This window comes from Butyricimonas sp. RTP31003st1_G1_RTP31003_210430 (assembly GCF_040920905.1).
In the GTDB taxonomy this organism is placed as follows: domain Bacteria; phylum Bacteroidota; class Bacteroidia; order Bacteroidales; family Marinifilaceae; genus Butyricimonas; species Butyricimonas paravirosa.
Map to the genome: position 1 here is coordinate 1 of NZ_JBCOSQ010000009.1, position 57,671 is coordinate 57,671.

The following is a 57,671-nucleotide window of genomic DNA, read 5'->3' on the forward strand; positions in this document are numbered from 1 at the left end:
TCGCGCAAATCGTGGATAGCGCCGATACCGGGAACAACCCATCCGGCGCACTTGGATGACTTGCTCGGTGCGGGAACGATTCGGCTCTCGGCTTGGGAGATGGAGGAGTTCGATAAGGAATATGCCAAAATCGACTTGATGGGGCATCGGGCAGATCCGTTTACCGAAAGCCAAATAGATAAATAAGGAAATAAAACTGACAGGACGCCCCGGAATCGCACACGAGGTTGCCAATGTCGCCGAACTACTGATGAGCGACAGAGGTGCATTTATCACGGGAACGGATTTTCTGATTGACGGAGATACCACAGTACCTTATTTTTACGGCCCGTTGAAACTGTAATATGTTGCATGTAAATCGTAAGAATGCTTTTGTCACGTAACGTCAGGAGTACAAAAATATTCTTCCCGTTCTGTAAATTTGAGTCTTACAACAAACATCTTACGATTGGAATGCGCTATATTTACGAAAATTAAAGACAAACTATATGGAACGATTAGATGTATTCGATTGCTCGAACGTGCTTATAGCGAGCTATTTCACCGATGACCGGGGTTGTGCCCACGAAAACAGGGAGCATACGCTTATTTATTTATGTTCCGGCGAACTGGAAATAAAGGAGCGCGGAAAGAAAACCGTGTTGCATCCGGGGGATTGTGCTTTCATGCGGCGTGATAACCGGATGTGGTTACAGAAAAAGGTCGAGGACGGTAAACCCTATCGTTCTGTCGTGTTGAAATTCTCAAGACCGTTTTTGAGAGAATTTTACCAAACACTTAACCGACAACAAATTCCGGCAGACTCTAAACGTGAGAAGGAAAGTTTACATGTATTACCAAGTAACCGACCGGACATCCGTTCGTTGTTCGAATCAGTCATTCCCTATTTCGATGCAGGTGAAAAGCCGTCCGAAGATATACTGAAACTGAAAATGATCGAGGGGGTATATGTACTGCTCAACACTGATATCAACCTTTATGCCTCGTTGTTTGACTTCGTGGAGCCGTGGAAAATCGACATTCTCGACTATCTGAACGAGAACTACATGTGTGATCTCTCTTTGGAGGAAATTGCGAGTTACACGGGACGCAGCCTAGCAACCTTCAAACGGGATTTTGCAAAAGTCAGCAACCTAACTCCGCAAAAGTGGATTATCAAACGCCGTTTGGAAGCCGCGCACGGTCTGATAAAATCAGGCAAGAAGAAAGTGACAGAAGCCTGCTTCGATGTCGGTTTCAAGAATCTGTCGCACTTCTCTAAAATATACAAGGAAGCGTATGGGGTTGCCCCGTCATGGTAAGATGAATTCAGTACAAAAATGAAAGGTATTATCGGGAGCCTACCCGAAATGACGCAAGAAATCCCGCCAAGTTAATCAGGCGAATATAGATTATGCATTTTTCGTGAACCATCACTTTAACAAAGTGAACTTCCCAACAAAGGATATTGAGCCTCGCAGCAAAGTTGTTGCGGGGCTCTCTTCGTAACTTTGCATCAGAACATTAACACAAAAGAATCATGAAAGAGAACAATAAAATGAATGTCAGCCGTCGCCGATTTCTCAAGACGGCAGCATTGGCAGGAGCCGCAATGGCCATGCCTTCGGGATTGAACAAGGTCTTTGCTTCGGAAACGGGGCAAGCAGAAATATCAGGTGTAGATACCGATACAGCCCGCATCAAGGGGCATCGTATATTGGGTACGGGCAAGGCGGCCTTTGAAGTGTCGGCACTCGGTTTCGGCGTAATGGGAATGACTTACAATCGTAGCCAACACCCGGGTAAGAAAGAGTGTATCCGATTGTTGCATGAAGCGGTGGATCGCGGAGTAACGCTCTTCGACACGGCTATCATTTATGGACCGCTGACTAACGAGAATTTGGCAGGAGAAGCACTATCCGAATTCAAGGGACGGATCAACGTGACAACTAAATTTGGACATGAAGTGCTCGACGGTAAAGGAACCGGCCGGCAAGACAGCCGCCCGGCAACCATCCGTCGCTATTGCGAGGAGTCGCTTCGCCGATTAAAGCTTGATTCACTGCCGATGTTCTACCAGCATCGTGCTGATCCGAACACTCCGGCCGAAGAAGTGGCGGCTACCATTGCCGACTTGATCAAGGAAGGCAAAGTACAACGCTGGGGTATGTGCGAGGTCAGTACCGAAACAATCCGTAAAGCCCATGCCATCTGCCCGCTAACGGCTATCCAAAGCGAGTACCATCTGATGCACCGCTTGGTGGAAGAAAATGGTGTTCTCGATGTATGCCGGGAGTTGGGTATCGGTTTTGTACCGTACAGCCCAATCAACCGTGGCTTTTTGGGAGGCTGCATCAACGAATATACGATTTTCGATGTAAACAACGACAACCGTCAGACCCTACCGCGCTTCCAGCCGGAAGCGATACGTGCGAATACCCGCATTGTAAATGCACTGCAAGCTTTTGGCCGCACACGGGGCATGACCTCGGCACAAGTGGCTCTTGGCTGGTTACTCCAAAAAGCACCGTGGATCGTACCGATTCCGGGAACAACAAAACTGTCACATCTGGAGGAGAACCTGCGTACACTCAATTTTGATATCCCGAGCGAAGAATGGAAAGAACTGGAGGACGCCGTAGCTGCTATTCCCGTTATGGGAGACCGATATAATGCCGAACAGCAGAAGCAGGTAGGCCGATAAAGACGGTATCTCATGCTTACCATCTTTTTTCCAACCATACGCTGGTATATCTATATAGCGGGCAGTTGTACTTGCGAAATCAGTGCTGCGAGACGCTGAATATCGAAAGAGGTGACAGCGCTTTCATCGGGCGAAACAGTTATTCGTACATCTACGCCGAGCCGGAATTGCACGAGCCTTGTCGGGTTCTGTTCTTCTCTCTTCCGCGAGAATTTTTGTGCGAGTTTTACCAGACACTCTCGTTATCCGACCGCAAATCATCGCCCACGGGACACACGGCCTTGCACAGTCTGCCATCCACAACAAAAACGGAAAGCCTTTTTATTTACTCAACAAACCGATGACAAAGGAGATTAAATGGCAGAAATTGCAAATAGAATAAACGGAGTTCAATTACCTTCCCAAGCTGAGAACAAAGGTGGAGAATTGTCGGGACGCTTATCCGGGAAGGACACCTTACACCGGTGATGATATGAACAATCGTCTTGAATTTACATTTGATAATTAAAAACAACAAATTATGATGACACCACTATTTATTGGCGGTATCGGTATGCAGGAAGTGCTGCTGATCACATTGGTTGTACTACTGTTTTTCGGCGGTAAGAAGATTCCCGAATTAATGAAGGGAATCGGCAAAGGCGTTCGTTCTTTCAAAGAGGGAATGAACAACGTGGAAAAGGAGATTGAGGAAATCAAGGAACCTGAACGAAAGGAGTAACCGATGGCGGCCGTGACGAACACACAATCTTTTTGGGAACATTTGGACGTGCTGCGGGTGGCAATCGTGAAAATTGTCGCCGTAGCCGTCGTGTTCGGCATCGCAGCATTCTTTTTCAAGGAAGAGCTGTTCGCCGTAGTACTTGCACCGAAGGATGACGGGTTTATTACTTATCAGCTGCTCGACCGTATGGCGGTATGGGCAGGAGGTGCGGTAGAGCCGTTTTCCGTCCGGCTTATCAATACGGGGCTAGCACAACAGTTTATCATTCACATGAAAACAGCGCTGTGTGCCGGGGTATTATGCACTTCGCCCTATATTCTTTATCAGTTGTTTCGGTTTGTTTCTCCGGCATTATACGATAATGAACGGCGATATGTCAGACGGATAGTCGGAGGCGGTTACGCAATGTTCGGATTGGGGGTACTGATCAGCTACTTCTTGATTTTTCCGCTGACATTTCGCTTTTTGGGAACTTATCAGGTGAACGACGAGGTAGATAATCTGATCACGCTCGATTCGTATATCTCGACACTTGTGATGATGTGCCTTGCAATGGGCATTGTCTTCGAGATCCCGATACTCTCGTGGTTGTTCGCTAAATTGGGTTTTCTCTCCGCAGATTTCATGCGCCGCTATCGGAAACACGCTGTCGTGATTATCCTTGTAGTAGCCGCAATTATTACGCCGACATCAGATGTATTCACGCTTTCGCTCGTCGCATTACCCATGTGGATGTTGTATGAAGTAAGTATTTTGATTGTGAAACGATCTAAATATCACAAAGTTTAAAAAAACGTTTCGGATAACAAAACCCATCTTTTCCCGATAATCGGGAAAATTTTGTCCGATTCTGCCGTTTTTTTATGCGAAATTCTGCTATATTTGTATCTATTTGACTGGTTTTTACCGGATATTATACAATCCGAACCAACTAAAATGATATACAAATCATGAATTCATTTATCCAATTTTTACTCCTCATCAGTTTCATTTGCTATGATGGAATTGATCCATCTCCTCAAAAAAAATTAACGGAAAAACAAAAAGGTATCATTGAATCATTAGTTTCTTTCGCGGACTCTCTCAATGGCAAAACCAAATCCTCCAGCATAATACTTACAAAAATTGCCACCCTAAAAAATGACAATGTAGAATTTATGCCTTTTTATCATTTAGACATAGACAAATTTTACGAAGATCCTACTCCTGAAAACCTTCTCTTATCCTTGTATCAACCGGACACTCTTGCCATGCTTTTAGTACGAGAAAAAGCCAACACATCATACCTGTTAATTGCCCAAAAACAAAATTCCCATTGGATACCTAATATCCTAATGCAAGACTTCGGAAAAAACATTCAGCATGTAAAAGACAAAATTCCCGATATTAAAAACGCTGACTTTAAAATTTTCCAATTCGAACATCTCTATTTTTATAGCTATATCAACAAGAAAGAACAAATTTATGAAGATATGCGAGGGAATATCCTCACCCCAAAAATGATGTGTAATAAATTATTTACAATTATCGATGCCATAAAAGAAGCAGCCGAGAAAGGTGAAGTACTCTACCTCTAAATTTGTATTATTTCGTGCTTTTAATTTTTTTGTTAAAATAAATATTGCAACATTGCACTCTGATAAATCACAAAACAAAAAAATCATATTGCACATGAAAACCTTTTTTTTACTTCTAGCAGCAGCCTTCCTCTTTTTACAGACAGGAAAAGCCTGTACGATCATCGTGGCCGGCAAAAAAGCCACGGTCGACGGTAGTGTTTTAAATTCACACACGGATGCCGGTGCGGATTGTCGCATCCGGGTCGTGGCGGGCCAGAAATTTCCCAAAGGAAGCATGGCTCCCGTGTATTATGGGATTCAGCGAGTTGACCTTCCTTTGGATGACAACGGGGAAATATTAGGCTACATCCCGCAAGTTGAGCAAACCTACACGTATTTCCAATCCGCTTACTCTCACATCAACGAGTACCAACTATGTATCGGGGAAAGCACCACGAGCCAACGTCCCGAATTACAAGTAAACAAAGGAGAAGGGAAACAGATCATGACCGTGGAGCAAGCCATGATTTTTGCCTTACAACGCTGCAAAACGGCAGAAGAGGCCCTTACCCTCATCACCTCGCTCATGGAAAAATACGGGTTCCTTCCCTCTTGCGGGCCGGAATCAGAATGTCTCACGATCGCGGATCCGGAAGGAGTATGGGTTCTCGAACTTTTCAGTGTCGGTAAAAACTGGACACCGGAAAGTGGTAAGCCGGGAGTGATCTGGGCCGCTCAACGGGTGCCGGACGATGAAATCGCCATGATTCCCAACTGGAGCATCATTAAAGAAATAGATCTTTCAAAACCAGAACAATTCCGTGCCTCTTCCAACTACCAGCAGGTTGCCATTGAAAACGGCTGGTATTCCCCGGCAAGCGGAAAACCTTTCGTTTGGCAGGATGTTTATGCCCCGACTCCCAGAGAATGGGCCACAAACCGTTTTTGGTTATTCGTCAACACGTTCGCACCCTCTCTCGACCCGATCCCGTCCAGACGTACCAATAACCCGTTTGATAACTTAAACCAGTATATCCAATACGTGGAACCGCTTAGCGTGTACCCGTTCTCCTTTAAACCGGAGCAAAAAGTTTCCGTGAAAGACTTCATGGACTTTCAACGTTCCACGTTCTCGGGGACCATCTATGACAAAGAGAATGACGCCGTTTGGTATTACCCGGACAAGAACGGGAACATGGTGAAAAGTAAACTGGCCACCCCTTTCCCATCCAGTGAAACGCAAAAATTAATGAAGACTACCCGCAGACGCCTAGTAGCACGGGTTGATGGGGAATACGGTATGGTTGCCCAGCTCCGCTCGAATCTTCCCCGGGAAATCGGTGGAATATACTGGGTTTTCCAAGATAACGCCTACACGTCACCTTATCTGCCCATCTTCACGGGCGTGACCCGCATCCCGGAAGTCTATTCCACGTATAACCCCAAAGAATACTCCGACAATTCCGCTCGCTGGGCCATTGATTTTGTCGATAACTTACTCTACCTGAACTGGCAGGATGGGAAAAAGGATTTGGAAGCCGCACGGGCTCCCATGGAACAATCCTTCTTCGAACGCAACGCAGAGATCGAGAAAGAGTTTATCGCCTTGCAAAAGAAAAATCCCAAGAAAGCGACAGAATTACTCAATAAATACACGCAGGAATGTGCCGACACGATCATGCAAACCTACGTACAACTTCGGAACACGCTGATCACGAAGTACACGAACAATAAAATGAGATAAAAGTTATAACGAGAAGGGGGTGTTCCAAAAGTCTATTTTATTAAAAAAACTCCTCCGTCACTTCGTGCCACCTCCTCTATAAACAGAGGAGGAGCTGGTGACTCTTCCCGTATACTGGGAGTATTTCAGCTCTCCCTCTGTTTATAGAGGGAGTACGGCGAAGCCGGGAGGGAGTTTGAAAAATGACTTTTTGAACTGCCCCTTCATCTCTTTCCTCAGTTTGTTATTTCCTTTTTAATTTCCTATTTTTAACGCGAAGAGAATTAAACGTTATATCACCATGCACACGAACGAGCAGTTCATCAAAGCGCTAAACCGGAAAAAAGAGGAAGCCTTCCAAACGCTCTTCAAAGATTACTATGCATCTTTGGTCATGTACGCCATGCACTATGTCCGACAGGAAGTTGCCGAAGACATCGTGCAGGATTTAATGACCCTATTGTGGGAAAAAGACACGTATTTTGATTCTATCTCCGCATTTCATTCGTTTATCTATTTATTTATCCGGAATCGTTCGATCAACCACCTGAAACATCAAAAAGCAGAATTAAATTACATCAATTACCAGCAAGGAGAATCAATATCAGACGAATCGGAAGTTTTCCAAGTCATGGAAGAAGAGATTTACCGTATCTTCTTCAACGTCATCGACCAATTGCCGGAACGCTGTAAGGAAATATTCAAATTACACTTGGCCGGGAAAAAAGAAAATGAAATTGCCTCACAACTCGGCATTTCCCTCTCAACGGTTAAAAGCCAAAAACAGAAGGCATTTCAACGTTTAAAAGAAAGACTGAACCCGCTATTTTTCTTTTTACTATTCATGTAAAAATACCTATACCAGGGATTCCTTGTCATTTCGCTAGTATATCTCCGCACCCTCTCTAGTATAAAAAGAGTCATTTAATTTGAAATAAATAGTTCTAATACTATAATAACAGTAGATGAGCAGTAGAAGACCAGTAGAAGAGCAGTAAAGGAAGTAGTGAGAATATAGAGAGAGAATAAAGAAAGAGTAAAGAAGAATAGGAGAAAAGTACTTTTTTCATTTTTGGCATCGTACTTTTTACTACCCATGCTGTTTGTTATACAAAATGACTACTCATGAATAACAGGCACCGCAAAATTATAGAACTCATCGTGTTGTACATGGAAAACAAACTTTCCGAGACACAACAAAACGAGTTAACCGCTTGGCTGGAAGAAGACGAAAAGAATCGCTCCTTCTTTCAACAGGTCATTTCCCCCGCAACGAGGCTTCAAAAGTTTGAAACCCGAAAACACATCGATTCCGAAAGAGCATTTTCAAAATTCAAAAAGAATACTCAACCTCATAAAGTAAAGTCTATTTACCGTTTAAGCCGATACGCGGCTATTTTTCTCGTCCCCGTACTCGTGGGACTTGTTTATTTACTCATGAATCAAGAGCCGGCAACCCGTGAAATTTCGCAATCACCTATCACCCATGGAAACAACAAAGCAATTTTGATTCTGTCACAAGGGGAAACGATTGACTTATCGCCAGATCACGCACTACCCGCACTACCGGAAGGGATCGATTTAGTTTTACAAGGCGACAAACTCATCTATGTATCAGACTCCACGGCTGAAAAGGAAAAACAATATCATGAACTGATAACACCCCGTGGCGGGGAATTCAAAATCACCTTACCGGACGGAACATTCGTGCATCTGAATTCGAATTCCAAATTAAGATTCCCGAAAAATTTTGCTCCCGACAAACGAGAAATATTCCTTTCGGGAGAGGCTTATTTCGAAGTAAGCAAAGACACGAACAAACCTTTTCTCGTTATCGCTGAAGACGTCCAAGTAAAAGTGTACGGGACCACGTTCAATATAAACACATTACTTGAGAATCAAATACAAACCACGCTAGTTAAAGGCTCTGTCGGAATCCGGGTGCAAAATTCATCGCAAGAGTATATCTTGAAACCCAGCCAGCAAGCCATCGTGCAAAAAACTGACGGGAATATCATCGTCCGGGAGGTCGATACCACTCCGTACACGGCTTGGACAGAAGGCATATTCCTATTTGACAACGAACGTTTAGAAACCATTCTGGACAAACTTGCCCTGTGGTATGACGTGGAACTATTTTATCAAAATGAATCCGTAAAGGAGGTCCGTTTCACGGGTTACCTGAAACGATATGACAACATCGATGTGATCTTAAATGCCATCGAATCTACCGTTAGCGCTACATTTCATATAAAAGAAAGAACAATTATTATAAACAAAAACGAGTACACGAACAGGTAAAACAAAGGACGGAGATGTTCCACCATCATCCGCCCTTACAGAACAACGAATAAATCAGACTGGACATCTCATTTATTCTAATACTAAATAAATTAAACCACAAATTTATGAAAACTTTTGAATTTCGACCTCATGTACATGGGCGTCCTAAAAGTAAAATTATTCTAATTATGAAGATTTGCACATTCATTCTTCTGGTTTTTAACCTCGGATTGTCAGCCTCCGGCTACTCGCAGCAGAAAAAAGTCACGCTGGACTTCAAGAACGCTACAAGCAAGGAATTTTTCGCCGAGATTCAAAAACAAACAGGTTATTGTTTCATTTTCAACACCAATCAAGGTGAACAAATCGGGGAAATCACCATTTCCGTCAGAAATAAAAGTGTTCAGGAAGTCATGGAAGAAATACTGCGTCCCACGGGATTCTCGTACACTTTCCAGAATGACATCATCGTGATTACCCCCAAAATGGCAGAACCCGAGAAAAATATCTTAACCGGACTGGTTTTCGACGAGAACAAACACCCCCTGCCGGGAGTAACCGTCCTCGTGAAGGGGTCAAGCAATGGAGTAACCACGAACACGAAAGGAGAATTCTCGATTAAATTACAAGAAAAGGACACCCTCGTTTTCTCTTTTATCGGGATGGAATCCGTCACGTTACCCTATACCGGACAAAAAACGGTCACGATCACGCTCAAATCAAGCAAAAAAGAGCTGGAAGAAGTGGTTGTCACAGGCTACCAAGTGATCGAGAAACGCAAACTGACATCTGCCGTGGTGAGCGTGAAAGGTTCAGACGTGCTGGACCCGATCAACACGTCCATCGACCAGATGTTGCAGGGGAAGATTCCGGGATTGCAGGCCATCAACCAGTCGGGCACACCGGGAGTAGCGCCAAAAATCAGAATTCGAGGCTCCTCCTCGATCTCGGGAAGCCGGGAACCCGTGTGGGTGGTTGACGGCGTGATCCTTTCCGACCCGATACCGCTTACCCCGGAAGAGATCAACAGCATGGACAACGTGAACCTGATCGGGAACGCGATTTCCTTTCTGAACCCGGAAGACATTGACCGGATTGACATTTTAAAAGATGCCTCCGCCACGGCTCTTTACGGGGTACGTGCCGCCAACGGGGTGATCGTGATCACCACCAAAAGAGGCCAATCCGGCCCGCCAAGGGTAAACTTCTCGACAAACCTTTCCGTCGTTGCCCGCCCAAACTATTCCATCATGAAACAAATGAATTCGAAAGACCGCATCGAGGTCTCGGAAGAAATGCAGGAGAAAGCATTACATTTCAACAAATATGACCCGTCTGAAATCGGTTACGAAGGAGCGTTAAGGGACCTGTGGGAGCGTCGCATCACCTACCAAGAATTCAACCAACAGGTGAAAAAACTAAAGGAAATGAACACGGATTGGTACGATCTACTGTTCCACACCTCGTTCACGCAAAGTTATAACCTATCCGTTTCCGGGGGAAGTGATCGGGTGAATTATTACATATCAGCCGGGTACAACGATCAAAAAGGCGTGGCAAAGCCGGAAAAATACACTCGCTACAACGCCTTGGCAAAAGTGGATGTCAATTTATACCCCAATCTAAAAATAGGGGCAGACATTTCTTCCGCCCGGGTAAAAAGCAAGCGCACGCATAGTTCTGTCGATCTGTACCAGTACGCGTACGAAACCTCCCGGGCCATCCCCGCCTACAACGAGGATGGAAGTGACTATTTTTACACCACGAAAGAAGGGTTGAAAAACACGGCAAAAGATTATTACTCACCGGATATTAAGTTCAACATATTTCACGAACTGGATCATTCCGGCTACGAGAGTACGACCAACAACACGTCCATGAATTTCCACCTGGACTGGAAACTGTTCTCCATGTTCAACTGGCACACCCAGTTCAACCTGACTACTACTCACACAAATGAACAGGAATGGGTGGACGAGCAGTCCACGTTCGCACAATCCAAACGGTTGCTCGCGTACGGCGTGAAAGAACCCGACACGAAATTAGCCTCCAATTATTACACGGACACGGAACTTCCCATGGGTGGGATCTTGAATGAAAAGGATTACCGGGGACAGTCCTACCAGTTAACAAGTTCCCTCAGCTATTTCCAAACGTTCCAGAAACATGAAGTTAACGCCATTGCCGGAATAGAAATCAACTCTAGGAAAATGGACGGTAAAACGGAAACAAATTACGGGTATCTCCGGGAACGGGGACATAAATTCGCCAAGATCGTTCTGGAAAATTACAGCAAGTACAGGAACACCGTGGCCGAAAACTATCCGGCTATCACGGACACCAAAGACAACAAAGTCTCCTTTTACGGAGCCTTCACCTACACGTTCGACAACAGGTACAGTTTCAATTTCAATATCCGGGCTGACGGTTCAAATCAATTCGGGAAAGACATTTCCACCCGATTCCTACCGATATGGTCCATCTCCGGAAGATGGAACGCCCACGAGGAACTATTCCTTCAAAACGTGAAATGGCTGGACGTTCTGGCCGTGCGAGGCTCTTTCGGTATACAGGGGAATGTCAACGAGGAGCAAGTTCCCGACATGATCCTGACCATGGGAGGCATGGATAATATCTCGGAAGAGTATTCATCCACGCTATACAAGGTTCCCAATGACCATTTAAAATGGGAAAAGACACAATCCTACAACTTGGGAATCAATCTGGTTGTTTTGAAAGGCTTACTTGACGTTACCCTAGAAGGATATAAAAAGACGGGAAAGAACATGATCGTGACCAAGGAAATCACCTCCACGAACGGGGCATCCCGGGTGGCCATCAACCGAGGTTCTCTCCGGAATAAAGGTTGGGAATTATCCGTCGGGCTTAAACCTTTAAATCGCAAAGACTACGGGATAAGTCTATCCTTTAATACATCCAAGGTGTACAACAAGGTTACCAACGCCGACAAGGAACAACATACCACCTATACAAATTACGTCAATGGAAGCGTGATCACCAACGGCAAACCGGTAAACACGTTCTACTCCTACCAATTTGACAAATTGGATGCTAATGGTTATCCGACATTCAAGAACTACAACGAACAATACTTGGAAGACGGGGATGGTCACCAAAAAGGGGATTTCATCATCAGTTCCTACGACGAGGCATACGCCCGGGCTTTCGTTGCCATGGGAAGCCGGGAACCGGATTTAAGCGGTGGTCTCTCTGCCGACTTCCGGTATAAACGTTTCTCTCTAAGTTCCACGTTCGCCTTTAACCTGGGGCATAAGGTACGACTAAACAATCTCTACGTGGCGAATCAAACGCTGCCCTATCCCCAGCAAAACATGAGTACCGAATACGTGAACAGGTGGCGAAAGCCCGGGGATGAAAACCGGACGAATATACCCCGGTTAAGTGACGATGCTTTAAGAATATCGGAATGGAATGATGCCTACGTGAAGGTGTACCCGCAGGATCTGAAATACCCTGTTGCGGCATCTTTGTGGGAAATGTACAATTATTCGGATTTACGGACCGTGTCCAGTAGTTTCTTGCGCTGCACGAACCTGTCCTTGAATTACAGGTTCCCGGAAGAATGGTGCAAAAGGCTCTTCCTGAATTCGTTGAATCTCGGATTCTCCGTGTCCAACCTTTTTGTTATCAAGGATAAAGCCCTCAAGGGACGGGACCCGGAACAAATCAGCCTTGGAGCACGCTCCATTCCCCCGCAACAAACTTATTCCATGCGGCTATCACTTAACTTTTAATCCCTGAAGTCATGAAAAACATATATTTTATACTCGCAATTTTGGTTCTGTTGACACAAGGATGTAATGATTTCCTTGAACCTAAATCACAGGACAAAGTCGTTCCTAAAACAGTCTCCCAACTGCGGGAACTTTTACTCGGAGAGATTATCCAGAACAAAAAAGACTACACCGAATATTTATCCGTCATGACAGATGATTTCGCAGATCAAGACGGGAACCAGTATGAATACCGCAACCAGCTGTGGGGCTACTACACGTGGCAACGGGAACCCGAAGAAGGACGAGATCTGGTGACGAGGAATGACGAGGCATGGAGCGAATTATATCACGCCATTTTCACCTGCAATATTATCATCGATAAAACACCTTCCATGCACGGCACGGATGAAGAAAAGAATCAACTTCTGGCAGAGACTTATTTCATGCGGGCCCAAGCTTATTTCGAGTTAATAAACTTGTACGGAGAACCCTACGAAAGTGCGGAGCAAGCCGAGAATGCCCTCGGAGTCCCGATCAACGAGGAAATCACGATCATGGATAACATCTATTCCAGAGAGACTCTAGCGAAAGTGTACGCGAAAATAGAATCCGATTTGCACGAGTCGATTGCACGTTTTAAAAACACGGAATGGACCAAGAATGTGGTTCACCCGAGCCTGGACGTGGCTTACCTGTTTGCCTCCCGGCTGCATCTCTACAAAAAAGAGTACCAGTTAGCCAAGAATTATGCCGACAGCGTTATTAATAACGAGAGATACCAGCTCTACGACCTACATACGGCCGGCCTGACTTCCTACTCCTATTTTATCAACAGAAATAACCCGGAGATCATGTTCTGTTACGGCATGGCCAGTTTTGATTTTATCTATAATTACTCTTCCACGTATGCAACATACCTTGTCTCCGATAAGATCATTTCACTTTTTAGTAATGATGACTTGCGCAAAACCACATTTTGGGACAAGAACAAGAAACCTCACAAATTCAGTAGCACGAATTCCCAATCCTACGGGAACACCTATCGTCTGTCAGAAGCCTATCTGAACCGGGCCGAGGCATTGGTTTTCTTGGACAAATGGGAATCGGCCATCACGGATATTAACACGATCAGGGAAAAGCGAATCGAGAACGATTATGAAATCACGGCCACCAACCGGGAGGATGCCCTGAACAAAGTCTGGGAAGAACGCAGGAGAGAACTTTGTTTCGAGAAACATCGCTGGTTCGACCTGAGAAGACAAGGAATGCCGGAACTACGACACATTTTCACGAACGGGGGAAGTCGGAAAGAGTACATTCTACCCGCGGGAAGTAAATCCTATACGCTACCCATCCCCAAAAAGATCAGAGAACAAAACAAGATTATCGTGAACATTGAACGCCCCGAACAGCAATAAATCTATAAAAACAAAACCATGAAAAGTATATATATCATACCCCTATTTTTTATCCTTCTAGGATGTCATGATGAAAATAATCCAAAGGTGGAATTACAAGCCGGAAAGTACACGTTAACCGATGATCCCAACGATTACGTACAGCATTACATTTATGACTTTTACCAGAAATACGGTGTGGTCATCCTAACCAACCCGGATTCCAGTGACTACGTTTATAACTTTAACAATCAAAACCCGATCTCGCTAAAAGCCCCGGAACAGGAAAAAGAAGTTCTTAAAACCGGACTGCAATTTATCGAGGAGCAGTTCTTGAATATATATGACGACAATTTCAAAAAGAAATATTTCCCGTTCACGATTCAATTGGCCAATCGTATTGAGTTGTGGATACTGGGTGATTATGATTTAGTCAACGCCTATTCAAGCTCCGGCTTTATCGCTATCGCAAACATCAATGACGATCTGGCAACGCTCGATGAAACCACCCGCAACAATTACCGGGGAGATATTAATCAAAGTCTTTGGACCGAATATTTACTAAAGCGTGAGGCATGGTTCGTACCGGGAGCTTTCTACGAGGTAAGCAAGGAGTATTACGGGGACTACAGCCTGTTTGAATCGTACACGGTAGAAGAGGGAATTATCGAGGCTAGAGAATGTGGATTCATCACGTTCGATCCTTATATGTCCGAAATCGAAGACCCGGAAGATTGTCTTCTATTTATCCCAAGTCAAGAGATGGACGTGCAGCAATATTTTCAATTCTTGTTCTCTTCCACTAAAGAGGAACTAGACGAACTTATGGAAGAATATCCCTTGGTAGAACAAAAATATTTACTGTTACAAGAGGCTATCCAAAAACAACTGGATATAGACATCTTTTCTTTTTGTCTGGCTTCATAAAACAACTACTTATCCAGCTACCCCCTCCAACTCCCCCTTACACAGGGGGAGAGCTGATTACCAAGCGGTTTCTCCCCCTGTGTAAGGGGGAGTTAGTGGGGGGTAGTTGTTTAAAAATGACCTTTGCCACGCTCTTTTATTCTCCACATTCCAACGGAAATACGTACCTTTGTACAAGGGACGACGTAATTTAACAAATACTTCCAATGGAATTAACCTTCAGCACGAAACTAAAAGGGACAATTGCCCTCACGGATTCTTTTCAACTCACGAAAACGCTCCGTGAAGATGACAGCCTGTATAAATTTATCTGGGCAAGGAAAGGAACCGTCACGATAGACGTTGACCATCAACTCATCACGCTACAAGAAAACGATATTATTTCCCTGACCAACCTTCACCACTTGGAAATCAAAGAATCTGAAGGAGACTACATGATACTTCTTTTTAACAGTAATTTTTATTGCATCTACGGGAACGACCACGAAGTTTCATGTAGCGGATTCCTTTTCAACGGCACCTCCCGCATCATGCACTTCCGCCTTTCGGAAGAAGAAAAAGCAACTTGCGAGGCCATCATCACCAGCCTGCAAAGTGAATTTCAAGTAAACGACAACTTGAAAGAAGAAATGTTACGCATCCTGTTGAAACATTTTATCATTCACGCAACACGGGTTGCCCGTAAAAACTTGCATATCACGCCGGACATGGAAGAAAGTTTTAATTCGGTTCGTCGTTTCTACGTGCTTGTAGACCAGCACTTCAAAGAAAAGAAACAAGTACAGGATTACGCCGATATGTTATGCAAATCCCCTAAAACCCTTTCGCACCTTTTATCGTTATACAATTTACCTTCCCCGTTGAAAGTGATACACCAGAGGGTGGAAGCAGAAGCAAAGCGGCTTTTACTATATAGTGAAATGACAGCCAAAGAGATCGCCCATCTCTTAGGCTTCGAAGATCAGGCAAGTTTCAGCCGTTTCTTCAAGAAAGTTTCCGGGGAAAGTATTACACAGTACAAGCGTCAGTTGAAAGAATCGGGAAAAATTGACAACTAAAACAGAAAAATTGCCATTTTTAACCCCACACGGATAGCCGATCTTTGTACCTGAAGTTAAACAATCTAATTCAGGAATAAAATGAACGAGCAAGTAACAAAATTCATCCGTCGTTTTTTAACGATAGCAGCATCAAGCAAAGGTTTAGGCATAAAACTTATCCGTGTGGCCATTCTCACCATTTTCGTGTGGATCGGAGGTCTGAAATACTATCACTACGAGGCTGACGGGATTGTACCGTTCGTTGCCAACAGTCCATTCATGAGTTTTTTCTACAACAAACAAGCTCCGGAATACAAGGAATACAAAAATGCGGAAGGAGCCTACGTGATCAAGAACCGGGAATGGCATCAAGCAAACGGAACATACACTTTCGCCCACTGCCTGGGAGCCTTGATCTGTACCATCGGAATACTGGTCTTCTTGGGATTATTCTTTCCCCGCATCGGCATCATCGGGGATATTCTGGCCATTATCATGACCATCGGAACCTTGTCATTTCTTGTCACGACACCCGAAGTATGGGTCCCCAACCTGGGAAGCGGGGAATTTGGCTTTCCCCTGTTATCCGGGGCCGGACGCCTCGTGATTAAAGACACGGCCATATTAGCAGGAGCTATCGTACTACTATCCGATTCTGCACAACGCATATTAAATCAATTAAACATCAAGAATCATGAAAGAATTTGACGCTATCATCATCGGTTTCGGTAAAGGCGGTAAAACCCTTGCCACGGAACTAGCTCAACATGACTGGAAAGTTGCCATGATTGAACGATCAGATAAAATGTACGGGGGGACCTGCATCAACATCGGGTGCATCCCGACCAAAGCACTCATCCACCAAGCAGAACTTGCCACGCTGAAAAAGGGACTCTCTTTCGAAGAACGGAAAGCGGACTACCGGAAGGCGATCGAGTTCAAAAATAATGTAACAGACAAGTTACGCCAGAAAAACTACGATAACCTTGCCGGGAACCCCAACATTACGGTTTACACGGGCGAAGGACAATTCGTCTCACCCGAGATCGTTCGGGTGACAACAAAAGAAGAGACTTTCGAACTAACGGCAAAACATATTTTTATCAACACGGGAGCGGAAACCGTGATACCCCCGATCAGCGGGATTCAGGATAATCCCAAGGTATTCACAAGCACAACAATCATGGAGCTGGAAGAACTTCCCCGGCAGTTAATCATTGTCGGTGGTGGTTACATCGGTTTAGAATTTGCCTCCATGTACGCCTCCTTCGGATCGGAAGTAACCGTGCTGGAAGGATTCTCGGCATTGATTCCCCGGGAAGATCGGGATATTGCAGCCAACGTGCAGGAAGTACTGGAGAAAAAAGGGATTCGCTTCATCTTGAATGCTAACGTGCAATCCGTGACTAATGGCGAAAAGGAAGCTACCCTAACCTATAAGGATACAGCGAGCGGTGAATTAAACACGCTCCAAGCGGATGCAATTCTCCTCGCCACGGGTAGAAAACCCAACACGGAAAGCTTGAATCTAAAGGCGGCCGGGGTCGAAGTCAACGAAAGAGGAGCCATCATCGTGGACGAATACTTGAAGACAACAACACCCCATATCCGTGCCATAGGAGACGTAAAAGGCGGTTTACAATTCACCTATGTTTCTCTGGACGATTATCGAATCATCCGGGAAGATTTATTCGGCAATAAGGATCGGGCAACAATCGACCGGGAACCAATCAGTTATTCCGTGTTTATCGAGCCCCCGCTTTCCCGTATCGGGATGAATGAAGAAGAGGCCAGGAAAAAGAACTTGAATTTCAAGGTAAACAAATTCACAGTCTCTTCCATTCCACGAGTACACACGATCGGCAAAACCGAGGGAATGCTAAAAGCGATTATTGACGCTGACACGAAAAAGATACTGGGCTGTACACTATTTTGTCCGGAATCAAGCGAGATCATCAATATTGTGGCTATCGCCATGAAAACGGGACAGGATTACACATTCCTGCGGGATTTCATCTTCACGCACCCCTCCATGAGCGAATCATTCAACGACCTGTTCAGATTTAAACTATGAATTAATCCGCTTGTTGCCATGAAGATTTAGGCAAGGTAAACCAGAAGGTTGATCCTTGCCCCACTTCTGACATTACCCCAATCTGTCCCCCTAACCGGGTCACGATACTTTCACAGATGGAAAGTCCCAATCCTGTACCTTGTTGGAAAGAGTTCAATTTCACAAATCGCCCGAACACCTCTTTCAGCTTGTCCGCGGGAATACCACATCCCGTGTCCGAGACATAAAAATACAACGACTCATCCTCCCGCAACCTGTATCCGACACGAATACTCCCCTTGGTTGTAAATTTTATGGCATTCGTGATCAGATTATTCATTACTTGCATCAAACGGTTTACATCGGAACAAATCACACATTCAGGTAAACACTCCACGAACTCCACAACAACCGAATCATTTTTTAATCGCAAGCGAGCCGCCCGAATAACCTCCATCAACAATACATTCAGGTTTACCTTGGAATAAACGAACTCAAAAACACCAGCCTCGATTTTTGACAAATCCAAAATATCACCGATCAATTGCAACAACAACGTGTTATTATTCTCTATAATCTTGATATACTCCTGTCGCTCGTTCTCATCCTCCGTGTAAGCCAACACGTTAGAAAAACCGACAATCGCATTCAACGGGGTCCGAATCTCGTGACTCATATTAGCAAGGAAAGCCGACTTCAAATGATTAGAAATTTCAGCCGCCTCTTTCGCTTTCAACAATTCCTCCTCCATCTTCTTGCGTTCATCAATCAATAAAGAACCCCCGACCAGCAACGTGGGATGCCCCTCTCCATCTCTATCACCCACAGTCACGAAACTCTCGAACCAGACATACTCGTCCGTACCGTCCCAAAACAAGGATCGATGTTCTTCCCGAATAATATTAACCCGATCATAATACAAGTCTAAATAAGCATTATGCATACGAACCCGATCATCTAGATGAACGATCATAATACCTTCTTTTTCAGTCATTTTTCTTGAATCCTTTGTATTACAATGTCCATGAGTCACATATGTAATATCATAACTGATCTCCTTATTCAACAAATTCCACGTCCACGGAATAAGGCGTGTTGCACCCAGCACCAGCTCATACCTTCGATTCAACGCTTCCAGCGAAACCTGATGCTCCTGCATTTTCAAAGAAGCCAAATACTCTTCCGTCCGATCGATAAAGAATACATCCATGAAATCTTTCTCCGAACTCGGGAACGACAATTTATCGTAATAACGAATTTTATTAGTTTCTTCTGGAAAAACAAAAGAGGTAATGCGCCCGGATTCTTTATCCATCATATAATCCAGAAGCTGGTTATCCACATCGGCCTCACTCAAACGTTTCCCGACAACCCGATCTCGGGTACAATGGAAAACTTCCTCGAAAAGATTGTTAACATCACAAAATATGAAATCAACAACATTTCCATCTTCATCAAAGATCAACTGCTTACGAATATAGATCACAGGCATATTATCAACCAACTTTCTATACTGTGAAAGTAACTGAAATTCCCGTTGACGTTGCAGACGCCTCTGTCGCATGACATGAAAACGCATCAACCCGATCGCTCCCAACAAAATAACAAACGCTAAACCGATAATAATATACTCCTTGTAGAGTTGATAAAAATTAGGTGGAACTTGATAAAACACGACATTTCCAGTAATGCTATCAGGATTTACACCATGATGTTGTAAGTGATGATAGTTCAAATAAACCCTTGGCTTTCCCCCGATCTTTCTCTCTACATCCCGGGCCGGCATTCCGTCTAAAATTTGTTGTATCGTTTGTATCGTCACCTTTCCGAAATTCTCTGCAGAAATGAAATATCCCCCGGCAAAAGCGCCAGTTTCAATATCCATTTCCGTTAAAGTAAACACGGGCGAATCTACAAAACCATATATAATCTTTTGAAGATTATCAGCCAAATAATGATTCCCAGATTGCGTTTTGTTTAAAAACCAAGAATTATAAATAATCCCGACCTCCCTACTATAATCCATTAAAGAATCCAGCAACTTTTCTGTAGACATATCTATTGATGTCAACAAATCCAATTCTAATTCGGGGAAATCTCTCTTCAACACGTTCTTCACGTCCTCCCGGACCATAGCGCTAATATAACGATCATCTGAAATAAGGGCTATCTTCTTTACGTCAGGCTGCAATTTCCGGATCAGATTTATTGTATTTTTGACATAAAAGGGATGTTTTATCACGGTCAGATTATACCCCGCTGTAATTGTTTCCGTTGAAATAAACTTTCCTTCTCCCAAGAAATCTTTGTTGATAAAATTTTCTAAATTTCTTGGCATAGAATCCCTTGAATAACAAATAACAGCAGGTACATCTTTCCATACCCCATCAAATAACGACTGACACACGAGCCACGCCGGGTCCCCGATGAAAACGGCCACTTTAGGCGGATTTGAATATCGAGATAATAAATATTCTCTTTTTTCTTCCACCTCCTCGATCTTCGTCATCATCGGAATAGACAGCTCTTCCGCCTCAACACGCATCCCCGGAGACGAGAACTCATCCCGAATATTTTGGTATAGATTATTTGCCCAAGTCTCGTTGAAATTAATCGAGTTAAGTACCAATATATACTCCTTCCCCCGTGTATTTTCAGCAATCCCTAGAATATACACACCCAAAAAGAAAAATAGTGCAGCGATCCTCCTTATCATAAATTCTATTCATACATCCGCACCAAAATTACAAAAATAATAATATGTTTACCCATCTTTTTAATCTATTTTTTAAATATTTTTTGATAAATATTTAAACGATGTCACAAAATCAATACAATATCTTTAATTTTCCCTCATCAAAAAACGAAGGAAAATTGAAGATATTATACAAAATAAATATTTAACGTCCTCTTCTCACCCATTTCACGGCATCTGCCACAATCATCTGCTTATTCTGCATCATTCGCATACCCCCCTCCGACTTCTCGTCAACCTCTTCCGAACCACCTCCCCGGTCATCCAATACCACCTTTGTCTCTCCTTTCTCCAAATAATACTTCCCTAAAGAAACCCATCCCATCGATTCCTCTGCCGGTTCAACTCGGATTTCATGACTCCCCGATGAATCATACACGGTATAATATATACATGTACCTTTCTTTCTCGCCTGGAAAAGCATTCCCATTTTAAAGAAATCTCCATTATAAAAATATACCTCGTATTCCCCTGCTTCTGGAATCTGAGTTGTCCATTCAGCTTTGTATTTCCCCTCCCCGACACTCTTACAATAAGCATCATGAACCACGGTTCCATAAAAGCGATTATCAACCATTTCCACCCAACGCTCGTAATTTTGTCTTGCTTTATCCCAGGATTTCGGTCCTCCCCGTAATAACGTGAATAACTTCTCCCCTTGAGGCTCGACCAGCTTAAAACCTTTATCCCGATTATTCACGACAATTTCTCCGGGCCGAGGTAAAAAGACCGTTGAATCTGCGGGAAAGACTCCCGTCAAGGTATCTCCTTCAAAAGGACGTATTTCATCTGTTAATACCCATCTTCCCGAAGGAATGTTCTGCACCAGCGGGGAAGTGATCATAAGGCCTCGATAATCCATTTTCACCCGAATCTCCTTACATTCGTGTCCTTGAATTAAAAAACTACGGACTTTTTCCCCTTTTATCCTTGCCGCAGAAACCACAAGCACCCCCTCCACATCACCGGGATTATACACTTTAAAGCGACCATATGCAGATTTACTTCGCCTTCCCTCCCCACCGTCTTCTTCTTCCGGCAATTCAGTCAACACAACATCTTCCAGTAGCAACACAGGCAAATGATCCCTGGTGTACCACGTCCTTAACCGCTCCTTCAAGTCCATCCCGAACTCCTTCATGAATTCCTCACAAAATAGATCTATATCAACTGTTTCAAACAAATGTTCTTGTAAAAAACGATTATAAAAACCATATAACTTCTCCTCTGACAATTTATGTTTCAAATATTCTTTCAACTCGATCGTCTTCCATTCAATAATTTCTCCTAGCAATTCAGGAGACACCCCCTCGTCCGTAAACGCCTGCATCAAACTATGATCTTTCAAATAGGCAGCGACATCCCGAACTCTCTCCGGGGCCTGCATCGCAGCCGGTAATTTATCCACGGGCATCCCGAACATCTTGATTACCTCCTGTATCGCGGGGAACTCCTCAGAACTCATGAAAAAAGTATTCCCAACAAACATCGGAGCTATTTTATATTTCCCCGATTTAAAAATCATCGCAATATCCCCCTTAAAATTATTCATCGCCACAAAATCCCACTCCTCAACAGGTGGTGGTGTGCTCTCGAAATAAAAAGCACTGGCCATCCGTTCCTGCATAAACACGATTCCCGCTTGCAAGTATTCTTCATTCTGAGCCCATCCCCGGTAACGTCTCGAATAAGAAACCGGAGTCTCCATAACGATAAACCATTTATACGGATACCGTCCCGACGGGCTGTATGCCTCCGGGTCTTCCCCCTCGATCTCTCCTCGTTTCCTCCAAACCGCATTTGCCTTTTGCTTATAATCTTCATCCATCTGGCAAACAGTTGACTCCGTCATGTATTTAATATCCCTTATCATGAATTTAAATGCCTTTTCAGGGGCCTCAAATGCCTGAAGTAAAAAATCACTACTTTTATAAAAGAAAATATCATATTGTGTCCCATCTACCTCTATCGAACGATTATCAAACTCCGCGATACTTAAACTGATACCTTGTAAAGCATGATCATGCCGAAAGAAAGTCTTCCCCTCTAAACGCTCCGGTTCCCCTTGTGAAACCGCCATACGCCCGGCAGCATTCTCTACAGTCAAAGAATAACGTGTAAAATCCACTTGTCGATCAAACAACGAAGACAAATGGATCGGTGCCACACTTTGTGGATACCACAAACACTCCGGTTGCAACAACGTCACCTCTTCACCCACGAAAGCCTGCCGATTCCCGAAACGGAAAATACCAACACTATTCGCTTCCGTGTCATAAAACTCCTTATCTGGCAAATCCAGGTAACATACTCCCTCATTTATACCCCCTTCATATTCCATCTCAATCACTAACGTATCTCCCGGCTGTATTATCCGATTGATCTCGACCACTTGTTCGTCACGAGAATATCGGGTTTCCTGCCCTTCACAAGTCAATCGTGAAATCGTCAATGATGGATTCAGATACAAAATAATCGAAGGTATTTCCTTGCCCGTTTTATTACAAATTTCCATTCGACTGGAAGCCTCCATTCCTTTTACCTTCTCTTTAAAATGAATATCATGTTCCAGTATATGCACCTTTACCTTATCCTCACTTCGCACATACGCCTGCCTAAACGCCTCCCGCTGTTTTCCACCTTTGACAAAATACCCTTCATAGCTCACCCCGGCAAAAACAGCAATTACTAGTAACCCGGTTCCTGCCAATCGCAAAATATTTTTCCTTTCCGATTCTCCTGTCAAACGTTCCACGTAAAAAATAGAAAAGCACAATAACGCCCCACCCAAACCCAAGAACACCAATCGTTGTAATAGAAACAACCCTAAATTTGCACTCCCGACTTCAACAGAAAATATAGCGGGAATCGTCCTCGCCAATGGATCCAGCAACCCATGTAATCCTCCCGTACTCCCAACCATACCGGCAATAAGCATCAACAATAACAAAATCGCAAGTCCCTGCGATTTAATCCAATGTACCACAAACATGGATATTCCCAAAAAGAAAACTAAACCCGGCAATGTCAAAGTGAAAAAATAGAATACATACATGCTCACCTCAACACTCCCCTTTGGAGTAAACAAGTGAACCATCAAAGTCACCAGCATGGAAATAATATTCAAGACAACCACCATTCCAGCAAGGCCTAGAACTCGCCCCCACTGTAACTCTCCATTTGTGCAAGGCCGGGTCCATAACGGCTCCATGGTTGTCACTCGTGCTCGTTTCTCCATCTCAGCCACGAAAAACACGATCAAAAGTGCTTGTAAACCATTAAAAAGATAGGCATTCATATAAGGGATACAGGACGGCAACGCTCTCAAATACCACAAATTCCGACCGGAAGTCAATCCATATTCCATTGCACTGTCAACACTACCAATTAAAAACTGGAAACACGAAATTCCCACCACTCCCAAGACTGCAAAAATCAGAAACACCCAACTCCGTCGTAGTAGTCTGGCCTCGTAACGAGCAACCATTATCACTCTCTTAATACTCATGATTAAATATTTTATTAAGCTTATTGCTAATCGTTTCAGTAATCTCTTTTTACCCATTTCACGGCATCTGCCACGATCATCTGTTTATACTGCATCACCCGTGGTTTCCCTTCCTCCTGTATTTTTGATGCTTGCGGAATACCCCGGTCATCCAATACAACTTTAGCCTCTCCCTTTCCAAAATAATATTTCCCCAAAGAAACCCACCCCACAGATTCTTCCGCTGGTTCAACTCGGATTTCATGATCGCCTGATTGATCACATACAGTGTAATACACACTCGTTCCTTTTTTTCTTGCCTGAAAAGCTAAACCCATTTTGAAAAAATCTCCATTATAAAAATAGACCTCATACTCTCCAGACTCAGGTATTTGAGCTGTCCATTCCGCTTTATATTTCCCTTCACCAACACATTTACAATAAGCGTCATGCACTACTGATCCATATAACCGATTATCAATCATTTCTACCCAACGTTCATAATTTCGTTTTGTTTGCTCCCAAGACTTTGGCCCCCCACGTAATAACGTGAATAATTTCTCACCCTGAGGTTCAATCAATTTAAAACCTTCATCCCTATTATCCACAATTATTTCCCCTAAACGAGGTAAAAATACCATCGAATCTGCCGGAAAAATCCCTGTCAACGTGTCGCCTTCCAACGGACGCATCTCATCAACCAACACCAGTCTTCCTGGGGGAACATTTTGGGCCAACGGGAAGTTAATGGTAAGCCCCGGATAATCCTTTTTTAGTCGTATTTCCTTACACTCATGTCCGCAAATTAAAAAACTATTTATTCTCTTTCCTTGTATTTTAGCCCCAGGAACGATAACCAAGCCTTCCAAATCTCCGGGATTATACACTTTAAACCGAGCAAATGCAAGTCCATATCCTCTAACGTTTTCTTCACTTTCATGTAATTTCGACAACACAACATCCTCTAACAATAACACGGGTAAACGATCCCTAGAGTACCATGTTCTTAACTTCCCCTTCAGATCCTGTCCAAACCAATCCATGTATCCCTTACAGAATTGATCTATATCTATCGTTTCAAATAAATGCTCTTGAAAAAAACGATTATAGAAATCATATAACTTATCTTCCGACAATTCATGTTTTAAATATTCTTTCAATTCTATCGTTTTCCATTCAATAATCTCTCCCAACAATTTCGGAGAAACATTTTTATCTGTAAATGCTTGCTCCAAACTATGGTTCCGTAAATAATCCAACACGTCGTTTATTTTCTCCGGAGCTTGTAAAGCAATATTCAATTTATCTATAGGCACCCCCAATGTTTTAATCACCTCATGTATTGCGGGGAATTCATTAGACTTCATAAAAAAAGTATTTCCACTGAACATCGGAACTACATTACAATTCGCCGATTTAAAAATCATTTCAAGATCACCTTTCAGATTATTTCTCTCCACGAGATTCCATTCCTCTACCTCACGCCCTTTTTTCATATCATACTTAACTCCTCTCCAATGAGCAACTCGTTCCGGCAAAAATACTATCCCCGCTTGTTGACGCTCGCCTCCTAAAGCCCAGCCTCGAACTGGTCTACAAAAAGAAATCGGGGTCTCTATTGCAATAAACCATTTATACGGGTATCGTCCGGACGGACTATATGCCTCAGGACTTTCCCCCTCAACTTTACCCTGCATTCTCCATACTTCCTTGGCCTTCTCCTTATAACCATTATCCATTTGACAAACCGTCGACTCTGTCATAAATTTAATATCCCTTATGACTGTTTTAAAAATTTCCTTAGGAGCTTCAAAAGCTCGTACCAAAAAATCACTCCCTTTAAAAAAGAAAATATCATATCGTGTTCCATCTACTTCTATCGAACAGTTCTCGTATTCTGCAATACTTAAACTGATTCCTTGCAAAGCATGATCATGCCGAAAAAAAGTCTTCCCATCTAAACGCTCCGGAATCCCCTGCGAAACAGCCGTACGTCCGACAGCATTTTCCACAATCAGAGAATAACGGGTAAAATCAACTTGTCGATCATATAATGAGGACAAATTAATAGGAGCTACACCTTGTGGATACCACAAACATTCCGGCTGTAACAACGTTACCTCTTCCCCCACGAAAGCCTGTCGGTTCCCAAACCGGTAAATACTGACACTATTTGTTTGCGTGTCATAAAACTCTTTATCTGACAAATCCAAATAACAAACTCTCTCATTTATCCCCCCTTTATATTCAATTTCAATCTTCAGCGTATCGTCTACTTGTACTGTTCGATCAATCTCAACAACCTGTTCATCACGCAAATATCGAGTCTCTTGCCCCTCACACGTCAAGCGGGAAATTATCAAAGATGGGTTTAAGTATAGGATAATCGAAGAGAGTTCCTTACCTGTTTTATTACAGATTTTCATCCGACTGGAAGCCTCCATCCCCTTTACCTTCTCTTTAAAATAAATTTCATGCTCCAGTACATATATTTTAGCCTTATCTTCACTCCGTATATATGCTTGTCTAAAAGAATCTCGCTGCTTTCCTCCCTTAATAAAATATCCTTCATAACTCCCGCCAGCAAAAACAGCAATTACCAACAACCCGATTCCAAGCAATCGCAAAATATTTTTCTTTTCCGATTTTCCAGTCAAACGCTCCTCATAAAAAATCGAGAAAAATAGTAACGCCCCTCCCAAACACATAAACATCAAGCGTTGCAACAAAAACAAACCCAGATTCACGCACCCTATCTCAACAGAAAATATAACAGGGATCGTTCTTGCCAAAGGATCTAACATGCCATGTAACCATCCCGTACTTCCAATCATTCCCGCAATAAATACCAACAACAATAGTATTGCCAATCCTTGAAATTTGATCCAATGTACCACGAACATGGACAAGCCTAGAAAAAAGATTAAAGAAGGTAAGGTTAATGTCAAAAAATAAAACAAATATATACCGGCATCAAAAGCCCACGCTTGAGTGATCACATGTATCGACATTGTAACTAACACCGAAATAACATTCAAAACAATAATCATACATCCTATCCCTAACACTCTTCCCCACATCAGTTCTCCATTCGTGGCAGGTCTTGTCCATAACGGTTCCATCGTTGTTATCCGAGTTCGTTTTTCAATCTCCGACACGAAAAAAACGATCATCAACACCTGCATTCCATTAAAAAAGTAAGCATTCATATAAGGAATAAATGAAGGTAATGCTTTTAAATTCCATATTGACCGCCCCACGTTCAAACTATATTTCATCGCAACAGAGATGTCTCCAACCAAAAACTGGATACATGGAATTCCAATTATCCCCAAAATAGTAAAAATAATAAAGATCCAACTCCGTCGGACCAATCTGGCCTCATAACGAGCAACCGTCATTATTCTCTTCATTTTCATAGCCTACCCTTTTAATTTATACAAATATGATCTTTTCATTTAATCAGTCAACCCCATCAACTCATGGAATTTTACCATATCATTGGACTCGTGAATCGGATCTCCAACTGCTAAAATCCGGTTATCTTCATTTAATAAACAAACCCATCCATCTATATTACCCGAAAAACTATTCAGTTTATTCATCCTGCCTCTCTTATCCATAAAAATTGGTTGTTTAAAATCATTTTGCTCGCAAAGAATTGGCACAATTCTAGGATTCTCAGCATGTACAACCAAAATAAAAGCTACAGAATCTTGATACTTTTTATGAGCATCTATAAATTTACCCCATGAACGTAATTGTAACTTACACTCACAACACCCCGTAGAATCCACATATTTGAACACCTTATATTTCTGATGAAACAGTTCCGGACAAACGGTATCTCGTCCCATTACTTGTGCTTCCAACGTATTAGAAACAATTATCGTTTTCCCAATCCACCTCTCAAATACTTTATATTGTGTTCTTTTACCTGTCTCACAAGCAAAGAAGATCATCATAAAACATAAAAATATACACTTTATCCTCATTCTAATTTAAATTTATACATTACAATTTCTTCGTCATCATAATTACAAGCTCCCCGTGCATAAAACCAAGGGGCAATATATCCAATCACTTCGAAATCACGAGGAACTTCCATATCTGCAATCAAACAATTCCCGGAATAGACTTGCAAGCCATCTTTCATCCCTTTACCTTTTCGGTAACCTCGAAATAAAAAATCTTTATCTGGATTATACAGCATATACCTATAATAACCGTAATTTTCCATATCCTCCCTCATATATTTCTCTGCATCTTCAAGCGATAATGTTTCCCGATAATTGGTATCCATTGCAATCCCTTCAACTCCAAACGACACGAGAGTTGAATCCGTCAAATTCATTTTATAAATCAAAGGGTCTACTTCAAATGAATAATACAATTCATTTCTATTTGTTTCAAACAAAACATTCTTCAAATTAGGTAAATAACTATACTTTCTGTAAACAGGAGAAAATTTACACATCATTCGTTCAACCTTACCACTTTGTAATGACAGAAGAGCTAACGTATAAGTCTCATCATAATAACGTCGAATACGATTACATTCAAATGCATTCAAACTTATATGTTCCGTCGTTATAGGAAAAATCACATGTTGTTCTCCGTAAGCACAAATTCTATTTTTAGCATATTCCACTTCATAGATACCCAGATCTTCAGGATCAGGATTTCTTCGTTGTTCTTCCAAAGAATTTACACTTGTCCATTCTAACATGAAATTTTTTACTTTATTCCAAGCGGTATCGCAAACTGTAATCCCCCATTGTTCATCCATTATAACAAAATCTCCCGAAGGCAGCGCAGTCATGACATCTAATCCATTTAACTCCATTGGGCCTCGTCCCTTTCTATATATCGAACGAACATAATGTCCATCTTTATCATATACCAAAATAGAAGCCTGTAAACAATCAGCGAAATATAACGAGTCTTGATGAGTGAAAAAATTCCCGACCATTGACATTTTATTTCCATTAATTTTTAATGAATCCATATCGATTAATCGATCGATCTTTATTTTTTTCGTTGAAAAATTCGATATCGTGAAATAATCCACCACGTTTTTTTTGTCATCTTGACTTTCCTTACACCCAATCAAAATAACAAATACGCACAAAACTATTTTACTCACAATCCTTGTCTGTAATATGTATTTCATAAACTTGTATTATTATAGGTTTCAATTATTCTTTAAAAAAGTTACTTAGAACTTGATATCTTTTTGCCATAAAACGCCTAAGAAATTTTTCTTCTCCGTGTTTTTTCATATATCCATCGGTAAGCCAAGGAGAAATCAGCAAATAATCATCCTGATAATAAGCCCGGTTACTCATCTTCTTAAACTGTTCATGAATATCCATATACCTGCTTAAATCCTTAAAAGCTTGTTTGGAATCGAGTAATTCCGGTAACCGAGAAAATACTTCAGGACGATACTCCCCCTGGGGATTACAAGTAGCAATTCCTATAGTATATGCCCCACTACCCCCAAGTTGAACATCCAATATCTTTCCGTAGCTTTTACAATAAAAAGCTTCTTTCTCGACTAATTTATTCTCTCCCGGATCTCTCCTTGAAGGTACGGAGCCATATGATTTTTGATCTGTCATCAATTTCTGCCAAGTAGATTTCAAGATACAGCTTTTTACAAAATATTGCCCTTCACTCGTGTATTCAAATTTCAATTTTGCATTTGATACCACAGGTATTTCTTTACGAATAAGTTTTTTTTCCCAATTATAGGCATCACAGCGATAATATTCCACATAATCGAAATCCATCGATTTCAATCTACACGTTTCTCGATCAACAACAAGTATCCCCGCACAATAAAGATCTGTTTTTTTTAGATAATACGCTTGTTTCGTTTTAAATTGGAAAATATAATCATCATTCTCCGATTCTATTTGTTCGAAGGTAAAATATTTCATCTTGTCAAACAATGGTCCGTATCGTTCTATCGCACGCATCAACCAAAATATTTTTCGTACTCCTGACGTATAACATTCATTAACCCTACCCACTCTCTCATGTAAAGGGGTCAACGTATCACATCCATCAGTTCGGAGAGGATAGCTACGAGCCGTATAACGAGGAACAAATCCATATCCCCAAAAAGTAGCGTTTTCTAGTCTCGAATTCACTACTGTAAAGAAACAGCCGTATTCCCTACGATATTCTACCGCTCGCCCCAGACATTCCGTTATTTTCTCGTACTGGCCATCTCCGTAATAACAGTATCCCTTATATTTCTTTTTTCTCTTGATATCTTTTGAAATTTGTTCCAATATCTCATAAGGCGATTGTACACCCACGTAAACGTCATCCAGTAATATTCTTCTTTCTCGCAACACAATTACCTGTCCATCCGCAAGTTGTTGTACCGGCACACGTTTAACTTCAAAACCCAAACAAGAAAACTCAAGAGTATCTCCCGCTACAAGATCTTCCGAGGTAATCCAACACTGTCCGTCATCATTTGTCGAAGTCACAAGTATCCGGTTGCGTTCATTCACCACGTACACGCCAAACAATGGCGTAGACAAGCTATCTGTCACAGTCAAACACAAAGGAATCCCTTGGGCTTTTGAATTCAATACCTGACAGCATAATATTAAAGATAATAATACAACTAAATAATATTTCGCCATTTTACAAGTGTAATTTTTCTGTAATATATAATTCATTACTTCACTTTATTATTATGGAGCGCTCTAACAAATCCTTTTATCAAAATCACCATACTTTCCGACTCCTTCCTTATATGCAAGTAGAACTTCTTCATCAATCATTTTCAGGAAAGTACAAAGAAAAATTATAATATTAATTGTGTAAAATGACTTGTTAAACGCCCCATGATCTCATTGCTACTTACGACAGTCTTTATCTGAATTGCAGCTTGGTCTAAAAGAAATCATATTTCCACTATAACAACCATAAGAACCATTTCTAGGAGTTTTGCACACCTTATACAGCCCCTCTTCCCCCCGTTCGTGTACACACATCTTTAATACCAAATCAAAAAACATTCCCGCAGCACACCACAACAAATATGGAATTCCATTTTCACACTGATAATAAGCCTCATCGTATTCCGTATCTGCAATCAACTCTCCTGACTCTTGGCAAGTTTTCACTGGTTCGGCCCATACTACCATAGACAGCAACAATGCCATACATAAAAATAAAGAAACCAATTTTTTCATACTTTTAATTTTTAAGTAAAACATAAATTAATAAACACAAAGGATATGAATCCTCTATTTCAAACTCATTCTATGCATCCCTTTACATATAGAGGTATAATTCTATCATCTCTATTTATATTTACAAATAATCCCTTCGCAAAAACACCTTTATGCGAAGTATCATATTTCACATTTATATACCCTGTTTTTCCCGGTAACACTGGCTTTTTATCCCAAGTCACCTCCATACAATTACAAGATTTGTGAACATTCTTAATCAAAATAGGGATCGTATCTATATTCTTAAATTCGTAAGAGAAATTGTAATCTTTTCCTCCTTTAACTATTCCACAATCATGTACTTTATCCTTGAATACAATAGCATATTGTAACGTAGCATATTTCATATTTTTACCAGAAATATAAGATAATTCCTCCCGCAGATACTGATACAAAAAATCATTAAACTTGTCATTTATCCGTAAAGCTTTTTCTACATACACAGATGCATTCAAAGAATCATTTTTTACCTGAGCAATTTTTGCAGCTAAATACAAATTATAGAAGTATGAATGAACACTTATCGACTCTTCTATCTCATCTTTAGCTTTTGAATAATCAGCTTTTGAATAAGACAAAAAAGCTTTTGCTGTAGCACTTATCAAATATGAATACGCAGAATCTGTAAGTTGCAATTTGTTTGGCAAATTTGTCTGAAAAATTTCACCTCCAAGTTTTGTTTCTAACTCTTTGTCTGTGATCGCAGCTCCACCAACAATTGATTTCAAATCTCCTTGTGGAGAAAAAACAACTATTATCGGGAACCCGTATTCATGTAGTAATTGAGGTAAAAAATTATATCCTACAACATCTACAGGATTCTCAAAACATTTATACTTCTCTAATAAATGATTTTTCAGATCTTCGTCATCTTGAATCATCTCTTTCAAAATATCACAAGCATGACATTCCCTATGAGTAAGAAGAAACAAAACATCTTTCTCATTCTCTTGTGTCATTGTAAAAACATCTTGAAAGGACATTCTAATAAAAAGTTCTTCCTTCACTTCTGTACATGCACAACAGATCAGTATGAACATAAAAATCAATATCCGCATATATTCAAACATTCAATGTTCATTTTTTATTCAACATCAACTGCAACAACTCTCCCAACACCGGATTAGAAGGTCTCAACGATTCAAAATCAATTACTTTTCCCTCCTTATCCAACAATAGGAATCGTGGTATTCCCCTTAATGCTATTTGTTTCGGGAATGGATCTTTATACCCCTTGTTACATATCAACTGTATTCCATTCATTCCCTTTTCCTTCAAGAAATCCAACCACTCTTTTTTATTTAAATCCATTGAAATAGAAACCCATGTGATCGGTTTCCCAGCGAAACGGTGTTCCATATCTTTAATATAAGGAACCTCTCCGACACAAGGATTACACCCTGTAGACCAAATGTCTATAAACACATATTTTCCTTTAAAATCAGATAACGCAACCCATTCCCCTTTCTCATTCTCAAAAGAAAATTCGCTCAAATCCGTACCGGGTAAAACAGTCTTAAATTCTTGCAAGGACTTTTGTGCTTGTTCCGGCATCTGAGACAACAAGGCTACATTATCAGGACTTTTTACCATCGAACGTGCATTCTCAATCCGATCTTCAATTCCAAATAAATGACCTCGTAAAATCTCCATCCGTAATTGATCCATAATATAAGCTTCCCGCAACTTCTCACTCTTAAGCCCGGCTGCCATATCAGTAATATAACTACCTCGTCCTTGAATTTTTATCATACCCGCGGCTAAACGTGCGTACAATAGCTCCTGCACGCAATCTGTCCAAGACGGATAATTCACTAATTCCGGCAATAATTCTAGTTTTAACACGGCATTCGAATACCCGTTTTTCACAACCGGACGAGGAAAACCTTTACCGATCACCTTTGACGTAGCCACCCTTCCATACATCTTATCCAGTAACACTCCTTGGAAATAGGCAGTCAACATACGTTTCGTTTCCGGTTGCAATGTACTGGCATCAATCTCGTTCTTGATACTCACGTAAATATCATAAGACAGCTTCCCTCGTTTTTGATCAAAAACATCATCTCCATACCCCGGCCAACGATCTGCATATTTTGCATTAAGCTCCGTCAACAAATTATTCAACTCATATTCTCCTCCGGTATAAACAGGTTTATTTCCCTCAAGTACCATCCGATCTCCCGGCTTGGCCCAAACATTCCCAAAAAAAAATTTATAACAAGAGAAATTTATAAATTCGGGTTTCTCCAAAAGAAAGCTCAATTCAAAGCGCCCATCTTTTACTTCTGCCTGCCCTAATGTGTGAGTCATCATTCCGATCTTATGACTGACAGAAACTTGCGTTCCATCCGCAACTCCTTCCATCTTACCACTGATCGTTGTTTTCTTCTGATCATACTGTTTCAGCAACTCTTCCAACTGCATTTTTAATACTGGATCCGACGGACGCCGAGCTTTAGTCATCACCATATTTCCATCGGGATCGATCAAAATGAAACGAGGAATACTTTTCACTTTATACTTCTCGAAGAATGCGTGATTAAATGCATCCGGGGCAATCCCACAAATACCCTTCATCCCGAACTCTTTAACCATATCTTTCCATTTCTGAGTATCGGCTGGTTTATCTGCGGACAAAGAAACAAACACGATTCCTCTTCCTTCAAACTCTTCTTCCAAACGCATCAAGTGTGGAATCTGATATTTACAAGGTCCACACCAAGTAGCCCACACATCAATGAGAACATATTTCCCCTTAAACATATACAATCCCCACTCTCTATCATTCACATCCTTAAACTGGATATTTACCGCTTTCTTCCCTTCCTGATTTACGTCTGATGCCATCAAATCTTGATACTGCTTTTTGTATCCTGCCAATTGTTCTTTTCCCGCTTGAGTTATCACCATATTTTCCACCGATGCGATGACTTTATCCAATTGATACAACCATTGATTACGAATGATATTATCTAATTCCTGCAGGATATAGTATTCACGAACCTCGGCATTCATAATCCGTTCCGCTCTTCGTTGTAAAAAATTGTAGTTGTCATACGTAATTAACCCACAAGCATCCGCCATGTCATAGTAAATCCTCAAAACATCATCAATCCCCGGATATTTCAAATATGCAACATGATTGAACTTCATTTCTTGAAGAAAAACAAATGCCTCTGTAGGAATTTCAACCTTATCACTTGCCAACTGATAATTTTGCAATTGCATTTCCAACCAACTATAATAAATTCGTCTTTCTTGCTCTTCCACGAATAGATCATCTTTCAAATTCGCCTTTGCTAAATCCCCCAATGACTCCAATCCGATATTATCAATCCATTCGATGTACTCCTTCGTGTAAAACATCTTCGGATCCGGAATTCTCTTATCCCGATCCGGCAATTGATAGAACATCATTTCAACCCGATACGTCAAAGCGTTCGGCTTCCCGAAAAACATCTTTTGTGTCCACTGATACAAATAACGATTTATCGCTTTTGAATCTCCGGCGAACTTCCAGTCTTTTTTCCGGACATCCACCGTGACCGTTTCATCCGGCAACACTCTTATCCAAGAAGTCCGATCCCCCGAAATCAAATAAAACAAATCACCACACTCCTTTTCCGGTAGTAAAATCACCGTTTCTTTCATTCCTTTCTCCGGGGCAAAACAAGCTCGCCCTCTTCCCCGGATACTGTTATAAACACAAACATTTTGATCTGCACCTTTAACAACCACTTTTCCCGGTCCTGCCCATAATTCAGAAAAACATAATAGGCTACACACGATAAATAATAAACGATACTTCATAATCTATTCCATTTTAATGAATATACAATTCGGGGGATTTGTTCTCCCTTCACAAATCCCCCGAATCTTATTTATTTTTTCAACTCTTTTTCTAACATTTCTTTCAGCTCCGGTGATGAAGGTCGAGGAGCGTCGACCGACACGACTCGTCCTTGTTTATCAAATACCATAAACCGGGGAATTCCCTTTATCTTGTAATCCTGGGCAATCTTACTCCATCCGGATGCATGTACCTGAACTCCTCCCAACTCTTCCTTTTTAATGAAATCCAACCATTTCTGTTTATCTTTCGCTTCATCCACGGAAACGCCCAAGAATACCACGTCCGTCCCATGCATTTCCTGTTCCAACTTCTTCAAATGAGGGATTTCTCCCCGACAAGGACCACACCAAGTAGCCCACACGTCAACCAACACGACTTTCCCCTTGAAATCGGATAACGACACCTCTTTCCCGTTCACGTCCGGATAGGTAAAATCGGCAGCAATCGAACCGGGAGCCGTGTCATACAACGCTGTCCCGATAGCCTCAGCCCGAGCCTTTAGAGAAGGCGTTACCAAGTATTTTCCATAACGATCCATCAAACTTAGATATTGGTCATAAGACTTCAACCCAGCAAATACATTCCGTAACAAATACTCCCCTTTCAAACGATCTGTCTTCAAATACCCTAAACAAGTGCTTTGATAATCTACCGGATCATACTTTTTACCAGACATCTTATATCCAAAACTTGCATAGATACCGATCATTCGTGCTCCTTGAGGAAACAACAACACATCATCCGTCGTGAACTTATCATCAGATATAATCGTGTTGTAAAATTCCGGCCAATCCTGACGTTCCGGATGAGCTGTTCTGGGAGTCTGCAAAAAGACTGCTGCATAATAGTCCACGTCATAATCAATTTTCTTTTTCAATAAAGCATCAAACTCCGCGTTACCGCTCTTTATCTTCTTTTTAATCGAATCAAGTTTAGAAACAAATACAGTAAATTCAGGGAAAAAGTCCTTATAATTACTGATTGTCAGCATAAAATAAACTGATTTCAAACGAACATCAGCCGCAAAGTCTTCCCATTTATACAAGGCCACGTTCTCTTTAGTATTCTTTCCCGCCAACTCGGCCCTGTTTTCCAAAATATTGATATTGATTTTATCGCCACCTTTTACGTAAACTACAAAATCCATCTGTTTATCATTGCCTACTGTGTAAAACCCCGGCTTTTCCGGGCAAAACAAAAATCCATAAGAACCATCTTCTGCCACCATGGTCGAAGCATAAGAATGTGTCGTCCCATCTTCTACACGATAAAGATGAACTTCCTTCAAGCGATCATTTTTCACGAAACCCTTTATTTCCGTGTACTTTTGTGCATATAGCACCACACCCATACAGGTTAAAAACAATAACAAACTAAATTTTTTCATACTCCCGATAATTATTTAAAATATACTAGTGATTTAGGCGGACAATGGCAAATGCCATCATCCACCTTATTTTCAAGCCAACTGAAAATTCTTTACAAAACGATGTTAGTTACGAAGCATAACATATCCGGCTGTTCCTTTACCGGAATAAACAAACGCAGGCTCCGTTTCGATCTCCGGTGTTTGCCCGATTACATTAAAACGATACAATTTCCAACCCGTCGCACTATTTGTCAATACAACCAAATGATTGAATACCTCATCCGCTGGAGCTCCATATCTACTAGTCGCATTTACAATGTAAACTATTTCTTCTCCCGGAAAACGTTTCAACTCACTTTCACGATTATCTATTTTGACATTCTTATACACCTTCAACACATCACCATCCGCTTCCTTTTTAGAATAATAAATACAACTGGCATATAAAGAAGTTCCCATAACCTTTGTCTCTGGCATTTCACAATGTGCAGGAACAGTATCAATATCAACAATCGGATAACTAGCCATGGAATAAGACATATCAAACACGTAATGCTCATCTTTATTTTTATTCTTCATTACAGCAAATGCAGTAGAGGGATTTCCCTCTTTCCGAACTAACATCCGAATCATATCTACATCCATATTCGTTGGAGAAATTCCACCCTCGGAATCTTCAGGGAACAAATTCATGGAACTACCACTGGACGATGTATTATAGAACGTACTTGTTTTAGTATCAAAAAGCATCACACCATAACTACCCATCACCATATCAGGGTGCACTTCATACAATCCCGGTTTCGCATATCCCAACATTCCGCTATTCGGTGACATACCATAAATTGAATAAACCTTTCCTGCATTAATCGCATAAAAATCAGTGCTATACATTCCACAATTTTCCGGCTTACACACTTCTGGGACTTCATAAAAATAATCTTCATAATTATAAAACAGAGCCATGTTGTCTGCATTAAAGATCTTTATATCCTGATCGCTAAAAACATGAAAAGCTCTTTTATTATTCAACCGAGTCGTTGTTCCATCCGGATTCTGAATCACGGGAGTATAACGGGAAGACTGATATGCCATTTTTACCGGTTTCCCTTTTAACCGTTCTTGTCCAGAAGCGGTGATCAAATTTTCAATCTTCTTCCCATCCATAGAGATATAATCAATATCCGTTTCTCCGTTCTCCTCCTTCATCACGTACCACCCGGTACTTACATCCGATTGAACGGTCATCAACACTTGTTTTCGAACATAGATATCCAACTTGGGATCCCGTAGCTCATAAACCAAATTATAGGTTCCGGATTCATACGTCACTTCAAATGATAAATCTCTCTTCAAGGAAAGTGTATCCCGTTGCGGAGTAAATCCTGCCGTAACCGAAGGAGCTGCATACCACAAATGTATATAACGGGACTCATCATCCATATTCTCTAATACGGGAGTAATATTCAAAGTTGAACGGATTATTACCGTAGTATCTTCAAACCCGGAAATAGTTACAGGAAGTAATTCTTCATTAGAAATATAACTATAATTCCCCCGGTCATCAATACAGGATTGTACTCCCTGAAGAGATGTTATTAAACCTATTCCTATTAATATGTTCTTCAGTTTCATAATCAATTTCATTTTAATCATTCAAAAGTTACCAATGTACCGTCTGCCTCACTTAATGGATCATCCGGATGATTCGTATTATACTCCAATAATTTTTGTTTCACCTTAGAACTCAGATAATTAGTATAATCTGTATTCAAACGATCACCGTCAAAGTCCGAGAATCCGGTATTATCAATAATAAATTTCATTTTCACGGAACCCCAAGTTGGTCCGAAATAATATTTCCAATAGGTATCCCAATTGGTAGGTTTTACCGCCATAGACGTGGTCTTTACAACAAAATTCGTCCAGTCGTCAATTCCTGATCTAAAATACTCATTCTCCCCAATCTTCAACTCAATCCGAACCTCTTCCAATTCCAAAGAAGGATCACGCAAAACGATTAAAGGAAAACTTTTACGTACACTCCCTTTAGGAATCTTTAAATGCTCTAACATTTCCGGATCATCAAAAGCCACAAAATGCTTTCCTGCAATTGCCGATCCCGGTTGTCCAGCATTCGTTTGTTCCAAGATAAAAGGACGATCCGAATCTGTCGGGTACCCCATCGTCAGTATCTCAATAAACACGGTATCCCGCATCTGATCATCCGGTTGGATGAAAAAAGTATGGGCAATGCTATCTCGCTGACCATAAGTTGTATTTTCAAAATACAGGGCCGGATCATTTTCATACTCTAATGCTGAATTTTCTTTACAACTGATTGTACCCACAACCAATAAAAATATCAATATATTCGCAATTACTATTTTCATAATCTCTCTTTTTACTTAATCAAACACACTTTGGCTCTTAGGTATCGGAAGCAGATAAGCTCCTTCCGGAATAGTTTTATTCTTGGGCCAAGTAAATCTGGTAAAATTATGTTTCTTATAGAAAGCCCACATCTGTCCTTCTCCGAAGAATTCTTTCCGATACTCTTTCTCCATCCGGTTCAAAACATCTTGTTCCGTTACAAGTGAATTATCAATAGAAATATCCAGATTCCGAGCGATGCGATATGTTTTAAAATACCCACTAGCCTCAGACAATGGAGAATCTTCCACCAAAATCAAATACATCTCAGCCAAACGAAGTACAGGCACAATATTCAGAGACTCATAAGTATCACTTCCCGTGTATTTTCTAAAATGGTTCACTTTATTGGAATTCTGATAAGTCCTCTCTTCCCAATAACGATTTGCTTTATTTCTTATATCATCCGGATGTATTGTACTTTCATACGCTGTATTAATATAAGCTACAGTCTGTCTCAAACTTGCATCATCATCCTTAAATAAAGGTTGTAAGATCGTTTGATGTTGTGGATTATGTACCCCGAAAAGATGTTCACATTTCATTACCAAGTTTGTACCGGCTGTGGATAAACTATATGTTGACTCCGTGGCAAGTTCAAATTTAGATGTTCCATCTTCATTTTTAGCTTCAATTACCTCTTTCGCAAACTTTATCGCATTCTCTTTATCACCAATCCAATGATAGTAACGAGCTTTAGCCCCCTTCACTGCATAGTAATTAAAACGAACTTGCCGATAAAATTGCCACTCGTCTTGAGGCTTACCTTCCCAATCGTACGCAGGTTGATTCAATTGCTTATTTGAACCCACTAAAATCGGATCTTTCTCCAAAAGTTTTTCTGCAGCATCCAAATCCCGAATGATCTTCTCACACACTTCTTTGTAAGTGATCGTATGCAGTTTACCGGGATCTTTCGTCATCTCTTCCTGATAAGGAATTGCAGGAGCACTAGATACACCATCCCCTGGAATAGGCCCAAATAGACGTAACAATTCTAAATGAAGGAATCCCCGCAATCCTAGAGCTTCCCCTTTGATCAATGCCTCATTCCCATTTGTAAAAGTTACTCCGGTTGTTTCTAGATTTCCCAACACATTATTCAAATGCACGATACATTGATAATACTTTTTCCAAAGTTTTTCAATAGCCTCTTCCGACTTTTCATGTGTATAGTCAAATGCACAAATATTATAAATCAAGGAGGTTTTATCCGTTGAAATTGTCCAATGTTGTGCTAACATCTCAGGTAAATACATGGACGCATCCCGGCCATAAAGTTCTTTGGCTGCCAATTGGATATACGCTCCCGTCAAAGCACTCTTAAACCCTTCTTCATTAGCATACATATCATCCTCTTTCATTTCATTCCGCGGCCGTACATCCAACCAATCACTACACCCTGCACCGATTACCAATAATAATAACAGGATACAAGCATATCTCTTTTGTATCAAATTTCTCATAATCATACTCTTTTAAAATCTAACAGATAAAGACACTGAAAACTTGCGAGAGAAAGGATAAGATAAACCTCTCTCCTGTTTTATGGATGAAATTCTAAACACATCTTCCATGTAACCCGTTATGGTTAAGTAAGAAATGCCTACTTGATCCAGCCACTTAGCCTCCCAATCATATCCTAAAGAAATGGAACGGCATTCCAATGTATTCTCGTCCATCACGAAACGACTTGTTGCATTTGTCGCCGTAAAATCCCGTACTCCCTTAAAGAAAGCATTATCTCCCGGATTTTTCCAACGATCATATAATACACGTTTATCTGCATTATCATAAGGCTTGATATTCTCTACTTTACTAACTAACGTGTAATTATACATTTGTCCACCATAACGATAACCAAATATGGCATTCAACGTTATTCCTTTATACCGGAACATCGTATTTAAATTACCCCATATTTTCGGCTCATTAATACCACAAGGTACTTTATCTTTCGCATCCCAAGTATACGTCTCCGTCCCATCTTTCTTTATATATATTTCTTTACCGTTACTAGGATCTATCCCTTTAGATTTTACGGCGAAAATCGTATTCATAGATTGTCCTTCCTCGTACATGAAACTCGGATTCCCCCCATCTTCTGAACTCATCTGATCATTCAAAAATTCCAACGAATTTGAAATCTTTTTAATTTCATTCTTATTATGAGCCAAAGTACCTCCGACCAACCAGGCCAAATCCCGTTTTGTATCCCGAAGCACGTAAACATTCACTCCTAATTCGACACCTGTATTGGCAACCTGTCCCACGTTAGCCTTATAACTTCCAAAACCACTGGATGATGGTAACGTGATATCCGACAACAAATCATCTGTTACTTTGTTATAATAATCTGCATTGACACGAATCCGCCCATTAAAGAATTCCAATTCAGCACCCACATTCAATTGTTTGGTTTTCTGCCATCCTAAATCGCTATTTCCCATGGCCATCAAATAGACTCCATACCAACCTTGATAACTCGAACCTCCATAATCTTTAAAGGTTGTCATTGCCTGATAGGAATTAAATGCCTGAGAACCGGATGTTCCGTAAGAAAGTTTCAAACGAGCAACATTCAACAAATTATTATCCATCATAAATGCCTCATGATGCAAGTTCCAACCAATTCCGACAGACCAAAATGGTGCATAACGGTTATCACTACCAAATTTAGATGATCCTTCTATCTTGAATGAGGCATCTATAAAATAACGACGATCATAAGTATAATTCACGTTAGCGATTCCTCCCATCCGTCGAGAAAAACCTTCTGAACTTTGTGGATGACCATCTTTTTCATACATACTGGCCATACCGAGAAAATCCATATTAACATTAGAAATCCCTTCTGCCAAAATAGTGAAAAACTCGTTCTTTTCTTGAGCAAAATTATATCCTAATCCCACGTACAACTGGTGTTTCTCCATAAAATTCTTGGAATAATTCAACGTGAAATCTGCCTCATAATTGAAAGCTTCACCTGTGCCATACGAATAAGTTCCTTTCCGTCCATAATCATCTTCCGAGTAATTGTCAAAATCAGTATGTTTAGCCGATTTATACACATCTGTACGATCCGTCTTTGAAGTAATCCCCAAACGCCCGCGGACAAACAACTCCGGTAAGATATGCCATTCTATCGCAAAATTATTTTGGATTTGCGTGTACCGACTCTCATCCTTACTGGGTAACTTCGCATTATAAAGTGGATTATATACAAAATTTCTCCTATTAAGGCTATTATAGTAGTAATCCTCTAACACTTTTATCAAATTCCCTTCTTCATCATAAGGAGTCCAATAAGAATTAATTTTCGCAAAATCATTAAATGTTCCATAAGGAGAATTATATGAACGGTTAGAAGAAACTTGTAAATCATTTTGGAATGTCAAGTTTTTATATTTGTATGAAAGAAAAACATTCCCGTTAAATGTTCTCCGGTTTGATCCTTTCATGGCACCGGCAATATCATTATACGACAAACCGACCGAATAACGATAAACTTCATCTCCACCTTCAAAACGTAAACTATGTTTATGTCCCACGCCTGTTCTCACAGGATATTTCAACCAATACGTATTCACTCCCCGCTCGGCATCCATCTTACGTTGATTATACAAATCCCATAGCTCTTGTGTTTGATTGGCATTTGTATTCTCATACAATCCGGCAGCCCACTCGTACTGCAATTTCTCTCTGGCATCCAGTAAGTCGTAAGATGTCAAGTCCGGCGCCTCAATATTCAAACTACCTTTGTAAGTTACCCGGATACGTCCCGCTTCCGGCTTTTTCGTCACGATAACTACAACACCATTCGCTCCACGAGTTCCATACATCGCTGTAGCACTGGCATCCTTCAAAAGAGTAATACTCTCCACTTGATTCTCATCCAAGTCCATCATTCGTTCCAAAGTAATCTCAAAACCGTCCATGATAAACAAGGGTTGGTTTGTAGATTGCGTACTCCTAGAATCTTCCTGCAAATCTCTTACACCGACATCCAGACTGGAAGAACCACGTACTGTAATATCAGGTAATTTATTCGGGTCCGAACCAATATCAATATTGTCCGCAATATTAAAACTTGGGTCAATATTCCGGATAGAAGACACCAGATTCCGATTTCCAACCCGTTGGAGATCTTTCGCAGTAATTGTAGTTACCGCCCCCGTGTAACTCTCTTTTGCTTTCGTGAAAATACCGGTAACAACCACCTCATCCATTTCCGTCACATCTTCTTTCAGGACAATCGTGATCGGTTTGTCATTTTTCACCTGAAATTCTTGAGTCTTGTAACCCACGAAGGAGAAAATTAAAACCACCGTATCCTGTTTTGGAAAATCAAACTTAAATTTTCCATCAATATCCGTCACGAATCCCAATTGCGTGTTTTTTATCCGAATCGTTACTCCGGGCAAAACCTCACCCTTCACGTCCTTAACTACTCCGGAAACAGACATCTTTTGAGGAGCTTTCTGTTTTGTCGTGTCAACCGCCACACCCCGTTGGATCACGATCGTGTGATTATTCATCAAGCGATAGCTCAAATTTGTTCCTTGCAGACATTTATCCAACACAACCTTAATATCCGTTTCTCGGAAATTCAGATTTAAACCTCCAATTTCGGCAATATGCCGATCCTCATAAAGAAACGTGTATTCCGTGTTTGCTTCTAACAGACGGATCACACTCTCAAAAGAAGCGTCTTTCACAGACAACGTCACTTTTACTTCTTGGCTGTACACCGCAGCCGTCAGCTGCATTGCGGACACGCACATAAACAGGACGATAAACCTCATAATCAACCATGTTTTTAATAACCTTCTTTTCGGGAGAAGATGTACAATTCGCTTTTTTTTCATACATTTGTATTTTAAGTAAAACAATGCCAGTCACACTGGTACTAAAGGTGGAATAGTGCAAGTATTCCATCTTTTTCTTTTTATCTTTTGGTTACATAGATCTCATTATTCTTTATTTTAAACTTCACGCTCCCGGTAGCCTCCAGCATTTCTGCCAGCTTACTAAAATCATCATATCGCTCCACGTTACCGGAAAAACTAACTTGTTTACACCACTCGTCTTCAAAGGTCACTTTCAAGTCATACCACCTTTCGACAATCTCCATTATATTCTCCAAACATTGTTTTCGAAACACGAAATTACCATCTTTCCAAGCCGTGTAAAGAGCAACATCCACTTGTTCTTTTCTCAACTCCCCTTGCGGATCAACAATTCCTTGTTCATTGGGTAATAATTCCATGCATTTACGATCAGAAGTTGTCAACAACACCTTTCCTGTTACCAACGTCGTAAATTGACATTTCTCATCCTTATAAGAACGAACATTAAATTCGGTACCCAGCACCCGAACCTCATTCCCATTCATAACCACGATAAAAGGCTTCGCTGTATCTCGCTGTACCTCGAAATAAGCCTCTCCCGACAGATACACCCGTCTCTCCTTTCCTACAAAACGTACCGGATATTTTAACTCGGTCTCCGAATTCATATAGACCAATGTCCCATCTTGTAACCTCACCTTAAATTCACCTCCACGGGGTACGCGCATAATATTATAAGCCAAATCACCTTCTTCTTTATTTCCTAGATAAGATACCCCATTCCCATCCTTCACGATATTCACCCCCCCTTCACTTGCTAACGAATCTACGGTTTCCGTGCCCAAAATCACTTTATGCCCATCTGCCAACACCAATTCCGCTTTTGTTACTCCCGGAGCAATTGTCACCACTTCGGCTACCGGATGAATTTCCTCCTTATCTCTAGTCAGATAAAAGCCAATTCCAACAACGAATAAAGGCAATACAATTGTAGCTGCATACCTCATACACCGCCTCAAAATAGAATGTTTATACTCTTTCGTATTCCTATCTACCCGCTCCCAAGCCGCACGTTTATTTAATTGTCGAATGATTCTCTGCCGCTCGTCCCGATTTACCCGCCCCTGCACACGATGATATACTTCTCTATTTTCAGGACTTTCCTCCAACCACTTGTCTAACATAACTTTCTCTTCCGGAGAAATACATCCCTGCAAGTCCTTCACTATCAACTGAGAAACTTCTATACCTTTTTCTAAATTTTCCATCTTCCAAATTTTTGATTCGATCAAAAAAGGATCGTTTAATGACATTGAAAGATGAAAATGAAAGACAAATACTAACGAATTGATAATTAGAATAAACGATTTTTTAGAATTAAAAAAAACGAGCCCAGAAGGCTCCTATTTACAAACGCATTAAACGATCGTTTTATCCTAATACAATTCACAACAAGATCAGGGTGAAAACCTAATTCAAATTTTATTGATTATTTTATGACACATCAAGAGCATTTATTACAAAATCACCCTCTAAAAGCCAAATTTCCAACAAATTTAAACAATTCTTTTTACGATCATCACATTCTGAATTACCAATATCTAGTATTTTTATCCATTCTCGGTAAAGTTTAAACAAATTCGAAACTATCGGGATAACAAATGATGGTAAAGAATGAAATCCTAACAAGAACCTAAAGTAAACTGTAGGAAATTCTAGGGAAATAATCCCACTTATTCGAAGAACACTCGAAGCTCCCTCAGAGCTTCGCCATCCCCCAATGTCTGAGCAACGATTAAGCTTCGAATGAGCTCTGAATGAGTGAGATTATTTGGGTTGCATTACTTCTTTATTTAGGTTGAATTAGGGTATAACGTGTAGAATCTATTTCCATTTTTCACCCCAAAAACGCTCTGAACTGTATTAGTAGTAAAAAACTACTTATGAACCTGCATCAACTTTGGTTAATTACCCGGTACTCTTTCACGGAAATATGGCGAAATAAAACTTTCCGTGTTGCATTCATGGTCTTGATCCCTCTACTCATCGCATACCAGGTATCATTCCAAAGTGACATGTTCAACATTCCCGTCGAGTACACCCTTGTCCTACCTTCCTTCATTCCCACGCAAAACGCTTACATGTTTAACCTACTCCTGGTGTTCCCCCTTGCCACCATGGGATTCTGGGTACACAAGCAAAAAAAATACAACACGCTGGAAGCCCTGCTCATTCACCCGCAAGGAAACGATACCTACTCGACAGGCTTTATACTCGGGATCATCATTGCCTTCATGATCATGGGAAGTATCTCGCTCGCCCTAGCCGGGTTAATCAATCTTTTCGCCTCCCCGACCTCTTTCCAGCCCCTTATCTATTTGTTCTACTTGGTGACACTATTCCTTCCCACCATTGTTTTCGTCGTGGGTATCACCTCTTTCCTTGCCGCTCGTTGCTTTAAAAACGGAACCGTCACCACCTTTTTTATGCTAGTTTACCTCTCCGTGGATATCCTCTTCCTATCCACCCTTTACCACGGGCTATTCGATCCTCTCGGCATCCTCCTTCCCTACACGTTTTCCGGCTTCACGGGGATGGCCGATTTACCCGGTTTTTTGCTCCACCGAACAACTTTCCTCTTGCTGGGAATTGGGTTCATCACGCTCGCCATCAGTGGCCTGCCCCGTATCCCCAACAAGATCAACGGCCGCCAACGGGCTGTCTGTTCCGGGATACTCTTACTTTTCGTGGGATTATTGGCAGGGTTTATCACGTACAACCATCACGAGCAAGTCGAACGACGCCACGCACTCTATGAATCCGTGTACGAGAAGCACGACTCTCCAAACAAGATGAACATCATCACTCATGACATCCGGTTTACCTACCAAGAGAAACAGGCTCACGTGGAAAGCCAGGTATCGCTACATAACCCGACTAGCACAAGCCTATCGAAAATCATCCTTTACCTGAACCCCTCCCTAGAAGTTACAAGCATACAAGAAAACCTATCTCCCGTGCCTTTCACGAGAGAGGCTCAGGCTATCGTGATCTCCCGACCTGTTTCTCCCGGTGATACTCTCACCCTTAACATTCAGTATCAAGGAACTATCGATGAAGGAATCTGCTACCTCTACATCCCGAAACGACAGAAAGAATTTGACATTGATAACCGTCACTATCTATCCTGCAGGTTCGGCCATCGATACGCCTTCCTCGAAAAAGATTACATCTTGCTCACACCCGAATGCCTCTGGTACCCGGTTACTTCTCCACCCGTAAACCCCGCACATCCCTATAACACCCCGTGCGATTTCACCCGCTACACCTTAACCGTCGATCACCCCAGCCGACTTACAGCTATTTCCCAAGGCTCACGCCACGAGACGGCATCAGGTACCCGGTTTGAAAACGAACACCCTCAAAGGAACATATCGCTATGTATCGGGAAATACGAGAAACGGGAGATAACCGTGGACAGCGTGACCTACGAGCTGTACATGTCAAAAAACAACTTCGAGGTTCTCTCCTCGATTGAACAACAATTAACTTCACTCCCCGACAAGATCAGGGATATGAAAGAGACCATAGAATATGAAAGAAAATCTTCCTATCTATTTAACCGCTTGCGCCTCGTAGAAACCCCGGTTACCTTCACCTCCCACTATCACCCGGCAACAGGAGGAAGCGAGATGATACAACCCGAAATGGTATTGTGTCCGGAAAGAGGGATCGGTATATTAAATGGAAGAATTAGAGCCTTTGCTAAGAAATGGTTACGTTTTGAAATATCTGAGTGGATTGAACCTTTCAAATATAGTATATACTGGCGACTTAACAATGAACATATTCTAACATCTTGGGAAGAAGGCCCACTCTCCCACCTAAAGTTAGGAACAACATGGCATTACGAATCAATTTACAACATATACAACTTCAATCCTCTATTTTTTTATTGCATAAACCATATTTACTCTCACAAATACCCAACGATCAATAGTCTCTTAAATCAGATCGTGAAAAGACCATGGGAAAACAGAAATCCCAATGCAGCACCTCTAGACTCCCAACAAAAAGCCTTGGACTATTTAAATGGGAAAAGTTATCGGACAGCTCTCTCGGATAAGACACTTTCCTTTGAGATCATAAATCAAATTAATGAACTAAAAGCAAATGATCTACTCTCACAAATCATTCTTAAAGGAACTACCTCCACGGATTTTCACGTATTCGTACAAGATTTTATGACAACCAATCGTTTCCGACAAACTGATTTTCAAACTTTTGACGATGCTTTTTCAAAAAAATTTGGATGGCACCTATCCGAAATTTTCCCGGAATACTTTGACTGTCAAGAGCTACCCGCTTTTCAAGTAAAAAACTTTCGGGTAAAACGAATTTTATCACCCACAGAAGAAGAAGGAGATCCTTGGACTCCTCACACCAAATTTAGAATGGAATTTGACGTTTTAAACCAAAGTGATGTGGATGGAGTCATTGCTATGCACTTAGGAACTGCCATTTTCAAAGCTGGACCTGAACATCAGATCGACAGGATTCTCTATACACCTCGCACATTTTCTGTGAAAGCCAGAGAAGCCAAAAAAATTATATTTATATGTCCGAATCCAGTTATTTCACATAGCATTTATACCGGGTTGTCAAAAAACCGTCCAAACATTTTTAATTTTCATGATAAGACGATCACGCTAGAAAAAGGAATAGAATCCACCAGAGACACCATCACTGGGGAAGAATCCATCTCTCCCACAATCTTCTTTCCTCCCAAAAATGAAATCATCGTTGATAACGAGGATAACAATTTTCAAATCACGGATCCTCCAGCCCCCTGGCTAAAACGTTTCCTAAGGCTAGATCATAATCACCACACGCATTCCTCTACAGCAGTATCCCATTGGGAATACACACTTATGCCCGACTGTTTCGGAGAATATTGTTTGAGCTGTCTCAGAAAAAGAACAGGTAAAGGAGAAGGTTTACTGACCTGGACAACTCCCATTAACAAAAAAGGTAAATACAAGATATATGCTTATATTCCAAATATCTCTCATCGTCACGAACGCAGTAGAAGTATGATTACCCAAGAACCCATTCGGGACATACAATATTGCTACTCCATATCCTACAACAACAGAGAAAAAAAGATTAAAGTCCATGCACCCCAAACTTCCAAATGGGTGTTCATTGGAGAATTTATGTTACCAGAAGGAGAATGCTCGGTCTCCCTATATGATATCGGTTTACCCGGACAATGGGTTGTGGGAGATGCTATAAAATGGGTTTATCAAAAACCGTAATCACTCACCAACCACTTGATTCAATAGTAGGAGTAACATCGTTACTTCTGCTATTTTCTGTTTTAACTTTTTATAGGCGATCTTTTTCTGCGTTTTCACCGTGTTCTCCGAAACTCCCAGCAAGCGGGCAATTTCCTCGTTATCTTTCCCTTGCATGGCAAGCTTGAAAATTTCCCTGCATTTCGGTGCCAATTCTTGTTCTGTCTCAGCCAATATCCGTTCTGCCTCTTCTTCGATCACGTAATTGATAAAACAAACCTGTGATTCCAGTTCCTGCACTCCTTTGGCCATATACTCACTCTTCACCCGCTCATGTTTCAAATGATTCAGTGCGTTATTACGGCTGACTTGATACAAAAAGGATTTCACATGAGCCGCGGATGCCATTTCCTCCCGATTATCCCACAAGGAAATAAACGCCTCTTGCACACAATCCTCACAAACAGAAAGATCATCAATAAAACGGTGCGTGAACAAACACAAACTATGATAAAAAGTATCAAAGATCTGTTGATACACTTTTCTGTCACCAACCGTTAATCCTTGGATTTTTATTGAAGTTTGTTCCTGCATACACTTACGCTTTATTTATTTCCTCTTTACGTAAAACAAAGATAGAAATGAAAATGTAAAAACGAAATGATTTATTTCATTATGTTTCAATATAGTCTCTTTTTCTTTATAAAATTAAAATCTATTTATAAATTTAAGGGGCTATATAGCCCCTTAACACAAACAACAGACAATATTAATTACAAGAAAATAATTCTCATTCACACACAAACTATTGCCCTGTATTCATTGAAATATATTCTCTCAGAGACTCATTTTCTATATTTGCCTCCAACATGAGAACCAACTTTTGTAAATCCTCCTCTGATTCCATTTCCGTTTTCAGATATTTTAATACCGGGAACGCAATATTCATCGCTTCGTCATCATGAAACAATTTAAATCCTTTTTTACAACGGCTATACAAGCCCTTTACATCTTTCTTCAGATAGGCTTCCGTTATATCAATACATGCAGACAACTCTTTTCGTTTTTCCAACTTAAAAGATTTAATCTCGTTTTTCATGTTTACCACATCTTCTATTGTACTTTTTTTATCATACCCTTTCAAGATATAACTCAACTGATTATAATACACGGCATATAACTTATTATCAACCTTCGTTTTACCCAAAGACCGGATGAACTCCTCCCGATGATCTACCAAATATTTAAAATGATCTGTTCCCTTTTTAGTCAACGCCGGACTTTCAAAAATAAACCAGTAACTACTATCCACCTTTTCAGACTCATCCAACAATCCCAATAAGACAGCACTCACTTCCTTCGCCTTATTCTCCTCATATATAGACAACAGAGACAGAATATACCTTGATAGGAAAGCCTTATCCCGGTTTCCCTCTTCATACAATCGGTCCAGATACCCCGTGGAATTCTCTTCTTCCATTCCTTCTTGTACACGTTTCAAAAATTCATCCGCCTCACCGGAACCGAGTAATTTGTGATACACGCTACCATCAGGACGCAAAATCAAGAACGTCGGGAAAGCTCGTATGCCGTAACGCTTGGCTAATTCCGGCCCTTCTCCTTTCTCCATATCAACCTTGAGACACACAAAATGCTCGTTAAAATAATCACCCACAATCTCCTGCGGGAACACATTTGAAGTCATGTATTTACAAGGACCACACCAAGAAGTGTAACAATCCAGGAATACCATACTTTTTGCCCTTTCCGCTTTCTTCAAAGCTTGTTCCAAAGTCAGATCCTCCCAATACACTCCGACAGAAGCCAACTTCTTAAAACGACTGAAAAAAGATTTCAAATATCCTTTTAAATCTTCTCCGGCTGCCGATTCCACGAACTGATCTCCCAATGCAGCAACTCTTTGCCATTGCTGTTTATCTCCCTTTTTCTCCACAAATTGCAAAGAAGTTGCCAAAGTCCACAGTTCTGCCTGCGGCAAATTCTGTACTTCCCGTTCCAAAATTGAAATCATCTCATTTACATCCTCGTTACAACGGGCATAAGCCAAGGCCAATTTAGTTCGAAGGTATTCCTTACCCGGCAGGTCATATTCATTCAATTGCTGTTGCATCACATCCAACCGCCCGACATCCTCTTTCTTTGCAAACCCAGCAACATAACTATATAACATACCGGAATAGGCAGAAGCAATTTTCTGATTTACTTTTTCTTCCCCAATACTCTTTTCAAAAGCCGCTTTATTCTTTAACAGAAAAGCAAAATTATCGGATGTCAAAGGAGAAAGGAAACTATCCTCGTATATTACCCAATAAGGCTTAGCCATTTTTTCTTTAGAAGTCAAACGCTTTACCAATTCATCCGCCACCACTTTTAAACGCTCATTATCATAGGTATCTTGTAACGTCAATACATAATCCAACATACGTTTTTTCGTCATCTTTCCGGTCTTGTACTCCTTTTCCAATACCTCCAATGTATTTTCTTTCTGCAAACCTCTCTTTACCCGAAGAATGAACTCTTGAAGTTCTCCGCCTCCAACAACCCGATACGTTTCCTTCCCCTCCGGATTCAAAAGTAAAAAGGTCGGGTATGCCCGTATTTTAAATTGCTTGGAAAGTTCCTTTCCTTCTCCTTTCTCCATATCAAACTTGACATTCACGAAATGAGCATTAAAAAAGTCCCCAGCTTCCTTTTGAGGGAATACCTCCTCCGTCATCATTTTACAAGGGCCGCACCACGTCGTGTAACAATCCATAAACACCATCTTTCCTTGAGCCTTTGCTTGCTCCAAAGCCTCCTTCAGCGTGATTTGCTTAAAATCGACTCCTTGCGAAAATAGCTGAAAATAGCCACATACGCATATCAATAAACACACAATTCTTTTCATACAGTAATTTTTATTCATATTATACAGGGGCTGTCCTCAAAGTCATTTCTCCAACTCCCTCCCCCCTTCGGGGTACTCCCTCTATAAACAGAGGGAGTGTTGAAATACTCTCTATCTTCAGAATGAGTCACCAGCTCCTCCTCTGTTTATAGAGGAGGTGGCACGAAGTGACGGAGGAGTTTTTTGAAATCTAATGACTTTTTGGCCAGTCCCTGTTCATTGAATTTATTCTTTAATCCTAATCCCGTCAAGACAGAAATACGGTGGGGTTCTCATCCGACCAGTTCCGGCCTCTATATCCGATGATGCCACATGGAATACAACTTTCGACACTTCTCCCAAGGAACTTAAATCCACCTTATACCAATCGTTAATCACCAAGCTCCAATCCGGATGATTCGGATCACCCTTCCGGGTACACAAATAAAACTCTACCTGACCGGTTTCTGTCTCTCCGTTATATCCCGTAATGATCAATTTGTAGAAATCCTTATCGTCATCCACCATCTTCTTCACACCTCCCGGAACATTCGTGAACCATACCCCTTTTTTATTCGCACTACCCGGAATATTGGGATTAGCAACCGGCTCTTCTTCTGTTCCGTACTGATCCCCATATACTAATGCCAAATAGGTATAAGTCGTATTGGCCACTAAAATATGTTCTACCACGGCCGGAGTTCCCAGCGTAAAATAAGTATCATCGCCCTCAACCCGTCCAACAGCATATACTTCATTCGCATTGGGAAATCTCGTGTACACACTATAAATATTTGAATCCAAAGCCTCTTGAGTAGCCGTCCACGTAAAGGAACGGTTATTCCGGTTCGAATAAGCAAACCCGGCATACGTCCCGTCATTATTTTTCTTTGTATTAAACGTTACGGAATTCCTGTGAGCCGCTTTCGAAGTAAAGCCGCCGTCCGGGATCGCATGAGTAAAACGATCCAACTCCAGTTCATTCAGCGTCACATCATTCGGTACAGGCGCCAGCACATCCTTATCATCGGAACATGCCATAAAAGCTATAATCAGAATGAATATAAACCACAAATTTCTCATAAATCTCATATATTTACTTGTTTTGTCAAACATCAATTACCAAGTTCCGGATTCTGTACTGCCAGAGGATTTTTTAACCGTTCGTTCTCCGGGATCGGCCAACAATACTGATTTTCCGTGAAATTCACATCCGGTTTCAGCGTATATATCCAAGGTTTATTCTGGGCCGCACTGGCATCCGTGTCATTTATAAATCGCAAAGAGGCAAAATACTCGCTTCCATTTTCCAAGAACTGTTCTACCCAGATTTCCCGGAATATCGCTCTCAACAAATCTTTCTTACTTCCGGGAGATAAAGCTGGTAACACAGGGTTTGTCCGGCATGCCCGCATATCATTCAAAGGCTTCAATGCTTCTTCCAAAGAATAATCATCCAAACGGGCTTTCAACTCAGATTCCATAAGATACAACTCGGCATAGCGGAAATAATAGGTCGCGTATGGAGCATCTTTCGCATCATACCGTCCTCCATGATATAATTTCACCGGAGTAAACACCATCTTTGTATCCCAAGTCTCGGGAGCCCGGGCGGAATCCATGACAACCTCGTAACGGGGATCTTCTTCCAGCCACCCGGTTGCAATATCCGAATAGGTATTATTATAACCGATATTATACGAATAGTCAAACTCGTAACTCGTCGTACTGGCAAAATCTCCCAAATACCTTGCCCACAAGACCTCTTTCGAATCCCAACCCACTTCATACATGGCTGCTATATCCGATTCCATCTGCCAACCGGAAGGTGCATCCCGTTTTACAGTCTCCACTAGTGTCAACGCATCCTTCAAATCTTGCGTAGAACCACGCATTGCCCCTCGATAAAGTAAGATTTTTGCCTTCAACACCTGTGCCATCTGACGGGATAAACTACGAGAAGTCGTGAAGTCCGGCATATTGGCGATTGCATCATCCAAATCTTCAAAGATCTTCGTGTACGATTCCCCGACACTACTACGAGGTACCTGCAGATTACTCAAATTTGACATCTTATCCCGATACAAAATTCCATAAGCCGAATCATCCGCATCCCACCATCTCCCGAACAACCAGAACAAATTCGTGTAAGCCCAGCCCCGCATACACCGGGCTTCAGCCAACATTTCCTGCTTACGTTCCGGTGTCGGAAACTTATTCTCTGCCAAGTTTGAGATCGCCTCTATTGCCGCATTTGCAGAGTTCACCAAAGAATACAAGGCCTGCCAAGTTCCATCCATGTCATTAGAACCTTCTTTATAGGCCATATTAAAATTAACCGTGTATGACGAGTAAAATCCTCCCTGTGAAGACAAGCGACACCAAGTCGCACCTCCGAATGCAGAGTTGGAAGCTACAATCGAGTACATCCCGTTCAGAATATTTTTTGCCCCACTATAATCCGTGACGGCATTATCCAGTGTCAAATTATGTTTGGGAACCTGATCCAAAAAATCCTCACATGAAGTAAAGAACACGATCCCCAACAACATGATATAATAACTTAATCTCTTCATCATATCTTATTTTAAAGTTATTTTTATTCCCAAATTGTAGGTTCTTGCTGACGGGTAAGAGCTGTAATCAATACCCATATTATAAAATGCACTGTAAGACGTGCTGAAGTTTCCCTGCGGGTCCATTCCCGGATATTTCGTCCAAGTGAACAAATTCGTTGCTTGGAATGTTATATCAATCGCATTCACTATGCTGGAACCGAATAAACGACGAGGCAAACGATAACTAATATTCAAAGCGGATAATCTCATGAAAGATGCATCGTGAACATAGCGATCCGTGATAATGGAATTTGATCCCCAACCATAATACATGGCTCTTGGATAACCCCGATCCACACCCGGATTCATCGTCCAAGACTTCAACACGTTCTTGGATGTATTGTACACGTTCATATCCCCGGCACTATTTTTTTCTTCATCATAGAAACGATCAGCCCCGACCGAATAAGTAAAGGTGGCGTTCACCATCAATCCTTTCCAATAAACCGTAGAACCGAATCCCCCGAAGAAATCGGGATTCGCATTACCTATTTCTGTACGGTCGCCATCAGCCGTGATCTGTCCGTCTCCATCCAAATCCATGATGTACAAATCTCCCGGACGTTCATAATTATTATTATCCCGGTAATATTGCTGTTGTCCTGTTTCCGGATTCACCGTTTTCAAGGCCACCAACTCCTCATTTGTCCGGATCAATCGACCACCATACTTGTAACCATACAAAATTCCGGTTTTTCCTCCAACATCAATTTTGAAATATTGATATGCACCACCACCAAAATACTCATCCTCACTATTCAATTTTTCCAGTGTCGTAACATTTCTAGCCACGTTGAAATCAAAATCCCAAGTCAAATCCTTCTGAGCATTCTTGATAATATCCACTTTAACGTCAAACTCGAAACCATTATTCTTCAAAGAACCAATATTCTGGGTTACTGAAGAGAAAGAAGATGAATAAGGTACAGGATCACTGTACAACAAGTTATCGACCTTTTTCTGGTAATAACCGATAGATCCCCGGATACGATCATCCCAGAATCCGTAATCCAAACCAATTTCTTTTTGTACCTGAGATTCCCATTGTAAAATATCATTCCCCAGCGAAGAGGGTTTTATTCCCGGTGCGTTATTGTACGTCGCTGATCCCATCAACGTTCTCCAGTCATAATTACCCAAATTCTGTGATCCGGTCTTTCCGATAGAAGCTCTCAATTTCAAGTAAGAAACAATATGAGAATAATCTTTCAAGAAACTCTCGTCGGAAATAATCCAAGCTAAAGCTCCCGACGGGAAATATCCCCAACGTTTATCCGGCCCGAATTTAGAAGAACCATCCGCACGGAAAGTAAACGTCGCAAGATAACGATTTTTGAATTTATACTCCACACGGGCAAAAGTAGAAACCAACGTGTTAGAAGCATAACTTGAAGCTATCGAGTTTTTAGTTGCCGCACTACCCAAATTCGTTAATACCTCATCATCCGGGAAATTCGAACCTGATGCCGACAATCCGTCTGATTCGTACTTCTCAATGGAGAATCCCAACAAACCGACCAGATTATGATCTCCAAACGTGTTAAGATAATTCAACGTGTTATCCCATACATAGGTATATGATTCATTCTTAGAAACCGTTGAAGAACTTGTTCCGTCATCATAATATTTACGGTCGTAAGTCAAATTCTTATTAATACCATACTTCAACGTCCCGTTCGTCCGTAAAGTAAGCCCGGGAATAATATCCCATTCCAACCCCAATGATCCCGTGAAATCTTTTCCTTTCCCTTCTTTCGTATTTTTCAACGAGAAAAGAGGATTCTCCACGTAATAACTGATCATATTGATCGATCCGTCTTCCAGATAAGCCGGGTAATCCGGGCGCATATCCAAAATTGTACTGATCATATCATCCTTGTCATTCGTCACACGGGATGTTGCCCGCAAGCCCAATTTGAAACGAATCACCTCCCGAACAGAGGCATCAAAATTGAAACTACCACCTAACAACTTAGAGCTACCACCTTTCACGATTCCTTTCTGATCTTTATAAAAGAAAGAAGCATTATAAGACGATTCTTTCGATCCCCCGCGGATTCCCAAACTATAATCCTGCGTTGCGGCATTATGTGTCATCAAATCCCACCAATCGGTATCACCATCATAATAAGCATCCTCCAAGAAGAAATCATCCACTAATGTCTCCAAATCAAATTGACTATTATTCGTGGCAGCGTTAAATTTCGCCTCATCAATATACTTCCGGGTAAAATAATCCAAGGTTCCTCTCGTGAAGAAACTAGCTCGCACGGCAGCTTTTGATAAGGCAATATATTCTTCGGCATTCAACACCCCGAAATCATTCGCATTCATCGTCTGAATCCCGTAACGGGCAGAAAATTCCAGTGTCGGAGTCATACCTTTTTTCCCTCGTTTAGTTGTCACCAATACAACCCCGTTTGCAGCTCTCGAACCATAAATTGCCGTGGCGGATGCATCTTTTAGAATATCTATTGTCTCTACATCCAACAAATTCAAATTATACAAGGTGTTGGATATATTACCGGAAGTCCCAGCCGAATATTCGGGAACCCCGTCAATCACCCACAACGGTTGAGAATCTCCGGACAAAGAAGAAGATCCCCGGATAATCACCGATACCGGCGAGGTCGGAGATGCCGAACCAATCATCACGTTCACACCCGGAGCCCGTCCCTGCAACATGGATTGAATAGAAGCCCCCATCGGT

36 protein-coding genes and 2 pseudogenes (1 of these 38 running past the window's edge) are annotated in these 57,671 nt (G+C 41.3%); 18 read left to right on the forward strand and 20 right to left on the reverse strand.

Going from position 1 to position 57,671, the window contains the following annotated elements; genetic code table 11:
• From AB5542_RS04280 to AB5542_RS04355, 17 genes and pseudogenes are all read left to right on the forward strand, one after another.
• A pseudogene (locus AB5542_RS04280) lies at positions 1 to 186 on the forward strand (aldo/keto reductase); the annotation flags it as partial.
• A 16-nt stretch (positions 187 to 202) separates the two neighbouring features.
• Positions 203 to 343 (forward strand): annotated as a pseudogene (locus AB5542_RS04285) (short-chain dehydrogenase); the annotation flags it as partial.
• A 145-nt stretch (positions 344 to 488) separates the two neighbouring features.
• Positions 489 to 1,301: a helix-turn-helix transcriptional regulator gene (locus AB5542_RS04290; RefSeq protein WP_279036973.1), complete on the forward strand. Its 813-nt coding sequence runs from the start codon at positions 489 to 491 to the stop codon at positions 1,299 to 1,301.
• A 218-nt stretch (positions 1,302 to 1,519) separates the two neighbouring features.
• The gene (locus tag AB5542_RS04295) at positions 1,520 to 2,683 is read left to right on the forward strand and encodes an aldo/keto reductase (RefSeq protein ID WP_279036970.1); all 1,164 of its coding nucleotides are present in this window, start codon (positions 1,520 to 1,522) and stop codon (positions 2,681 to 2,683) included.
• A gap of 41 nt (positions 2,684 to 2,724) precedes the next feature.
• Complete coding sequence (locus AB5542_RS21290) at positions 2,725 to 3,027, forward strand: hypothetical protein (protein WP_410521630.1); 303 nt, start codon at positions 2,725 to 2,727, stop codon at positions 3,025 to 3,027.
• A 176-nt stretch (positions 3,028 to 3,203) separates the two neighbouring features.
• Complete coding sequence (locus AB5542_RS04300) at positions 3,204 to 3,404, forward strand: twin-arginine translocase TatA/TatE family subunit (RefSeq protein WP_270543918.1); 201 nt, start codon at positions 3,204 to 3,206, stop codon at positions 3,402 to 3,404.
• Positions 3,405 to 3,407: 3 nt separating this feature from the next.
• Positions 3,408 to 4,196, forward strand: a complete 789-nt coding sequence (gene tatC, locus AB5542_RS04305) for a twin-arginine translocase subunit TatC (protein WP_279036966.1) — start codon at positions 3,408 to 3,410, stop codon at positions 4,194 to 4,196.
• Between the two features lie 161 nt (positions 4,197 to 4,357).
• Entirely contained in the window at positions 4,358 to 4,984 is a 627-nt protein-coding gene (locus AB5542_RS04310) for a hypothetical protein (RefSeq protein ID WP_279036965.1), read from the forward strand.
• 94 nt (positions 4,985 to 5,078) lie between these two features.
• Positions 5,079 to 6,710 carry a dipeptidase gene (locus tag AB5542_RS04315; protein ID WP_279036963.1) on the forward strand — a complete coding sequence of 544 codons (1,632 nt, stop codon included), beginning with the start codon at positions 5,079 to 5,081 and terminating at the stop codon, positions 6,708 to 6,710.
• Between the two features lie 280 nt (positions 6,711 to 6,990).
• A complete protein-coding gene (locus AB5542_RS04320; protein ID WP_279036962.1) occupies positions 6,991 to 7,539 on the forward strand; it encodes an RNA polymerase sigma factor in 549 nt (182 codons plus the stop codon).
• A gap of 275 nt (positions 7,540 to 7,814) precedes the next feature.
• Positions 7,815 to 8,990, forward strand: coding sequence for a FecR family protein (locus AB5542_RS04325; protein WP_279036959.1), 1,176 nt, complete (start codon positions 7,815 to 7,817; stop codon positions 8,988 to 8,990).
• A 170-nt stretch (positions 8,991 to 9,160) separates the two neighbouring features.
• Entirely contained in the window at positions 9,161 to 12,748 is a 3,588-nt protein-coding gene (locus AB5542_RS04330; protein WP_368242990.1) for a SusC/RagA family TonB-linked outer membrane protein, read from the forward strand.
• An 11-nt stretch (positions 12,749 to 12,759) separates the two neighbouring features.
• A complete protein-coding gene (locus AB5542_RS04335; RefSeq protein ID WP_368242991.1) occupies positions 12,760 to 14,148 on the forward strand; it encodes a RagB/SusD family nutrient uptake outer membrane protein in 1,389 nt (462 codons plus the stop codon).
• Between the two features lie 18 nt (positions 14,149 to 14,166).
• Positions 14,167 to 15,054, forward strand: a complete 888-nt coding sequence (locus AB5542_RS04340; RefSeq protein ID WP_368242992.1) for a hypothetical protein — start codon at positions 14,167 to 14,169, stop codon at positions 15,052 to 15,054.
• Positions 15,055 to 15,260: 206 nt separating this feature from the next.
• Entirely contained in the window at positions 15,261 to 16,112 is an 852-nt protein-coding gene (locus AB5542_RS04345; protein ID WP_087421379.1) for a helix-turn-helix transcriptional regulator, read from the forward strand.
• A gap of 81 nt (positions 16,113 to 16,193) precedes the next feature.
• A complete protein-coding gene (locus AB5542_RS04350; RefSeq protein WP_368242993.1) occupies positions 16,194 to 16,802 on the forward strand; it encodes a DUF417 family protein in 609 nt (202 codons plus the stop codon).
• Positions 16,789 to 18,168 carry an FAD-dependent oxidoreductase gene (locus AB5542_RS04355; protein WP_368242994.1) on the forward strand — a complete coding sequence of 460 codons (1,380 nt, stop codon included), beginning with the start codon at positions 16,789 to 16,791 and terminating at the stop codon, positions 18,166 to 18,168. The genes AB5542_RS04350 and AB5542_RS04355 overlap by 14 nt, the downstream gene beginning before the upstream one ends.
• A gap of 1 nt (position 18,169) precedes the next feature.
• On the opposite strand, the gene AB5542_RS04360 is transcribed toward AB5542_RS04355, so the two are convergent.
• From AB5542_RS04360 to AB5542_RS04430, 15 genes are all read right to left on the reverse strand, one after another.
• Positions 18,170 to 20,863, reverse strand: coding sequence for an ATP-binding protein (locus tag AB5542_RS04360; RefSeq protein WP_270544533.1), 2,694 nt, complete (start codon positions 20,861 to 20,863; stop codon positions 18,170 to 18,172).
• Between the two features lie 184 nt (positions 20,864 to 21,047).
• Positions 21,048 to 24,410 (reverse strand): hypothetical protein, encoded by a 3,363-nt coding sequence (locus AB5542_RS04365; RefSeq protein WP_270544534.1) that lies wholly within the window; start codon positions 24,408 to 24,410, stop codon positions 21,048 to 21,050.
• A gap of 35 nt (positions 24,411 to 24,445) precedes the next feature.
• On the reverse strand, positions 24,446 to 27,808 hold the full coding sequence (locus tag AB5542_RS04370) for a hypothetical protein (protein ID WP_368242995.1): 3,363 nt from the start codon (positions 27,806 to 27,808) through the stop codon (positions 24,446 to 24,448).
• 39 nt (positions 27,809 to 27,847) lie between these two features.
• Entirely contained in the window at positions 27,848 to 28,384 is a 537-nt protein-coding gene (locus AB5542_RS04375; protein ID WP_270544536.1) for a hypothetical protein, read from the reverse strand.
• Positions 28,381 to 29,562, reverse strand: coding sequence for a 6-bladed beta-propeller (locus AB5542_RS04380; RefSeq protein WP_270544537.1), 1,182 nt, complete (start codon positions 29,560 to 29,562; stop codon positions 28,381 to 28,383). The genes AB5542_RS04375 and AB5542_RS04380 overlap by 4 nt, the downstream gene beginning before the upstream one ends.
• 25 nt (positions 29,563 to 29,587) lie before the next feature.
• The gene (locus AB5542_RS04385) at positions 29,588 to 31,090 is read right to left on the reverse strand and encodes a hypothetical protein (RefSeq protein WP_270544538.1); all 1,503 of its coding nucleotides are present in this window, start codon (positions 31,088 to 31,090) and stop codon (positions 29,588 to 29,590) included.
• 180 nt (positions 31,091 to 31,270) lie between these two features.
• The gene (locus AB5542_RS04390) at positions 31,271 to 31,609 is read right to left on the reverse strand and encodes a carbohydrate-binding module family 14 protein (protein WP_270544539.1); all 339 of its coding nucleotides are present in this window, start codon (positions 31,607 to 31,609) and stop codon (positions 31,271 to 31,273) included.
• Positions 31,610 to 31,674: 65 nt separating this feature from the next.
• Positions 31,675 to 32,610 (reverse strand): DUF1573 domain-containing protein, encoded by a 936-nt coding sequence (locus tag AB5542_RS04395; RefSeq protein WP_270544540.1) that lies wholly within the window; start codon positions 32,608 to 32,610, stop codon positions 31,675 to 31,677.
• Positions 32,611 to 32,728: 118 nt separating this feature from the next.
• Positions 32,729 to 35,464 carry a TlpA family protein disulfide reductase gene (locus AB5542_RS04400; RefSeq protein WP_368242996.1) on the reverse strand — a complete coding sequence of 912 codons (2,736 nt, stop codon included), beginning with the start codon at positions 35,462 to 35,464 and terminating at the stop codon, positions 32,729 to 32,731.
• Between the two features lie 71 nt (positions 35,465 to 35,535).
• Positions 35,536 to 36,894, reverse strand: coding sequence for a TlpA family protein disulfide reductase (locus AB5542_RS04405; RefSeq protein ID WP_118303748.1), 1,359 nt, complete (start codon positions 36,892 to 36,894; stop codon positions 35,536 to 35,538).
• Positions 36,895 to 36,999: 105 nt separating this feature from the next.
• On the reverse strand, positions 37,000 to 38,511 hold the full coding sequence (locus AB5542_RS04410; RefSeq protein WP_270544542.1) for a PKD-like family lipoprotein: 1,512 nt from the start codon (positions 38,509 to 38,511) through the stop codon (positions 37,000 to 37,002).
• 17 nt (positions 38,512 to 38,528) lie between these two features.
• Complete coding sequence (locus AB5542_RS04415) at positions 38,529 to 39,269, reverse strand: DUF4843 domain-containing protein (RefSeq protein WP_027202241.1); 741 nt, start codon at positions 39,267 to 39,269, stop codon at positions 38,529 to 38,531.
• A 15-nt stretch (positions 39,270 to 39,284) separates the two neighbouring features.
• Positions 39,285 to 40,775, reverse strand: a complete 1,491-nt coding sequence (locus tag AB5542_RS04420; RefSeq protein ID WP_270544545.1) for a RagB/SusD family nutrient uptake outer membrane protein — start codon at positions 40,773 to 40,775, stop codon at positions 39,285 to 39,287.
• Between the two features lie 12 nt (positions 40,776 to 40,787).
• Positions 40,788 to 44,177 (reverse strand): SusC/RagA family TonB-linked outer membrane protein, encoded by a 3,390-nt coding sequence (locus AB5542_RS04425; protein ID WP_270544547.1) that lies wholly within the window; start codon positions 44,175 to 44,177, stop codon positions 40,788 to 40,790.
• A gap of 80 nt (positions 44,178 to 44,257) precedes the next feature.
• Entirely contained in the window at positions 44,258 to 45,427 is a 1,170-nt protein-coding gene (locus AB5542_RS04430) for a FecR family protein (protein WP_270544548.1), read from the reverse strand.
• Between the two features lie 675 nt (positions 45,428 to 46,102).
• On the opposite strand from AB5542_RS04430, the gene AB5542_RS04435 reads away from it, so the two are divergent.
• Positions 46,103 to 49,477 carry a hypothetical protein gene (locus AB5542_RS04435; protein ID WP_270544550.1) on the forward strand — a complete coding sequence of 1,125 codons (3,375 nt, stop codon included), beginning with the start codon at positions 46,103 to 46,105 and terminating at the stop codon, positions 49,475 to 49,477.
• On the opposite strand, the gene AB5542_RS04440 is transcribed toward AB5542_RS04435, so the two are convergent.
• The 5 genes from AB5542_RS04440 to AB5542_RS04460 form a co-directional block, all read right to left on the reverse strand.
• The gene (locus AB5542_RS04440) at positions 49,478 to 50,050 is read right to left on the reverse strand and encodes an RNA polymerase sigma-70 factor (RefSeq protein WP_087421361.1); all 573 of its coding nucleotides are present in this window, start codon (positions 50,048 to 50,050) and stop codon (positions 49,478 to 49,480) included.
• 211 nt (positions 50,051 to 50,261) lie between these two features.
• Positions 50,262 to 52,364, reverse strand: a complete 2,103-nt coding sequence (locus AB5542_RS04445) for a thioredoxin family protein (RefSeq protein ID WP_368242997.1) — start codon at positions 52,362 to 52,364, stop codon at positions 50,262 to 50,264.
• Between the two features lie 225 nt (positions 52,365 to 52,589).
• Positions 52,590 to 53,426: a DUF4465 domain-containing protein gene (locus AB5542_RS04450; protein WP_158571838.1), complete on the reverse strand. Its 837-nt coding sequence runs from the start codon at positions 53,424 to 53,426 to the stop codon at positions 52,590 to 52,592.
• A gap of 32 nt (positions 53,427 to 53,458) precedes the next feature.
• Complete coding sequence (locus tag AB5542_RS04455; RefSeq protein WP_158571837.1) at positions 53,459 to 54,919, reverse strand: RagB/SusD family nutrient uptake outer membrane protein; 1,461 nt, start codon at positions 54,917 to 54,919, stop codon at positions 53,459 to 53,461.
• A 6-nt stretch (positions 54,920 to 54,925) separates the two neighbouring features.
• Positions 54,926 to 57,671: the 3' portion of a SusC/RagA family TonB-linked outer membrane protein gene (locus tag AB5542_RS04460; protein WP_368242998.1), read on the reverse strand. The gene runs 668 nt beyond the window's last position; the window shows 2,746 of its 3,414 coding nt (coding positions 669–3,414); the start codon falls outside the window, past its right edge; it ends in the stop codon at positions 54,926 to 54,928.

What these genes read in the sequence shown, in the direction of transcription:
- AB5542_RS04290 (WP_279036973.1), top strand. Translation starts at nt 489, where the DNA reads ATGGAACGATTAGATGTATTCGATTGCTCGAACGTGCTTATAGCGAGC.
- AB5542_RS04295 (WP_279036970.1), top strand. Translation starts at nt 1,520, where the DNA reads ATGAAAGAGAACAATAAAATGAATGTCAGCCGTCGCCGATTTCTCAAG.
- AB5542_RS04300 (WP_270543918.1), top strand. Translation starts at nt 3,204, where the DNA reads ATGATGACACCACTATTTATTGGCGGTATCGGTATGCAGGAAGTGCTG.
- tatC (WP_279036966.1), top strand. Translation starts at nt 3,408, where the DNA reads ATGGCGGCCGTGACGAACACACAATCTTTTTGGGAACATTTGGACGTG.
- AB5542_RS04310 (WP_279036965.1), top strand. Translation starts at nt 4,358, where the DNA reads ATGAATTCATTTATCCAATTTTTACTCCTCATCAGTTTCATTTGCTAT.
- AB5542_RS04315 (WP_279036963.1), top strand. Translation starts at nt 5,079, where the DNA reads ATGAAAACCTTTTTTTTACTTCTAGCAGCAGCCTTCCTCTTTTTACAG.
- AB5542_RS04320 (WP_279036962.1), top strand. Translation starts at nt 6,991, where the DNA reads ATGCACACGAACGAGCAGTTCATCAAAGCGCTAAACCGGAAAAAAGAG.
- AB5542_RS04325 (WP_279036959.1), top strand. Translation starts at nt 7,815, where the DNA reads ATGAATAACAGGCACCGCAAAATTATAGAACTCATCGTGTTGTACATG.
- AB5542_RS04330 (WP_368242990.1), top strand. Translation starts at nt 9,161, where the DNA reads ATGAAGATTTGCACATTCATTCTTCTGGTTTTTAACCTCGGATTGTCA.
- AB5542_RS04335 (WP_368242991.1), top strand. Translation starts at nt 12,760, where the DNA reads ATGAAAAACATATATTTTATACTCGCAATTTTGGTTCTGTTGACACAA.
- AB5542_RS04340 (WP_368242992.1), top strand. Translation starts at nt 14,167, where the DNA reads ATGAAAAGTATATATATCATACCCCTATTTTTTATCCTTCTAGGATGT.
- AB5542_RS04345 (WP_087421379.1), top strand. Translation starts at nt 15,261, where the DNA reads ATGGAATTAACCTTCAGCACGAAACTAAAAGGGACAATTGCCCTCACG.
- AB5542_RS04350 (WP_368242993.1), top strand. Translation starts at nt 16,194, where the DNA reads ATGAACGAGCAAGTAACAAAATTCATCCGTCGTTTTTTAACGATAGCA.
- AB5542_RS04355 (WP_368242994.1), top strand. Translation starts at nt 16,789, where the DNA reads ATGAAAGAATTTGACGCTATCATCATCGGTTTCGGTAAAGGCGGTAAA.
- AB5542_RS04360 (WP_270544533.1), bottom strand. Translation starts at nt 20,863, where the DNA reads ATGATAAGGAGGATCGCTGCACTATTTTTCTTTTTGGGTGTGTATATT.
- AB5542_RS04365 (WP_270544534.1), bottom strand. Translation starts at nt 24,410, where the DNA reads ATGAGTATTAAGAGAGTGATAATGGTTGCTCGTTACGAGGCCAGACTA.
- AB5542_RS04370 (WP_368242995.1), bottom strand. Translation starts at nt 27,808, where the DNA reads ATGAAAATGAAGAGAATAATGACGGTTGCTCGTTATGAGGCCAGATTG.
- AB5542_RS04375 (WP_270544536.1), bottom strand. Translation starts at nt 28,384, where the DNA reads ATGAGGATAAAGTGTATATTTTTATGTTTTATGATGATCTTCTTTGCT.
- AB5542_RS04380 (WP_270544537.1), bottom strand. Translation starts at nt 29,562, where the DNA reads ATGAAATACATATTACAGACAAGGATTGTGAGTAAAATAGTTTTGTGC.
- AB5542_RS04385 (WP_270544538.1), bottom strand. Translation starts at nt 31,090, where the DNA reads ATGAATTATATATTACAGAAAAATTACACTTGTAAAATGGCGAAATAT.
- AB5542_RS04390 (WP_270544539.1), bottom strand. Translation starts at nt 31,609, where the DNA reads ATGAAAAAATTGGTTTCTTTATTTTTATGTATGGCATTGTTGCTGTCT.
- AB5542_RS04395 (WP_270544540.1), bottom strand. Translation starts at nt 32,610, where the DNA reads ATGACACAAGAGAATGAGAAAGATGTTTTGTTTCTTCTTACTCATAGG.
- AB5542_RS04400 (WP_368242996.1), bottom strand. Translation starts at nt 35,464, where the DNA reads ATGAAGTATCGTTTATTATTTATCGTGTGTAGCCTATTATGTTTTTCT.
- AB5542_RS04405 (WP_118303748.1), bottom strand. Translation starts at nt 36,894, where the DNA reads ATGAAAAAATTTAGTTTGTTATTGTTTTTAACCTGTATGGGTGTGGTG.
- AB5542_RS04410 (WP_270544542.1), bottom strand. Translation starts at nt 38,511, where the DNA reads ATGAAACTGAAGAACATATTAATAGGAATAGGTTTAATAACATCTCTT.
- AB5542_RS04415 (WP_027202241.1), bottom strand. Translation starts at nt 39,269, where the DNA reads ATGAAAATAGTAATTGCGAATATATTGATATTTTTATTGGTTGTGGGT.
- AB5542_RS04420 (WP_270544545.1), bottom strand. Translation starts at nt 40,775, where the DNA reads ATGAGAAATTTGATACAAAAGAGATATGCTTGTATCCTGTTATTATTA.
- AB5542_RS04425 (WP_270544547.1), bottom strand. Translation starts at nt 44,177, where the DNA reads ATGAAAAAAAAGCGAATTGTACATCTTCTCCCGAAAAGAAGGTTATTA.
- AB5542_RS04430 (WP_270544548.1), bottom strand. Translation starts at nt 45,427, where the DNA reads ATGGAAAATTTAGAAAAAGGTATAGAAGTTTCTCAGTTGATAGTGAAG.
- AB5542_RS04435 (WP_270544550.1), top strand. Translation starts at nt 46,103, where the DNA reads ATGAACCTGCATCAACTTTGGTTAATTACCCGGTACTCTTTCACGGAA.
- AB5542_RS04440 (WP_087421361.1), bottom strand. Translation starts at nt 50,050, where the DNA reads ATGCAGGAACAAACTTCAATAAAAATCCAAGGATTAACGGTTGGTGAC.
- AB5542_RS04445 (WP_368242997.1), bottom strand. Translation starts at nt 52,364, where the DNA reads ATGAAAAGAATTGTGTGTTTATTGATATGCGTATGTGGCTATTTTCAG.
- AB5542_RS04450 (WP_158571838.1), bottom strand. Translation starts at nt 53,426, where the DNA reads ATGAGAAATTTGTGGTTTATATTCATTCTGATTATAGCTTTTATGGCA.
- AB5542_RS04455 (WP_158571837.1), bottom strand. Translation starts at nt 54,919, where the DNA reads ATGAAGAGATTAAGTTATTATATCATGTTGTTGGGGATCGTGTTCTTT.